51 protein-coding genes, 3 tRNA genes and 4 pseudogenes (2 of these 58 cut by a window edge) are annotated in these 57671 nt (G+C 39.9%); 15 read left to right on the top strand and 43 right to left on the bottom strand.

The window, feature by feature from the left end; translation table 11 throughout:
* The 6 genes from clpP to rpsL all read right to left on the bottom strand — a co-directional run.
* Positions 1-533: the 5' portion of an ATP-dependent Clp endopeptidase proteolytic subunit ClpP gene (gene clpP / locus DV428_RS02015; RefSeq protein WP_005639290.1), read on the bottom strand. The gene continues 49 nt to the left of window position 1, outside the view; only the first 533 of its 582 coding nucleotides appear in the window; the start codon lies at positions 531-533; the stop codon falls past the left edge of the window.
* A 126-nt stretch (positions 534-659) separates the two neighbouring features.
* Positions 660-1958, bottom strand: a complete 1299-nt coding sequence (gene tig / locus DV428_RS02010; RefSeq protein ID WP_065249303.1) for a trigger factor — start codon at positions 1956-1958, stop codon at positions 660-662.
* 232 nt (positions 1959-2190) lie between these two features.
* On the bottom strand, positions 2191-3375 hold the full coding sequence (gene tuf, locus DV428_RS02005) for an elongation factor Tu (protein WP_005646706.1): 1185 nt from the start codon (positions 3373-3375) through the stop codon (positions 2191-2193).
* A gap of 64 nt (positions 3376-3439) precedes the next feature.
* Positions 3440-5542 carry an elongation factor G gene (gene fusA / locus DV428_RS02000; protein WP_065249302.1) on the bottom strand — a complete coding sequence of 701 codons (2103 nt, stop codon included), beginning with the start codon at positions 5540-5542 and terminating at the stop codon, positions 3440-3442.
* An 83-nt stretch (positions 5543-5625) separates the two neighbouring features.
* Positions 5626-6096, bottom strand: a complete 471-nt coding sequence (gene rpsG / locus DV428_RS01995) for a 30S ribosomal protein S7 (RefSeq protein WP_005626581.1) — start codon at positions 6094-6096, stop codon at positions 5626-5628.
* Between the two features lie 157 nt (positions 6097-6253).
* Positions 6254-6628, bottom strand: coding sequence for a 30S ribosomal protein S12 (gene rpsL, locus DV428_RS01990; protein ID WP_005543325.1), 375 nt, complete (start codon positions 6626-6628; stop codon positions 6254-6256).
* Positions 6629-6895: 267 nt separating this feature from the next.
* Here rpsL and DV428_RS01985 point away from each other — a divergent pair, with 267 nt between their 5' ends.
* Both DV428_RS01985 and dusA read left to right on the top strand, forming a co-directional pair.
* Positions 6896-8272, top strand: coding sequence for a chloride channel protein (locus DV428_RS01985; RefSeq protein ID WP_065249308.1), 1377 nt, complete (start codon positions 6896-6898; stop codon positions 8270-8272).
* Between the two features lie 11 nt (positions 8273-8283).
* Entirely contained in the window at positions 8284-9273 is a 990-nt protein-coding gene (dusA, locus tag DV428_RS01980) for a tRNA dihydrouridine(20/20a) synthase DusA (RefSeq protein ID WP_114908506.1), read from the top strand.
* 47 nt (positions 9274-9320) lie between these two features.
* On the opposite strand, the gene DV428_RS01975 is transcribed toward dusA, so the two are convergent.
* Both DV428_RS01975 and trpS read right to left on the bottom strand, forming a co-directional pair.
* Positions 9321-9611 carry a YfcZ/YiiS family protein gene (locus tag DV428_RS01975; protein WP_005636074.1) on the bottom strand — a complete coding sequence of 97 codons (291 nt, stop codon included), beginning with the start codon at positions 9609-9611 and terminating at the stop codon, positions 9321-9323.
* A gap of 21 nt (positions 9612-9632) precedes the next feature.
* Positions 9633-10637: a tryptophan--tRNA ligase gene (gene trpS / locus DV428_RS01970; protein WP_005636075.1), complete on the bottom strand. Its 1005-nt coding sequence runs from the start codon at positions 10635-10637 to the stop codon at positions 9633-9635.
* A gap of 128 nt (positions 10638-10765) precedes the next feature.
* Here trpS and hflD point away from each other — a divergent pair, with 128 nt between their 5' ends.
* From hflD to glmU, 5 genes are all read left to right on the top strand, one after another.
* Complete coding sequence (hflD, locus tag DV428_RS01965; protein WP_114908505.1) at positions 10766-11383, top strand: high frequency lysogenization protein HflD; 618 nt, start codon at positions 10766-10768, stop codon at positions 11381-11383.
* 22 nt (positions 11384-11405) lie between these two features.
* Complete coding sequence (gene purB, locus DV428_RS01960; protein WP_114908504.1) at positions 11406-12776, top strand: adenylosuccinate lyase; 1371 nt, start codon at positions 11406-11408, stop codon at positions 12774-12776.
* Positions 12777-13047: 271 nt separating this feature from the next.
* Positions 13048-13539, top strand: coding sequence for a 50S ribosomal protein L10 (rplJ, locus tag DV428_RS01955; RefSeq protein WP_077414192.1), 492 nt, complete (start codon positions 13048-13050; stop codon positions 13537-13539).
* A gap of 54 nt (positions 13540-13593) precedes the next feature.
* Positions 13594-13965 carry a 50S ribosomal protein L7/L12 gene (rplL, locus tag DV428_RS01950; RefSeq protein ID WP_005626607.1) on the top strand — a complete coding sequence of 124 codons (372 nt, stop codon included), beginning with the start codon at positions 13594-13596 and terminating at the stop codon, positions 13963-13965.
* A gap of 158 nt (positions 13966-14123) precedes the next feature.
* Positions 14124-15494 (top strand): bifunctional UDP-N-acetylglucosamine diphosphorylase/glucosamine-1-phosphate N-acetyltransferase GlmU, encoded by a 1371-nt coding sequence (gene glmU, locus DV428_RS01945; RefSeq protein WP_114908503.1) that lies wholly within the window; start codon positions 14124-14126, stop codon positions 15492-15494.
* A gap of 39 nt (positions 15495-15533) precedes the next feature.
* Here glmU and DV428_RS01940 read toward each other — a convergent pair whose 3' ends face one another.
* From DV428_RS01940 to DV428_RS01910, 7 genes are all read right to left on the bottom strand, one after another.
* Positions 15534-15845 (bottom strand): DUF5389 family protein, encoded by a 312-nt coding sequence (locus tag DV428_RS01940; RefSeq protein WP_114908502.1) that lies wholly within the window; start codon positions 15843-15845, stop codon positions 15534-15536.
* A 97-nt stretch (positions 15846-15942) separates the two neighbouring features.
* Positions 15943-16019, bottom strand: a tRNA-Arg gene (locus DV428_RS01935).
* Between the two features lie 56 nt (positions 16020-16075).
* A tRNA-Arg gene (locus DV428_RS01930) sits at positions 16076-16152 on the bottom strand.
* Between the two features lie 20 nt (positions 16153-16172).
* A tRNA-Ser gene (locus tag DV428_RS01925) sits at positions 16173-16267 on the bottom strand.
* 115 nt (positions 16268-16382) lie between these two features.
* Positions 16383-17327 (bottom strand): alpha/beta fold hydrolase, encoded by a 945-nt coding sequence (locus DV428_RS01920; RefSeq protein WP_114908501.1) that lies wholly within the window; start codon positions 17325-17327, stop codon positions 16383-16385.
* Between the two features lie 78 nt (positions 17328-17405).
* Positions 17406-18521, bottom strand: a complete 1116-nt coding sequence (gene asd, locus DV428_RS01915) for an aspartate-semialdehyde dehydrogenase (protein WP_114908500.1) — start codon at positions 18519-18521, stop codon at positions 17406-17408.
* Positions 18522-18687: 166 nt separating this feature from the next.
* Complete coding sequence (locus DV428_RS01910) at positions 18688-19404, bottom strand: MgtC/SapB family protein (protein ID WP_114908499.1); 717 nt, start codon at positions 19402-19404, stop codon at positions 18688-18690.
* Positions 19405-19555: 151 nt separating this feature from the next.
* On the opposite strand from DV428_RS01910, the gene rimO reads away from it, so the two are divergent.
* Entirely contained in the window at positions 19556-20893 is a 1338-nt protein-coding gene (gene rimO / locus DV428_RS01905) for a 30S ribosomal protein S12 methylthiotransferase RimO (RefSeq protein ID WP_009501103.1), read from the top strand.
* Positions 20894-21009: 116 nt separating this feature from the next.
* Here rimO and DV428_RS01900 read toward each other — a convergent pair whose 3' ends face one another.
* Positions 21010-21918, bottom strand: a complete 909-nt coding sequence (locus DV428_RS01900) for an AraC family transcriptional regulator (RefSeq protein WP_239993716.1) — start codon at positions 21916-21918, stop codon at positions 21010-21012.
* An 86-nt stretch (positions 21919-22004) separates the two neighbouring features.
* On the opposite strand from DV428_RS01900, the gene DV428_RS01895 reads away from it, so the two are divergent.
* The gene (locus tag DV428_RS01895) at positions 22005-22223 is read left to right on the top strand and encodes an OsmC family protein (protein ID WP_114908498.1); all 219 of its coding nucleotides are present in this window, start codon (positions 22005-22007) and stop codon (positions 22221-22223) included.
* Between the two features lie 108 nt (positions 22224-22331).
* Here the strand turns inward: DV428_RS01895 and DV428_RS01890 are convergent, their stop codons facing one another.
* From DV428_RS01890 to DV428_RS01880, 3 genes and pseudogenes are all read right to left on the bottom strand, one after another.
* Positions 22332-22946: a CadD family cadmium resistance transporter gene (locus tag DV428_RS01890; RefSeq protein WP_003766668.1), complete on the bottom strand. Its 615-nt coding sequence runs from the start codon at positions 22944-22946 to the stop codon at positions 22332-22334.
* Between the two features lie 309 nt (positions 22947-23255).
* Entirely contained in the window at positions 23256-23819 is a 564-nt protein-coding gene (locus DV428_RS01885; protein ID WP_239993715.1) for an ATP-binding cassette domain-containing protein, read from the bottom strand.
* A gap of 32 nt (positions 23820-23851) precedes the next feature.
* A pseudogene (locus tag DV428_RS01880) lies at positions 23852-24106 on the bottom strand (AraC family transcriptional regulator N-terminal domain-containing protein); the annotation flags it as partial.
* 85 nt (positions 24107-24191) lie between these two features.
* On the opposite strand from DV428_RS01880, the pseudogene DV428_RS09795 reads away from it, so the two are divergent.
* A pseudogene (locus tag DV428_RS09795) lies at positions 24192-24622 on the top strand (organic hydroperoxide resistance protein).
* Positions 24623-24750: 128 nt separating this feature from the next.
* Here DV428_RS09795 and DV428_RS01870 read toward each other — a convergent pair.
* Positions 24751-25624 (bottom strand): annotated as a pseudogene (locus DV428_RS01870) (MBL fold metallo-hydrolase).
* A gap of 141 nt (positions 25625-25765) precedes the next feature.
* Between DV428_RS01870 and DV428_RS01865 the strand changes: the two are divergent.
* Positions 25766-26719, top strand: coding sequence for a GlxA family transcriptional regulator (locus DV428_RS01865; protein ID WP_105899133.1), 954 nt, complete (start codon positions 25766-25768; stop codon positions 26717-26719).
* 177 nt (positions 26720-26896) lie between these two features.
* Here the strand turns inward: DV428_RS01865 and DV428_RS01860 are convergent, their stop codons facing one another.
* From DV428_RS01860 to DV428_RS01850, 3 genes are all read right to left on the bottom strand, one after another.
* Positions 26897-27475: an NAD(P)H-dependent oxidoreductase gene (locus tag DV428_RS01860; RefSeq protein ID WP_105899134.1), complete on the bottom strand. Its 579-nt coding sequence runs from the start codon at positions 27473-27475 to the stop codon at positions 26897-26899.
* A gap of 199 nt (positions 27476-27674) precedes the next feature.
* On the bottom strand, positions 27675-28886 hold the full coding sequence (locus DV428_RS01855) for an NADH:flavin oxidoreductase/NADH oxidase family protein (protein ID WP_114908497.1): 1212 nt from the start codon (positions 28884-28886) through the stop codon (positions 27675-27677).
* 73 nt (positions 28887-28959) lie between these two features.
* Positions 28960-29271 carry an ArsR/SmtB family transcription factor gene (locus tag DV428_RS01850; protein ID WP_114908496.1) on the bottom strand — a complete coding sequence of 104 codons (312 nt, stop codon included), beginning with the start codon at positions 29269-29271 and terminating at the stop codon, positions 28960-28962.
* A gap of 98 nt (positions 29272-29369) precedes the next feature.
* Between DV428_RS01850 and DV428_RS09695 the strand changes: the two are divergent.
* Positions 29370-29510, top strand: a pseudogene (locus DV428_RS09695) (LysR family transcriptional regulator); the annotation flags it as partial.
* A gap of 143 nt (positions 29511-29653) precedes the next feature.
* Here DV428_RS09695 and DV428_RS01840 read toward each other — a convergent pair.
* The 6 genes from DV428_RS01840 to waaA form a co-directional block, all read right to left on the bottom strand.
* Positions 29654-31462: an ATP-dependent nuclease gene (locus DV428_RS01840; protein WP_114908495.1), complete on the bottom strand. Its 1809-nt coding sequence runs from the start codon at positions 31460-31462 to the stop codon at positions 29654-29656.
* 26 nt (positions 31463-31488) lie between these two features.
* Positions 31489-32769 carry an ATP-binding protein gene (locus DV428_RS01835; protein ID WP_114908494.1) on the bottom strand — a complete coding sequence of 427 codons (1281 nt, stop codon included), beginning with the start codon at positions 32767-32769 and terminating at the stop codon, positions 31489-31491.
* Between the two features lie 230 nt (positions 32770-32999).
* A complete protein-coding gene (gene rep, locus DV428_RS01830; RefSeq protein ID WP_114908493.1) occupies positions 33000-35015 on the bottom strand; it encodes a DNA helicase Rep in 2016 nt (671 codons plus the stop codon).
* Between the two features lie 5 nt (positions 35016-35020).
* Entirely contained in the window at positions 35021-35233 is a 213-nt protein-coding gene (locus tag DV428_RS01825) for a YceK/YidQ family lipoprotein (RefSeq protein ID WP_114908492.1), read from the bottom strand.
* Positions 35230-35700 carry a pantetheine-phosphate adenylyltransferase gene (coaD, locus tag DV428_RS01820; protein WP_012055149.1) on the bottom strand — a complete coding sequence of 157 codons (471 nt, stop codon included), beginning with the start codon at positions 35698-35700 and terminating at the stop codon, positions 35230-35232. Before coaD ends, DV428_RS01825 begins: the two co-directional genes overlap by 4 nt.
* Positions 35697-36980 carry a lipid IV(A) 3-deoxy-D-manno-octulosonic acid transferase gene (gene waaA / locus DV428_RS01815; protein WP_114908491.1) on the bottom strand — a complete coding sequence of 428 codons (1284 nt, stop codon included), beginning with the start codon at positions 36978-36980 and terminating at the stop codon, positions 35697-35699. The genes coaD and waaA overlap by 4 nt, the downstream gene beginning before the upstream one ends.
* Positions 36981-37042: 62 nt before the next feature.
* On the opposite strand from waaA, the gene DV428_RS01810 reads away from it, so the two are divergent.
* On the top strand, positions 37043-37807 hold the full coding sequence (locus tag DV428_RS01810) for a glycosyltransferase family 2 protein (RefSeq protein ID WP_114908490.1): 765 nt from the start codon (positions 37043-37045) through the stop codon (positions 37805-37807).
* Here the strand turns inward: DV428_RS01810 and DV428_RS01805 are convergent.
* The 8 genes from DV428_RS01805 to ilvY are packed head-to-tail and all read right to left on the bottom strand — an operon-like array spanning position 37804 to position 44355.
* Entirely contained in the window at positions 37804-38361 is a 558-nt protein-coding gene (locus DV428_RS01805; RefSeq protein ID WP_114908489.1) for a DNA-3-methyladenine glycosylase I, read from the bottom strand. The genes DV428_RS01810 and DV428_RS01805 overlap by 4 nt on opposite strands.
* Positions 38358-39176, bottom strand: a complete 819-nt coding sequence (aroE, locus tag DV428_RS01800; protein ID WP_114908488.1) for a shikimate dehydrogenase — start codon at positions 39174-39176, stop codon at positions 38358-38360. Before aroE ends, DV428_RS01805 begins: the two co-directional genes overlap by 4 nt.
* A 3-nt stretch (positions 39177-39179) precedes the next feature.
* Entirely contained in the window at positions 39180-39731 is a 552-nt protein-coding gene (tsaC, locus tag DV428_RS01795) for an L-threonylcarbamoyladenylate synthase type 1 TsaC (protein ID WP_114908487.1), read from the bottom strand.
* 15 nt (positions 39732-39746) lie between these two features.
* Positions 39747-40283, bottom strand: a complete 537-nt coding sequence (locus DV428_RS01790; protein ID WP_114908486.1) for a DNA topoisomerase family protein — start codon at positions 40281-40283, stop codon at positions 39747-39749.
* Positions 40284-40292: 9 nt separating this feature from the next.
* Positions 40293-42209: an ABC transporter ATP-binding protein gene (locus tag DV428_RS01785; protein WP_114908485.1), complete on the bottom strand. Its 1917-nt coding sequence runs from the start codon at positions 42207-42209 to the stop codon at positions 40293-40295.
* A 39-nt stretch (positions 42210-42248) separates the two neighbouring features.
* Entirely contained in the window at positions 42249-42566 is a 318-nt protein-coding gene (gene glpE, locus DV428_RS01780; RefSeq protein ID WP_065249287.1) for a thiosulfate sulfurtransferase GlpE, read from the bottom strand.
* On the bottom strand, positions 42567-43445 hold the full coding sequence (gene rarD, locus DV428_RS01775) for an EamA family transporter RarD (RefSeq protein WP_114908484.1): 879 nt from the start codon (positions 43443-43445) through the stop codon (positions 42567-42569).
* A 31-nt stretch (positions 43446-43476) separates the two neighbouring features.
* On the bottom strand, positions 43477-44355 hold the full coding sequence (gene ilvY, locus DV428_RS01770) for an HTH-type transcriptional activator IlvY (protein WP_114908483.1): 879 nt from the start codon (positions 44353-44355) through the stop codon (positions 43477-43479).
* Between the two features lie 683 nt (positions 44356-45038).
* Here ilvY and ilvC point away from each other — a divergent pair.
* Positions 45039-46517, top strand: coding sequence for a ketol-acid reductoisomerase (gene ilvC, locus DV428_RS01755; protein WP_114908480.1), 1479 nt, complete (start codon positions 45039-45041; stop codon positions 46515-46517).
* A 63-nt stretch (positions 46518-46580) separates the two neighbouring features.
* On the opposite strand, the gene DV428_RS01750 is transcribed toward ilvC, so the two are convergent.
* Positions 46581-48233, bottom strand: a complete 1653-nt coding sequence (locus DV428_RS01750) for a phospho-sugar mutase (RefSeq protein WP_114908479.1) — start codon at positions 48231-48233, stop codon at positions 46581-46583.
* A gap of 235 nt (positions 48234-48468) precedes the next feature.
* Between DV428_RS01750 and dnaE the strand changes: the two genes are divergently transcribed.
* On the top strand, positions 48469-51948 hold the full coding sequence (gene dnaE, locus DV428_RS01745) for a DNA polymerase III subunit alpha (RefSeq protein WP_114908478.1): 3480 nt from the start codon (positions 48469-48471) through the stop codon (positions 51946-51948).
* 38 nt (positions 51949-51986) lie between these two features.
* Here dnaE and ilvA read toward each other — a convergent pair whose 3' ends face one another.
* The 5 genes from ilvA to ilvG form a co-directional block, all read right to left on the bottom strand.
* Complete coding sequence (ilvA, locus tag DV428_RS01740; protein WP_114908477.1) at positions 51987-53528, bottom strand: threonine ammonia-lyase, biosynthetic; 1542 nt, start codon at positions 53526-53528, stop codon at positions 51987-51989.
* Between the two features lie 82 nt (positions 53529-53610).
* Positions 53611-55449 (bottom strand): dihydroxy-acid dehydratase, encoded by a 1839-nt coding sequence (gene ilvD / locus DV428_RS01735; protein ID WP_114908476.1) that lies wholly within the window; start codon positions 55447-55449, stop codon positions 53611-53613.
* A gap of 19 nt (positions 55450-55468) precedes the next feature.
* Positions 55469-56572, bottom strand: coding sequence for a putative phage abortive infection protein (locus tag DV428_RS01730; protein WP_114908475.1), 1104 nt, complete (start codon positions 56570-56572; stop codon positions 55469-55471).
* Positions 56565-56789, bottom strand: coding sequence for an acetolactate synthase 2 small subunit (gene ilvM / locus DV428_RS01725; RefSeq protein ID WP_114908474.1), 225 nt, complete (start codon positions 56787-56789; stop codon positions 56565-56567). Before ilvM ends, DV428_RS01730 begins: the two co-directional genes overlap by 8 nt.
* On the bottom strand, positions 56789-57671 hold the 3' portion of the coding sequence (gene ilvG, locus DV428_RS01720) for an acetolactate synthase 2 catalytic subunit (protein WP_114908473.1). 776 nt of this gene lie beyond the right edge of the window; the window shows 883 of its 1659 coding nt (coding positions 777-1659); the start codon falls outside the window, past its right edge — the gene reads right to left on this strand; its stop codon occupies positions 56789-56791. The genes ilvM and ilvG overlap by 1 nt, the downstream gene beginning before the upstream one ends.

Below are 57671 nucleotides of genomic sequence, written 5' to 3'. Positions count from 1 at the left end.
TCAGCTGACATAAAGTTATCGCGATCTGTATCTTTCTCAATACGTTCGATACTTTGCCCAGTATGAAATGCTAGACGATCGTTTAAGGTGTGTTTAATTTTCAAAATTTCTTGTGCATGAATTTGAATATCGGATGCTTGACCACGGAAACCACCTAAAGGTTGGTGAATCATCACACGCGCATTTGGTAACGCTGCTCGTTTGCCCGCGGTTCCGCCAGCAAGCAAGAATGCGCCCATTGAGCATGCCTGACCGATACAAAGTGTACGAATATCTGGCTTAATAAATTGCATTGTGTCGTAAATAGCCATACCTGCGGTCACAGAACCACCGGGAGAGTTGATATAGATATTTATATCTTTAGTTGGATCTTCAGACTCTAAAAAAAGCAGCTGAGCCACAATGAGATTTGCCATACGATCTTCCACTTCACCACTTAGGAAGATCACACGCTCTTTTAATAAACGGGAATAAATGTCGTATGAACGCTCGCCACGCGAAGTCTGTTCAACAACCATAGGAATTACACTCATGTTCTTACCTTTTTATCTAAAATTGCTAATTATTTTACTCTAAATAACATACAAATAAAAATGCGGTCGCTTTTGTTAAAAAGAGCGACCGCACTTTTATTCAATCATAACGATATTAATTAATCATTATGCCTGTGGATTCATAATTTCATCAAACGAAGAAACTTTTTCTGCAACTTGTGCTTTAGCAAGTACTACATCCACTGCTTGTTCTTCTAATACTACGTTACGAATATTGTTCATTAATTCTTCGTTTTTACTATAGTATTCAACAACCTCAGCTGGTTGCTCGTAAGCTGATGCAATATCTGCAATCATTGCTTTAGCACGTTCTTCATCAGCTTTTAATTCATTAGATTTAATCACTTCAGAGAATAATAAACCTACCTGAACACGACGAGTTGCTTCCGCTTCAAATAATTCACGTGGTAACTGTGAAGCTTGTTGTGCATTACCGCCAAAACGTTGAGCCGCTTGATTGCGTAATACATTAATTTCTTCTTCTACTGCAGAAGCAGGCACTTCAATTGGATTTTGTTCAATTAAGCCGTTAATTACTTGTTGTTTAACACGTGAAACTAATGCATTTTTCAATTCACGTTCCATATTCTTACGAATTTCTACACGTAAATCTGCAACAGATTTAGTATTCGGACCGAACTTAGCAACAAACTCATCTGTTAACTCAGGTAACACCATGTTTTCTACTTTTTTCAAGGTGATTGCAAATTTTGCCGCCTTACCTTTTAAGTTTTCTGCATGGTATTCCGCAGGGAAAGTTACATTAATATCAAATTGCTCACCTGCTTTATGGCCTACGATACCATCTTCAAAACCAGGAATCATACGACCTTGTCCCATAAATAATACGAAGTCAGATGCTTTACCGCCTTCAAACTCTTCGCCATCTACAGAACCAACAAAATCAATAGTTACGCGATCATCTGCTTTTGCTGCAGAGTCGGTTTCTGCCCAAGTTGCTTGTTGTTTACGTAACACATCAACCATTTTATCAATATCAGCTTCTGTGATTTCAACAGTTGGTTTTTCAACTTTAATATTCTCCAAACCTTGTAATTTAACTTCTGGATAAACTTCAAAAGTTGCGGTGAAAGCTAGATCTTTACCTTCTTCAAAAGTTTCAATACCAAAAGTTGGACGACCTGCGATATTAATCTTTTCTGCAATCACGGCATCAAAAAAATGACGTGGTAATAAATCGTTTAATACATCTTGACGGATTGATGCACCGAAACGTTGTTCGATAATATGAGCAGGTACATGGCCTTTACGGAAACCATCTACACGAACATTTTTTGATGCACGTTTAAATTCTTCACGAACTGCTTTAGATACAGTTTCAGCTGGAACGGTGATCGCTACACGGCGTTCTAAACCTTGAGTTGTTTCAATATTTAATGACATTTGTTACCTCAATTAATTTGCACTCGGTAAAAATCCACACCGAACACGTTTGTTAAATAAAATAAGACGCCCAATTATAACGAAAGAAATGTAACCAGTCGATAAAATACTGATTAAAAAATCACATTTTGATAACTTTCAAATATCACCTATAAACAAAAAGTGCGGAGAATTTTCCCCGCACTTTTCTTTTGTCTTCTTTCTGTCTTTAAGACATTCAAGAATACATCAATTATTTGATGATTTTCGCTACAACACCCGCACCTACTGTACGGCCACCTTCACGGATTGCGAAACGTAAACCTTGGTCCATCGCGATTGGGTGGATTAAGCTTACTGTCATCTTGATGTTATCGCCTGGCATTACCATTTCCACGCCTTCTGGTAATTCGATTGTACCAGTTACGTCAGTTGTACGGAAATAGAATTGTGGACGGTAACCTTTGAAGAATGGAGTATGACGACCACCTTCTTCTTTTGATAATACGTACACTTCTGATTCGAAGTCAGTATGTGGTGTGATTGAACCTGGTTTCGCTAATACTTGACCACGTTCGATTTCTTCACGTTTGGTACCACGTAATAATGCACCGATGTTCTCACCTGCACGACCTTCGTCAAGTAATTTACGGAACATTTCAACACCCGTTACAGTAGTTTTCGCTGTATCTTTGATACCTACGATTTCTACTTCATCACCAGTACGGATGATACCACGCTCTACACGACCAGTTACTACTGTACCACGACCTGAGATTGAGAACACATCTTCGATTGGAAGAAGGAACGGTTGGTCAATCGCACGCTCTGGCTCTGGGATGTAAGTATCTAAGTGGTTTGCTAACTCAAGGATTTTTTCTTCCCATTCTGCCACGCCGTTTAATGCTTGTAATGCAGAACCACGTACGATTGGTGTATCGTCACCTGGGAAGTCATATTGAGATAGAAGTTCACGAACTTCCATTTCGACTAATTCTAATAACTCTTCGTCATCTACCATGTCGCATTTGTTTAAGAATACGATGATGTATGGAACGCCTACTTGGCGACCTAATAAGATGTGCTCACGAGTTTGTGGCATAGGACCATCAGTTGCTGCTACGACTAAGATAGCACCATCCATTTGTGCCGCACCAGTAATCATGTTTTTAACATAGTCGGCGTGTCCCGGACAGTCAACGTGTGCGTAGTGACGAGTTGCTGTATCGTATTCAACGTGTGAAGTGTTGATGGTGATACCACGCGCTTTTTCTTCTGGCGCGTTATCGATTTGGTCAAATGCGCGAGCTGCACCACCGTAGTGTTTAGATAATACAGTTGTGATTGCTGCTGTTAAAGTTGTTTTACCGTGGTCAACGTGGCCGATTGTACCCACGTTTACGTGCGGTTTTGTACGTTCAAATTTTTCTTTAGACATTGCTAATGTTTCCTAAGAAGTGCGGTCTAAAACAATCATGTTTTACACCGCTGGTTTACAAAAATTATTTTTTACGCGCTTCAATTACTGCAGCAGCAACACTTGTTGGAGCTTCAGCATATTTTAACGGTTCCATTGAGTATGATGCACGACCTTGAGTTTGTGAACGTAAGTCTGTTGCATAACCGAACATCTCAGAAAGTGGAACTTCTGCATCGATTTTAACAACGAATTCGTTCGCTTCTTGACCGTTAACCATAGCACGACGACGGCTTAAGTCACCGATTACATCACCAACATATTCAGGTGGAGTTTCTACTTCAACTTTCATGATTGGCTCAAGCAATACTGGGTTTGCTTTTGCGAATGCTGCTTTAAATGCTAAAGATGCAGCAAGTTTAAACGCTAACTCAGATGAGTCCACATCATGGTATGAACCGAAGTGTAAACGTACACCAAGATCAACTACAGGGTAGCCCGCTAATGGACCAGATTTAAGTTGTTCTTGAATACCTTTATCAACAGCTGGAATATATTCACCAGGAATTACACCACCTTTGATTTCGTTTACAAATTCATAACCAGGACCTTCTGGATCTAATGGATATAAGTCGATAACAACGTGACCATATTGACCGCGACCACCAGATTGTTTCGCATGTTTACCTTCCACATCATTAACACGAGTGCGGATAGTTTCACGGTAAGATACTTGTGGTTTACCGATGTTAGCTTCCACTTTAAACTCACGTTTCATACGGTCAACGATGATATCTAAGTGTAATTCACCCATACCAGAAATAATGGTTTCGCCAGATTCTTCATCAGTGTGAACACGGAATGAAGGGTCTTCTTGTGCTAAACGACCTAATGCTAAGCCCATTTTTTCTTGGTCAGCTTTAGTTTTTGGTTCTACCGCAACAGAGATTACTGGCTCTGGGAATTCCATACGCTCAAGGATAATTGGTGCTTCAATTGCACATAATGTATCACCAGTAGTTACATCTTTTAAGCCGATAGCAGCTGCGATGTCACCTGCACGAACTTCTTTAATTTCTTCACGTTTGTTAGCATGCATCTGTACGATACGACCAAAACGTTCACGTTTTTGACGTACAGAGTTTAATACTGTATCACCAGAATTAATAACACCAGAATATACACGGAAGAATGTTAAGTTACCTACGAACGGGTCAGTTGCAATTTTAAATGCTAATGAAGAGAATGGTTCTTCATCACTTGCATGACGTTCGCCTTCAGTTTCATCTGGATTGATACCTTTGATCGCCGGAATATCTGTTGGCGCTGGTAAATATTCAACAACGGCATCTAGCATAGCTTGAACACCTTTGTTTTTGAACGCAGAACCACAGGTTACTAAGATAATTTCATTTGCTAATACACGCTGACGTAATGCAGACTTAATTTCTTCTTCAGTTAAGTCTTCACCGCCAAGGTATTTTTCCATTAATTCTTCAGATGCTTCAGCCGCTGCTTCAACAAGGTTTTGACGCCATTCTTCGCAGTCTGCTTGCATATTTGCAGGTACATCTTCATAGGTGAAGGTCATACCTTGGTCAGCTTCGTTCCAGTTAATCGCTTTCATTTTGATCAAGTCAACTACACCGGTGAAGCTTTCTTCTGCGCCGATTGGAAGTTGAAGAGGAACTGCGTTGGCACCTAAACGGGTTTTTAATTGTTCAACTACGCGTAAGAAGTTCGCACCAGTACGGTCCATTTTGTTAACGAACGCGATACGTGGCACTTGGTATTTGTTAGCTTGACGCCATACAGTTTCGGATTGTGGTTGAACACCACCTACCGCACAGTACACCATTACCGCACCATCAAGAACACGCATAGAACGTTCTACTTCAACGGTAAAGTCTACGTGTCCCGGGGTGTCGATAACGTTGATACGGTGTTGTTGGAACTGTTGTGACATACCTGACCAAAATGCGGTAGTTGCCGCAGAGGTAATGGTGATACCACGCTCTTGTTCTTGTTCCATCCAGTCCATCGTTGCTGCACCATCGTGCACTTCACCGATTTTGTGGCTAACACCAGTATAGAATAAGATACGCTCAGTAGTAGTGGTTTTACCCGCATCAATGTGCGCACTGATACCGATATTACGATATCTTTCAATAGGGGTTGTACGAGCCATTATTATAACCTTGTTTATTTAATATCAGTTTATATAAGGGTAAGGCTTCATCAACGATGAAGCCCTTTAAATTCAAAAACTTATTACCAACGGTAGTGAGCAAATGCTTTGTTAGCTTCAGCCATGCGGTGAACGTCTTCACGTTTTTTCACTGCTGCACCTTTATTATCTGAAGCATCAGATAATTCGTTTGCAAGGCGTAAAGCCATTGATTTATCACCACGTTTACGTGCTGCTTCAACGATCCAACGCATACCTAATGCGTTACGACGTACAGGGCGCACTTCAACTGGTACTTGGTAAGTAGAACCACCAACACGACGAGATTTAACCTCAACAGTTGGACGTACGTTTTCAAGTGCAACTTCAAACGCTTCTAAAGGCTCTTTACCTGTGCGTTGTGCTAAAGTTTCTAAAGCACCATAAACGATTGATTCAGCAACGGATTTTTTACCGTCTACCATGATTACATTAATAAATTTTGCAAGTAATTCTGAACCGAACTTCGGATCTGGAAGAATCTTGCGTGCTTCAACACTACGACGACGTGGCATTGCGAATTTCTCCGTATTTTAATCTTCAGGATATCCAAAACCCATCAGCAATATTTCTCTTTGAGAAAATTTGCAGCGCAACGCGCTTTTTGACTGGAGTTTATGGTTTAAATTGTTTTGCTAATTTAGACGTTTGGCCTTACTTAACGGAGAACCATTAAGCTTTAGGACGTTTAACGCCGTATTTAGAACGACCTTGTTTACGATCTTTAACGCCTGCGCAGTCTAATGCACCGCGTACTGTGTGGTAACGCACACCTGGTAAGTCTTTAACACGACCACCACGGATTAATACAACACTGTGCTCTTGAAGGTTGTGACCTTCACCACCGATATAAGAAGTTACTTCAAAACCGTTAGTTAAGCGGATACGACATACTTTACGTAACGCTGAGTTTGGTTTTTTAGGAGTTGTAGTATATACACGAGTACATACACCACGTTTCTGCGGGCAAGCCTCTAATGCAGGAACGTTGCTTTTTACAACCTTTTTCACACGCGGTTTGCGTACTAGCTGGTTGATAGTTGCCATTAAAAAAGCTCCAGTTTAAATGTTATTCAATAATAGAATGTTGTTCAAAAAATCTACTTCCATACAGAAATAGACGGCGAATTTTAATCGTTCTGAGGTTTATTGTCAATAATTAAACAGGTCCAAAGATCCGTGAAAGGATCTTTAGTTGCGTACAAAAACGCTTCCCAAATTCACCGCACTTTTTATTCAAAATGCCAAACCAATTGCCCTAGCGAAATGACGGTTTTATAATTTCTACTTAATTAGTATTAAATTACAATGATTATGTTACGCTCGCTCAAATTTCACTTACGCTATTTCTTCCATAAAAAGCTACGCCAAACACACAGAATTTCCCACAAAAGTTTAGAATTTATCTGCCTAATTATAGGTGCTACATTTGTCTCACTTTTTTCATTTGGCTTTGCTAAATTGTCCGATCTCGGTCTAGAACTAAACGCTCACTGGTCATCTCAATATCCTATTGCAGTTTGGTTTGTGTTACCCATAGGCATGGCTTGCCTGACTTGGTTTACGAAAAAATATACTCCCTATGTTGGAGGAAGTGGTATTCCGCAAGTCATTGCATCAATTAATCTTCCTCATAGTAGCTATAAAACCAAATTAGTTGAATTCAGCCAAACTATTTGGAAAATTCCTCTTACCTTTCTAGCAATGCTTATTGGCGCATCGGTTGGACGTGAAGGTCCATCAGTACAAGTTGGCGCAGCTGTCATGCTTGCATGGGGAAATTATTGTAGAAAACATAATTTAGCATTTAGAGGATTAAGCACCAATGAATTACTTGCCACAGGTGCAGCAGGTGGGCTTGCAGCAGCCTTTAATGCACCTTTGGCTGGCGTGATATTTGCGATTGAAGAACTCGGGCGTGGTGTAATGTTACGTTGGGAACGACGCGTATTGATGGGCGTATTAGCTGCTGGTTTTATTCTTGTCGCGATTCAAGGAAACAGCCCTTATTTTCCACGTTATCAAGGGGCAAGATCTGTTTCTTATCTCTATCTTTGGCTTGCAATTTGTGGGGTGGTTTGTGGCATTCTAGGTGGCATATTCGGACGATTATTAGCAAAAGGTCTCGCAGGATTATCACCTGAAAAATGGCGTGGTTGGGTTCGCCAACATCCTATTTATATTGCTTTATTATTGGGTTTAGTGCTTGCCGCACTTGGCAGTTACACTCATGGACAAACCTATGGCACTGGCTATGAGGTTGTTGCACGCGCCTTAGAAGGGCAAGCTATAGAGCCTGAAATTGGCATCCTTAAACTTTTGGCAACGGTGACCACTTATTGGAATGGTATTGCCGGTGGTATCTTTACCCCATCGTTGACAACAGGCGCGGGCATTGGCGCAATGCTTTGGGATCTCAGTGGCGGTATGGTTGATCAACGTTTTTTGGTGATTTTATGTATGGCGGCGTTTCTAGCTGGTGGCACACAATCGCCAGTTACTGCCAGTGTTGTTGTAATGGAAATGACAGGCGCACAACCCGTTCTCATTTGGCTCTTGATTTCCAGCATTATTGCATCCATAATCTCGCGCCAATTTAGCCCAAAACCATTTTACCACTTTGCTGCAGGCCGTTTTCGCCAGCAAATGCAAGCTCGCCAAGCCGAAGAATTACGCAGCAAAACCGAATAAGAGAAATAAAAATGCCTCAAAATCTACCGCACTTTTACCGCGGCCGTTTTTCTGTTGCACCAATGTTAGATTGGACAACACGCCATTGTCGTTATTTTCATCGCCAATTTTCAAAGCATGCGTTACTTTACACTGAAATGGTCACCGCACCTGCGATTATCCATGCCAAATACGATCACTTGGATTTTGATTTACAAGAAAATCCCATTGCGTTACAGCTAGGAGGAAGCAATCCTGAGCAACTCAAACATTGTGCAAAACTTGCTGAGGAACGAGGTTATCACGAAATTAATCTTAATGTAGGATGCCCTTCTGATCGCGTACAAAATGGAATGTTTGGCGCTTGCTTAATGGCGAAAGCAGATTTGGTGGCAGACTGTGTAGAACAAATGCAAAGTGCGGTCAAAATTCCAGTCACTGTGAAAACGCGTATTGGCATTGATGAATTAGACAGCTATGAATTTTTATGTGATTTTATTGAGAAGGTTCAAGGAAAAGGTTGCCAAGAGTTTATTATCCATGCACGGAAAGCTTGGCTTTCAGGGTTAAGTCCCAAAGAAAATCGAGAAATTCCACCATTAGATTATGCTAGGGTGTATCAACTAAAACGTGATTTTCCACATCTAACTATCGCAATTAATGGCGGCATAAAAACCATTGAAGAAATGAAACAACATTTGCAATATGTGGACGGCGTGATGGTTGGGCGAGAGGCCTATCAAAATCCAAGTTTACTTGGGCAAATTGATCAAGCCTTATTTGATCCTAACGCACCAATTGTTACCGCTCATGAAGCGGTACAATCAATGCTTCCTTATATTGAACAACAACTTAGCCAAGGCATACACCTTAATCATATCGTCCGTCATATGCTAGGCGCATTCCAAAATTGCAAAGGTGCCCGTCAATGGCGACGCTATTTAAGCGAAAATGCATTTAAACAAGGTGCGGGAATTGAAGTGGTTGAAACCGCCTTAAGCTTTGTAGAAAACGAATCCTAAAAACAAAATAAGCCGCAAAAGTGCGGCTTATTTTTCAGCTGTTTTTCTTATGCAATACGCATTTGAAAAATCACCAATTCAGCTTGGCAACAGAAAGTGAAATCTGCCTTTAATAAATAGCCATCATCCACTTTTGTAATTTCAGATTGAATTTCACAAGGTTCACTTTCTACATCACGCGCTTTCTGAGTAAAAAATGCGAGCGCTTCTTGCGCTTGTTCTTCACTGTCATAAATATATTCAATAACCTGACTACAATCACGATTATCGAAAAGTGATTTCATATCAAATGTGTTACAACCCACACATTCAATCGGTTTTTCAGTTTGAATTGCCATAATATTATCCTTTTATTCAGATTATTTTGCAGCGACAAAACCCACGGCTTCATACACTTTCGCCAAGGTTTCTTGTGCTTTTGCACGAGCTTTTTCCGCACCTTGTCGTAAGATATTATCTAATAAAGCCTCATCATTGCGATATTGATGGAAACGTTCTTGTAAACCAGCAAGTAAAGTTGATACTTCATCCGCTACAGCTGTTTTTAAATGTCCGTACATTTTGCCTTCAAATTCTTTTTCAAGATCAGCAATAGGCTTATCCGTAACCGCAGAAAGAATATCTAAAAGATTGGATACACCCGCTTTATTTTGCACGTCATAACGAACAACAGGCGGCTCATCTGAATCTGTTACGGCACGTTTAATTTTCTTCGCCACAGATTTTGGATCTTCTAAAAGTGTCACCACGTTGTTGCGGTTATCATCTGATTTTGACATTTTCTTTTCAGGATCTTGCAATGACATAATACGCGCGCCTGCTTTTCCAATGAAAATTTCAGGAATGGTGAAAATATTGCCATAAAGCGCATTAAAGCGGTTTGCAATATCACGCGTAATTTCTAAGTGTTGTTTTTGGTCATCACCGACAGGCACGCTTTTTGCTTGATAAAGTAAAATATCCGCCGCCATTAACACTGGGTAATCAAACAAACCCACGTTAATATTTTCTGCATAACGTGCTGATTTATCTTTGAATTGCGTCATTCGGCTCATTTCACCGAAATAAGTGTAGCAATTTAACACCCAGCTTAATTGCGTGTGTTCTGGAACGTGAGATTGAACAAAAATAGTACTTTTATTTGGATCAATTCCGCACGCTAAATAAAGTGCAAGCACATCAAGCGTTGCTTTGCGAAGGGCAACAGGATCTTGACGCACAGTGATCGCATGTAAATCAACTACGCAGAAAATACATTCATAATCTTCTTGCATTTTCACCCAGTTGCGCAACGCGCCCAAATAATTTCCGATAGTTAATTCACCAGAAGGCTGCACGCCACTAAAAACAATTGGTTTTGCCATAATCAATCCTTAATACCTTAAAACTATTCGCACATCATACCAGAAACTCTAGGCTTTTTTAATGTTCGAGTTCAAAAGCTAGGTTAAAAATGCTATATTTAACGGAAACGTTTTCCTAATATTTCCTAATGAAAAACTACCACGATATTGTTCTTGCCCTTGCTGGAGTGTGCCAATCAGCAAAATTGGTTCATCAACTTGCAACAGAAAGTCGAGCAGATTCAGATACATTTTTAACCGCACTTAATAGCCTTTTCATTACCCAACCACAACGAATCGAAGATGTTTTTGGTGGCGAAGTTCGTCATTTAAAATTAGGTCTAGAAACCTTAATTCATCAGCTCAACGCGCAAGGCGATCAAAATTTAACTCGCTATTGGCTAAGCCTTTTGGCATTAGAAGGAAAATTATCGAAAAATCCCGATGCCAAAAAAACATTGGGCAATCGAATTTCTCGCCTAAAAGAACAGGAAATTCATTACGCTCGAGATAGTGAAACAATGCTATCTATTATGGCAAATATTTACAGCGACGTTATTAGTCCATTGGGCAAAAAAATTCACATACTAGGCTCGCCTGATTATTTGCGACAAGAACTCGTGCAAAATAAAATTCGTGCAGTTTTACTTGCAGGTATTCGCTCTGCCGTACTGTGGAAACAAATGGGCGGAACAAAATGGCAAATTTTATTTTTCCGCAGAAAATTACTTGCCACCGCAAAACAGATTTATTCTTCTATTTATTAATACAATTCTGGAGCAAACATTTATGCAACTCTCTACACTGACCGCACTTTCCCCTCTTGATGGTCGTTATCAAGATAAAGTAACTCCATTACGCGCTATTTTTAGCGAATTCGGGTTAATGAAATTCCGTGTAGCTGTGGAAGTTCGTTGGTTACAAAAATTAGCTTCAACGGCAGACATTACCGAAGTACCGCCATTTTCTACGCAAGCAAATGCTTTTTTAGATGGAATTGTGGCTAATTTTAATGAGACCGATGCTGCGCGTATTAAAGAAATTGAACACACAACCAATCACGATGTGAAAGCTGTTGAATATTTTCTGAAAGAGAAAATTCAAAGTGAAGTGGAACTTGTGAATGTTTCCGAATTTATTCACTTCGCTTGCACCTCAGAAGATATTAACAACCTCTCTCACGCATTAATGTTAAGCACCGCGCGTGACGAAGTGATTTTACCAGAATGGCAAAAACTGATTAATGAAATCACTCGTCTTGCAGAAGAATATAAAACGATCCCATTACTTTCTCGCACACATGGCCAGCCAGCTTCACCAAGCACAGTGGGCAAAGAAATGGCGAATGTTGTTTATCGCCTAAAACGTCAATTTAAACAACTTCAGAACGCAGAAATCTTAGGCAAAATCAATGGCGCAGTAGGTAACTACAATGCGCATTTATCGGCATATCCTAATATTGATTGGCATAAATTCAGCGAAGAATTTGTCACTTCATTAAGTATTCAATGGAATCCTTATACCACGCAAATTGAGCCGCACGATTACATCGCTGAATTTTTTGATGCTGTAGTACGCTTTAATACCATTATCATTGATTTTGATCGTGATTTATGGGGATACATTGCATTAAATCACTTTAAACAACGAACTATAGCAGGCGAAATTGGTTCCTCTACCATGCCACATAAAGTCAATCCAATTGATTTTGAAAACTCAGAGGGCAATCTAGGGTTAGCCAATACAGTGATGACTCATTTAGGTCAAAAGTTACCAATTTCTCGCTGGCAGCGTGACTTAACGGATTCAACCGTATTACGTAATTTAGGTGTAGGATTAGGTTATTGTTTGATCGCTTATGCTTCAACTCGCAAAGGCATTAGTAAACTTGAAGTAAATCAACCGCACTTATTAGAAGAACTCAATCAAAACTGGGAAGTTTTGGCTGAACCAATTCAAACCGTAATGCGCCGCTATGGAATAGAAAAACCTTACGAAAAATTAAAAGAATTAACGCGAGGTAAACGAGTGACAGAACAGGCCATGCGTGAATTTATTGATAAGTTGGATATTCCACAAGAAGAAAAATTACGTTTACAAAAATTAACACCCGCTACTTATATTGGGGCCGCAGTGGAATTAGTAGAGAAACTATCATAGGAATTTGGCTCTTTTTCCAACAATATTCTTTACAAGAACATAGCTTTTCTCTATAATCCTGCGCCTGTGTTAGTCAATCTAACAAATTTCTGGTTGGTGCTTGACCTATTCAAGCCCCATCCAAGACCGTAGGGGAGTAATCTTAATTATCCTACGTAGATGGTGAACAGAATAAGAATTTTTCTTGCTTCTGGGCGCCGAAGTCATCCTAGTCTTAGGATTAGGTAAATTAATTCCGAGTAATCGGAGTGTATTCAGGAGCTAAAAGCCAATGGCATTAAATCTTCAAGACAAACAAGCAATTGTTGCTGAAGTAAATGAAGCAGCCAAAGGTGCACTTTCAGCAGTAATCGCGGACTCTCGCGGTGTAACTGTTGATAAAATGACTGAATTACGTAAATCAGCACGTGAAGCTGGCGTTACAATGCGTGTAGTTCGTAATACTTTATTACGTCGCGCAGTTGAAGGCACAGATTACGAATGCTTAAAAGATACGTTTGTAGGTCCAACACTTATCGCGTTCTCTAACGAACACCCGGGCGCAGCTGCTCGTTTGTTCAAAGAGTTTGCTAAAGCAAACGATAAGTTTGAAATTAAAGGTGCAGCCTTTGAAGGTAAAATCCAAGATGTTGAATTCTTGGCAACATTACCAACTTACGAAGAAGCGATTGCACGTTTAATGGGCACAATGAAAGAAGCTGCAGCAGGCAAACTTGCTCGCACCTTCGCGGCATTACGCGACAAATTACAAGAAGCAGCTTAATCATTAAGCGTTTCTTACTTCATCTAACTTTATTTATTTTAGGAATTGATTGTTATGTCATTAACTAACGAACAAATTATTGAAGCGATTGCTTCAAAAACTGTAACTGAAATCGTTGAATTAATCGCAGCGATGGAAGAAAAATTCGGTGTTTCAGCAGCGGCAGCAGTAGCAGCAGCTCCAGCAGCAGGCGGCGCAGCGGCAGCAGAAGAAAAAACTGAATTCGACGTAATTCTTGCAGCAGCTGGTGCTAACAAAGTAGCAGTAATCAAAGCAGTACGTGGTGCAACTGGTTTAGGCTTAAAAGAAGCTAAAGATTTAGTTGAATCTGCTCCAGCAGCATTAAAAGAAGGTGTTTCTAAAGAAGAAGCTGAAGCACTTAAGAAAGAATTAGAAGAAGCTGGTGCACAAGTAGAAGTTAAATAATTTCTCTTTTAACCACTTTAAAATTCAGAAAACCGATGGGAAACCATCGGTTTTTTCCTATCTACAAAGCCACAACTTCCTTAAGTTAAAAACTTATCATCTTCTCCTTTATACGATAAAATATCTCCCATTATTATTGATAAATAAAGAGAAAATCTATGACTACAAAAGCATTAAGTGCGGTAATTTTAGCAGCCGGAAAAGGAACGCGCATGTATTCCGATTTACCTAAAGTTCTACATACAATAGCTGGTAAACCAATGGTAAAACATGTAATTGATACAGCTCATCAATTAGGCGCAGAAAATATTCATTTAATCTATGGCCACGGTGGGGACTTAATGCGTACCCATCTTACAAATGAACAAGTAAATTGGGTATTACAAACAGAACAACTTGGCACAGCACATGCAGTTCAACAAGCGGCACCTTTCTTTAAAGATAACGAAAATATTGTTGTACTTTACGGCGATGCACCATTAATAACAAAAGAAACATTAGAAAAATTAATTGAAGCAAAACCAGAAAATGGCATTGCATTGCTTACCGTAAATTTAGATAACCCAACAGGCTATGGACGAATTATCCGTGAAAATGGGAATGTTGTAGCAATTGTAGAACAAAAAGATGCAAATGCAGCTCAACTAAATATTAAAGAAGTAAATACTGGCGTGATGGTATCTGATGGCGCAAGTTTCAAAAAATGGCTAGCTCGTGTAGGCAATAATAATGCTCAAGGCGAATATTACTTAACGGATCTTATTGCTCTCGCAAACCAAGATAATTGCCAAGTTGTTGCTGTACAAGCAACAGATGTCATGGAAGTTGAAGGCGCAAATAATCGCTTACAATTAGCCGCACTTGAACGTTATTTCCAAAATAAACAAGCCTCCAAACTATTACTTGAAGGCATAATGATCTACGATCCCGCTCGCTTTGACCTACGTGGAACATTAGAGCATGGAAAAGATGTGGAAATCGACGTTAATGTTGTTATCGAAGGTAGTGTTAAACTCGGCGATCGCGTAAAAATTGGCGCAGGTTGCATATTGAAAAATGTTGTTATTGGCAATGATGTAGAAATAAAACCCTATTCAGTGCTAGAGGATGCTGTAGTGGGAGAAAAAGCCGCAATTGGTCCATTTTCTCGTTTACGCCCAGGTGCGGAACTTGCAGCAGAAACGCATGTCGGTAACTTTGTAGAAATTAAAAAATCTACCGTTGGTAAAGGTTCTAAAGTAAATCACCTGACCTATGTTGGCGATTCAGAAATCGGCTCAAATTGTAATATTGGTGCGGGTGTCATCACCTGTAATTACGATGGCGCAAATAAATTTAAAACGATCATCGGTGATGATGTATTTGTCGGATCTGATACACAATTAGTCGCGCCAGTGAAAGTCGCAAATGGCGCAACTATTGGTGCTGGAACAACAATTACACGTGATGTTGGCGAAAATGAATTAGTGATTACACGAGTTCCTCAACGCCATATTCAAGATTGGCAACGCCCAACAAAGAAAAAATAAAATAGCATAAAAAATCCTACGTTTTATCGTAGGATTTTTTTATAAACCGATTTTACAAATCGTAATTAAAGCTATATAAAAAATGACCGCACTTAATACCAATAATTTAAAAGCCAATTTTGGTTTTTTCTGATGTAGGCGATATAAAATTCGAGCTACCACCGCAAGAATAATAGGGTAAATCCAAAAAAATATTGAGAATAAATTAACTTGCCAAGTTTCTAAGTTAGGATTTTTATCAAATGTAGTGGAAAGCAACAGAGCCATCGGACATAACAATACAGGGGCACAAAAAATAGCTAATCCCCAGGAAAATAAACTAAAACCACGAGGCAAAGATTGTCTTGTCATAATTTAAAAATTTTACAAATAAAAGATAAGTACAATATAACAAATACTGTGATTATTAGAAAGTAAGTGGAAATCAATAGGCTTGAATAAAATGAAATGGCGCACCCGAAAGGATTCGAACCTTTGACCGCTCGGTTCGTAGCCGAGTACTCTATCCAGCTGAGCTACGGGTGCGTAGATGATGCTTTAATTATTCATAACCACTTTAATAAGATAGAGCCGTTTTAAAATGGCGCACCCGAGAGGATTCGAACCTCTGACCGCTCGGTTCGTAGCCGAGTACTCTATCCAGCTGAGCTACGGGTGCAGAATAAATAAAACAAACAATGGCGGTGAGAGAGGGATTCGAACCCTCGATGGAGCTTTTTAACCCCATACTCCCTTAGCAGGGGAGCGCCTTCAGCCTGCTCGGCCATCTCACCACAATCGGTGTGAGCGGTATAATACGTTTTTTAGAAAATATGTCAAACCATTTTTTGAAAAACATACCTGTTTGAATATTTTATCTACACATTAAATATATTATTGAATAAAAATCTACTCATCATTCAAAAATACTAAAATCTTAGATATTGTTTCCCGTCTCAATTCATCTTGCTCAAATAACACCTCATGTTTAGCATTGAATACAACTTTACATTGAGCATTCGGAAAAAGTGCGGTTAATTTTTCAAGATTTTTGTTATCTACTATTTTTTCTTTTTCGGCTTGTAAAATTAGGGTTGGAATTTCAATCTTAGGAATAACTTTCGGCAAGCGTTTAATGGCATTTAAACACAAATGTACCCAACGGAACGTTGGTCCGCCAAGATGAATTGCTGGATTTTTACGATTTACACGATTCATCCATTTCATTCTGGTTTTACAGAAACTTAGTTCATTGTATTCCAAATGGGCTTGTTGATAAGGCCCTTTACCAAAAACATAACGCTCGCCCTGCCCTAAAATATTCATCAGGGCAATAATCAGTTCATCTCTAATAGTGTGTTTTAAAGGAATGCCGTAAAAAGGCGAAGAAAGCACAGCTTTATTAATGCGATGATCACAATTTGCCAAATAATACGTTGCAATCAATGCACCCATCGAATGAGCAAGCAAATGCTGCATGGAATAATTGAAAAGTGCGGTCACTTTTTCGATGATTTTCGCCATATCATCAACATAGAAACGAAATTCATCTAAATGCCCTTTTTCAGAATCCTTCAGCAAATGGGTTGAATAGCCTTGACCTCGGTGATCAAATAGCAACACATCATAGCCTTGATGATAAAAATCATAAGCGGGCTCTGACCATTTCAACATATTTTCAGCACGGCCATTCACCAAAATCATCAATTTTCTACCCGCACTTTTTGCGTGGATTAAATGACGATAAGCGATTTGAACATTATTTTTGCCAGTGAAATATTGCGTTGGAAATTGATTAAAAAAAGGTAACAGTTCGGTAAAGGCAAATTGAGTAAAGTTGGATTCTCGATTCATAAGTTTTTAGATGGGATACATCAACGCATGCAAAAGAAAGAAAAAGTGCGTGAGATTTTACCTCACGCACTCTACAAATTATGCAACCAATTGTTTTAAGATACGGCGAACTGGCTCTGCCGCACCCCATAATAATTGGTCACCCACAGTAAAGGCAGCCAAATATTCAGGACCCATAGCCAATTTACGTAAACGACCAACCGGTACGCTTAATGTACCCGTTACTTTAACTGGCGTTAATTCACGCAATGTGGTTTCTTTGTCGTTCGGAATCACTTTTACCCATTCATTATGTGATGCAATAATTTGTTCAATTTCTTCTAATGGCAAATCTTTTTTCAATTTAATGGTGAATGCTTGGCTATGGCAACGTAATGCACCAATACGCACACATAAACCATCCACAGGAATTGGATTGTCGCTTAAACCTAAAATTTTGTTGGTTTCTACATATCCTTTCCATTCTTCTTTAGTTTGCCCTGTTTCAGGAAGAAGTTTGTCAATCCAAGGGATTAAGCTGCCACCTAATGCTGCACCAAAGTTTTCGGTTGGGAAACTATCAGAACGCATTTCTGCCGTCACTTTACGTTCAATATCTAAAATAGATGAAGCAGGATCTTTTAATTCACTTGAAACCGCTTGTTCTAATAAACCCATTTGTGAAAGTAATTCACGCATATTTTTTGCGCCAGCACCTGAAGCCGCTTGGTAAGTTGCCACAGAAATCCATTCCACCAAATCTTTTTCAAATAGACCGCCGATAGCCATAAGCATTAAGCTTACGGTACAGTTACCACCTACGAAAGTTTTAATACCTTTTTTCAAACCTTCAGAAATCACGTGTTGGTTTACTGGATCAAGCACAATAATTGCATCATCTTTCATGCGTAGTGCAGAAGCGGCATCAACCCAATAACCATCCCAACCTGTTGCTTTTAATTTTGGATAAACTTCATTGGTGTAATCGCCACCTTGGCAAGTCACGATAATGTCTAATTTTTTGAGTTCTTCAATATCGAATGCATTTTTAAGTTCGCCTGCATCCTTGCCACCAAATACAGGTGCTTTTTGACCTGCTTGTGAAGTTGTAAAAAATACGGGATTAAGATTCGCAAAATCATTTTCCTGCGACATACGATCCATTAATACGGAACCCACCATTCCGCGCCAACCGATAAAGCCTACATTTTTCATTGTTGTTTCCTTAGTTTGTTGTGTTTGAATAGAATTATTAATTACAAGATAGCGTTAGCAAAATCAAGTATTTTTCATGGAAATTTACATTTTGCGAAAGAAATTAAATAAGAAATAAAAAAGAGCGGTCAATTTTAAAATAAAATTTAACTTGACCGCTCTTTTTCTAGTTATCTACTTCGACACTTATCACGCCTTCTTCCGCTTTCAACAATGCATACGCATCTTTCAACATTGTGGAATCAATGGAAAAACAGCGAATTTGTAACCGCACTTCACCACTACTTTGATCTTTCACCTGTATATGTTCAATACGATACTGATTGTTTACTAACAATTGAGTGACTTTTCCAATGCTTTCCGCACCATTGACAAGAATATTGAATTTTGTCCGACGACGTTGTGATTTACGATGTACCCAGCGTTGTACCAGCGGACTTAATCGAATAGACAGCAAAATCATCACCGTTGCGATGACCGCATCGAATACAAAACCTGCCCCAGCAGCAATGCCGATCCCCGCAGAAGCCCAAATAATCGCCGCAGTGGTTAAACCTGAAATCGCATCATTTTTTTTATGCAAAATTACACCTGCACCTAAAAAACCGATTCCGCTAATCACTTGAGCCGCAAGACGCATCGGATCCGTACGAATATTTTCTGAAACTTGCGCATAATGCTCTGCAGCTTGAATCGAAACAATGGTTAGCACACAAGTGGTGACGGCAATAATGGCGCAAGTTTTCACGCCCACAGGTTTGCGCTTAAGCTCACGCTCTAAGCCAATAACACTACCAAGCACCATCGCCAATAGCATTTTGCTAAAAATAATCAAATGATAAGGATCGAAAAGTGCGGTCAAAAGTAAAGATGAATTTTCCATAATGATAAAAATAAGTCTGACATAATCGTCTATTCTACATCACTTAGCTTAAAATCTTTACCCTGCCAAGCCTTTAATTTATCGCCTTTCTTGCGAAAATTGAGTAAAATCTTGCGTTTGAAATTTTATAGAGCGAAAGAACGGTTATTTTATGCAAAATTCGACCCCAAGCATTGGCTTTGTAAGCCTTGGTTGCCCAAAAAACTTAGTAGATTCTGAACGAATCTTAACGGAACTACGCACCGATGGTTACAACATTGTGCCAAGCTATGAAAATGTTGATTTAGTGATTGTGAACACTTGTGGCTTTATTGATAGTGCGGTGCAGGAATCACTAGAAGCGATTGGTGAAGCATTAGAAGAAAATGGGCGAGTTATCGTGACTGGCTGTTTGGGGGCAAAAGAAGACCAAATTCGTGAAGTGCATCCTAAAGTTTTGGAAGTCAGCGGCCCACATAGTTATGAAACAGTGATGGCGCAAGTTCACAAATACGTGCCAAAACCGACACATAGCCCTTACACCAGCTTAGTACCCAAACAAGGCGTGAAACTGACACCAAAGCACTATGCCTATTTGAAGATCTCTGAAGGCTGTGATCACCGTTGCACGTTCTGCATTATTCCATCTATGCGTGGTGATTTAGAAAGCCGTTCTATTACGCAAGTTTTGGACGAAGCAAAACGTTTAGCCGAAGCAGGCGTAAAAGAATTGCTTGTTGTATCGCAAGATACTTCTGCTTATTCCATGGACTTAAAACGCCAAGAGGGCGGTGTAAAAACAGCTTTCTGGAATGGCATGCCAATTAAAAATGATTTAATGACCCTTTGTAAACAGCTTGGCAAACTTGGCATTTGGGTTCGCTTACATTATGTGTATCCCTATCCGCATGTGGATGATTTAATTCCATTAATGGCAGACGGCACGCTCTTACCGTATTTAGACATTCCATTACAACACGCCAGCCCGAAAATCTTAAAAGCAATGAAAAGACCGGGCAGTATTGACCGCACTTTAGAACGCATTAAACAATGGCGTGAAATTTGCCCAGATTTAACATTACGCTCCACCTTTATTGTCGGTTTCCCAGGTGAAACAGAAGAAGATTTCCAATTATTGCTCGATTTCTTAAAAGAAGCCCAACTTGATCGCGTAGGCTGTTTCAAATTCAGCCCAGTTGAAGGTGCACCTGCAACAGAGATGGCTGACCAAGTACCAGAAGATGTGAAAGAAGAACGTTTCCATCGTTTCATGCAATTACAACAGGAAATTTCTGCAAACCGTTTAAAACAAAAAATCGGTAAAACGCTTGATGTATTAGTGGATGAAATTGACGAAGAAGGCATTATTGGTCGCTCCAAAGCAGATGCCCCTGAAGTCGACGGGTTAGTTTATGTAGATAATTTAAGCGGAATCAATGTCAAAGTTGGCGACGTGATTAAAGTAACCATCACAAATTCTGATGAATATGATTTGTGGGGAAGTTGTTAAATAACAACAATCTCAAGGAAATAAACAAAAAATCCATCTTCGTATTGAAGATGGATTTTTTATGACTAAGAGCGGTCAAATTTTTAAGTGTTTTTGAACCTATCTTTAAGCCTCATCTATTTAATATCCCCCTTTGGCGCATGCCCGAAATAGCGTTTGTATTCACGGCTGAATTGGCTAGGCGATTCGTAGCCGACTTGGTAAGCGGCTTCGGTAATGCCTCTCCCTTCTTGTGAGATCAGTCGTCTGGCTTCCATTAGACATAAGGATTTTTGATATTGCAGCGGTGAAAGGCTGGTTATCTTCTTAAAATGGCTGTGAAAACCAGATAATGACATGCCGCTCAGATTTGCCAAGGTTTCCACGGTAATGGTTTCACTAAAATGTTGTTGCAGATAATAGGTGGCTTGGGCGATTTTTTTGGTGTGCGATCCATTGCTTACCATGGCTTTAAATTTGCCACCTTGTTCGCCTGTAAGGAGTCGATAATATATTTCTTGTTGGATAAGCGGTGCAAGAAACTCAATATCTTTTGGATTTTCGTGCAAGAGCAATAAGCGTTCAACAGCATTTTTGAGAGATTCATCCAAATGCCATTGTGCAAAACCCTCATCGCCCTGTTGAACATCATCTGCAAGGTTTGGATTTGCTAATAAAATCTTGCCAACGCATTCAATATCAATTTTCATCGACATCACTAAAAACGGCTTTTGTGGCGCTGCATATTTAATCTCTCCACGCATCGGTATGTTTACTGGGCAAAACATAAAATGTTGATTATCAAATCGGTAGCATTGTTCGCCTAGCTGCACTTCACGTTCTCCGCTTAACACGATGCAAATGCTCGGCTCTTGAATAATACCTTCGTAACAAAATGGTTGATCTGAATGGCGAAGAAATAAGCCTTTAATCGGTGATGAATAGAGTTCGTTATGTGGAATAACTTTTAATAAGCGTTCTATCGTTTCAGTTGAAAACATAATTTTGTAGAAATAGGCAAGTAATTTGGATAAATCATATAACACTTCATATTGCCGTTCAATATAATGAACTCACTTTCAACGGCGGTACGCCAAAACATATTAACCAATATTAAACTGAGGAAAACATTATGAAAATTTTCTACAAAACTTCAGCAACAGCAACCGGCGGACGTGATGGTCGTACCCAAGTGGACGACGGTTCAATCGGCTTTGATTTGGTTTCATTTCAAAATGACGGCACCGGAGCTGATGAAAAACACCAACGCGCCGAGTATGGCAAGAACCGCCGCACCGACGAAAAACGGCCGCATGGGGTGGGTGAAAAACTTATTCATGGTTTGGCTTAATTCTGCATGAAGATGCTTTCAGATATGGATTTATTGGGCGGACAGGGTTGTATCTTGTATTGAAGAAGCAAGCCGAAGGTTTGTCAGATACTCAAATGCCCGTATCATTCATATTATTGATATTATTGTTTGAATTGTATTATTTTCAATAATAATAAATAACCCTAAACCAATATAAATAACAGCCATTATCCAACGACTAAACTTCTCTACAATTTCACCAACACCTGAAATATTAGCCAATCTTTGTGCTGTATATACTAAAACAAAAATCAATATTAAAAATACAAGAAGAGTAACTAATAAGTCGACAAGATCTAAAGTCACAAAGTAAGGAACAAAAAGTCCAATATTATCTGCACCACAACTAGCAACTGTAACCAAAGCAACAATACCGACTAATTTTGACAACCCTTTTTCATCCAATTCTTTTTTAGCTCTTTTTTCGCCCTCACAATCGTCGTAAATAGCAACTTTAATACCTAAGTAAATCGGTATTAAACCTAATAAACCCAACACCCATTTTTCCGGAACATAATTCAAAACAAAAGCTAGAAATAAACTAACTAATATTAAAATTACAGAACCTAAATATTGTCCGATATAAATATCTCGATATTCTTTTCTAGTATTTGCTCTAGCAAAAAATATTAATAGTATTACCAACAAATCTACTGCTGTAGCAATATATAAAACAGCAGCAGTAATCACAGTCGAAAACATAAAGCACCTCATAATGAATCCCCTGCCCCCTTGGCACCACGGCTTTTTCAAAAACCGAATCGCGTTCGGATAACAGATTCGTATCTTTCGCTAAAGAGGCAAACCTGCGGCTTGCTTACCCTCTCCCTAGCCCTCTCCCACGGGGAGAGGGAATTGGGCTGTCGAGCCTGAACATTTTCAGGTTTACCTGACATCTGATTCCCAATTCTACGGTTCTCTGATTTTGAGAAACCTGATCCCCTTTCCCCGTGGGAGAGGGCTAGGGAGAGGGCAACGAACCGCAAGGTTTGTCAGAAATTTAAATTCCTATCACTCATAATAATGAATCCCCTGAAACTCTCTTGCCACCACGGCTTCTTCAAAAGCCGAATCGCGTTCGGACAGCGGCGTAGGCAGGGTAATCACGTTTTGCACGTTCATGCCCTTAGTGGAAAGCAGCATTATTTCATGGCTCAGGCATGCGGCTTCGAAGCGGTCGTGCGTTACCAGCATACACGCCATGCCCTGCCGCTCGATTTTTTCCACCAGCATGGCGACCAAAATATCGCGCAAATCGCGGTCCAAACCGACGAACGGCTCGTCCAGCAAGGCAAGGTCGCAGCCGCACAGCAGCAGGCGCAAAAATGCTACCCGTTTCGCCATGCCGCCGGACAATTCGGTCGGATATTTGTTCAAATCGCCCGCAGTCAGCCCGACTTTCGCCGCCAGCGCGATGATTTCGCCTTCATCGGGTTTGTCCATAAAAATAGCGATATTCTGCATCGCGGTCAAGTTTTCCGGCAGGCGGTTTTCCTGAAACAGAAAACCCGTTTTGCGGAAAGTATTGCGTATCGTGCCCGATTTCGGCGTTTCCAAGCCCGCAATCAAACGCAAAACCGTCGTCTTGCCACAGCCGCTCGGCCCGAATGTTGATTATCAAATCGGTAGCATTGTTCGCCTAGCTGCACTTCACGTTCTCCGCTTAACACGATGCAAATGCTCGGCTCTTGAATAATACCTTCGTAACAAAATGGTTGATCTGAATGGCGAAGAAATAAGCCTTTAATCGGTGATGAATAGAGTTCGTTATGTGGAATAACTTTTAATAAGCGTTCTATCGTTTCAGTTGAAAACATAATTTTGTAGAAATAGGCAAGTAATTTGGATAAATCATATAACACTTCATATTGCCGTTCAATATAATGAACTCACTTTCAACGGCGGTACGCCAAAACATATTAACTAACATTAAATGAGGAAAACATTATGAAAATTTTCTACAAAACATCAGCAACAGCAACCGGCGGACGTGATGGTCGTACCCAAGTAGACGACGGTTCAATTGGCTTTAATTTGGTTTCATTCCAAAACGAAAGCGGTAAGCACGGTACAAACCCCGAGCAGCTTTTCGCTATGGGTTACGCGCCTGCTTTGATAGCGCGATGAACCATGTAGCACCGACACTCGGCTTGAAACCGACGAAATCTTCCACTACTGTCGGTGTAGGTATCGGTCAAAAAGCCGATGGTGCATTTGGCTTAGATTTAGATATCACGATTACCGTAGCAGGTTTGACTGAAGATGAGGCGCGCAAATTGATTACTCGTGCTCATGAAGTTTGCCCTTACTCTAACGCTACTCGTGGCAATGTCGATGTACGCTTACATGTGAATGTTATTCAATCGTTTGATTTGTAATAAAAATTAACATAATAATTAATTTCGAAATAAAAGCCATCTGAAATTTCAGACGGCTTTTTTATAACAAAGTGCGGTCAAATTTTTAGGTGTTTTGCAAATCTCCATCAAAACTTGACCGCTTGTTTTTAAAACTTCACTGTTTCACCATCTTCTGGAATTGCTATATTTTCAAGCTTGTTTGCTTGGACAAATTGGCGTAAATCCTTACGGTACACAGACATATGGTTTACCGCATCCATGTGCACCGTGATAAGTTTTGTATTCGGTAGCATTTGGCGAGCATGAGCAACATCTTGTAACCCCATAATAATACCGTCATTCGGAAAAGCTAAGGTACGCGCATCACCTGTGTTCATAATCATTACATCAGGTTTATAACGATTAATGGCTTTGTTTACTTCGGCAGTCCAAACTGTGTCACCAACCAAGTACACCGTTGGATGACCTTTCGCTTGGAATGTTACTCCCATCGCCTCATCTAAAATCTCAGCCAATTGTGGCACAGCGTACATTTCTGTTGTACCGTGAGAACCACCGGTTTTATTTAAAATAATACCTTCAAACTCCACCGATTTTTCCAACGATAAACTGGTTATATTAGTAAAACCTTGCGCTTTGAGTAGGTCACCATCCCGTTCATGTTGCACAAAAATTTTGATGGATTTAGGTAAAATTTTTTGTGCGACCTCATCCCAATGATCTTCATGTGTATGAGTCAAAATAATGGCATCAACATCTTTGAAAGTATCTTCTGCTTTCATCGGCAATTCCACAAGTGGATTACGCAAATGGCTATTTAATGTTCCTTCAAAGCCTGCATAACGTCCTTTTTTCAGCAAGCATCGGGTCAATTAAAAAAGTTTTCCCTGCATAGTTCAGGCGACCCGTGGCATTGCGGATATGTTGGTAGCTATCAGTGTTTTTAGAGGCAAGATCTACAGCGAAAGTATTTGTGCTAATAGCCAATGCTGTAGTGCTAATTAAGGTTTTTAAGTTCATTGTTTTTCCTTTTCTATATACGTTATTGAATGAATAAACATATTATAGTGAGAACAAATTTGCGCAAAAATAGATAAAAAATCAATAAACGTAATAATCGGGTCATTTCTATGTTATGCTCATATCAAATAGGAGAATAAAATGAATACACCCACAGTAGCTTTAATTGTGTATGAACAAATGATGCCCATTCATTTTGCGATGGCATATTCCGTTTTTTCTATGTCGGATTTAAACGGCAAGCCGTTATTTGACTGTAAAATCGTTAGCGATTCGGACAACCTGACAAACTCGCTATTTCACATACATTTAGATGGTGGTTTAGAATGGTTAGAGAATGCCGATATTGTTGTGATGACTGGATGGCATGATACTCAAGTGATGCCGAGTGAGGCTTTATTAACAGCATTACGGCAAGCGTATCAACGTGGTGCGACAGTGGTGGGTTTATGTTATGGCGCCTATGTGTTGGCGTGCAGTGGCCTACTTAACGGCAAAAAAGCAACCACACATTGGCTAGGAGATAGTGATTTTACTCGTCGCTTTCCGCAGGTGAAATGGGATTTAAATCCTATTTACTTGGAACAAGATCGACTGATTACCTCTGCAGGAACGGCAGCTTCCATGGATTGTTGCCTTTCTATTGTCCGTAAATTATATGGTGTGAAAATTGCCAATCATATTGCCCGAATACTGGTTATCCCCCCTCATCGTGAAGGCGGACAGGCACAATTTATCGAACGCCCTATTTCTCGTTCCACACCTAATCATAATATCAATGCGTTGCTTGCTTATTTAAATGAAAATCTGACCGCACTTCATTCGACTGATAGTCTTGCCGAACGTTTGTCAATGAGCCGTAGCACTTTCACCCGACATTTTCGCAAAGCAACCGGAATGTCATTAAATCAATGGTTAATTGAAGCAAGGCTACAGCGAGCAAGAGAGCTTTTGGAAAGCACAGATTTATCTATTACTGATATTGCAGAACAAAGTGGATTTCATAGCGATACCGCCTTGCGTCAGCACTTCTTGAAGAAACATAAGATTTCACCAAATCACTGGCGTAAGCAGTTTCAAATAGAGGATTTTTAGATCTTTTTATTTTAAAGTGCGGTCAGATTTTTAGATGTTTTTGCAAATTCAATTCAAAATTAAACCGCTTGTTTGATCTAAACTCAGTCTATTCCTCTCCCTATCAAAAAGTTTGATAAGCGTTTGAAATAAAAAAGGTGAGCCAAAATGCTCACCTTCTAAACGAATATTTCTCAATTATCCAAACACTTTTTCCAAGTGTGCTTGGTAGTCCGCTAAGTATTGTTCTACTTGTGGATTTTTAACCACATCGTTACATAAGAATGTCGGCAGACGGGTCAAGCCGATGAACTCGTTGAGTTTGTGGAAAGGCATATACACAGCATCCACACCTTTGCCTTCAAAGAAATCGCCTTCGCGGGTAAAGGCTTCAATCGGTGCATTCCAAGTCAGTGAAAGCATGTGTTTTTTGCCTTGCAACAAACCGCCTGTACCATAGCCTTCAGTTGGATTGACGCTGTGTCTGCCATCGCTGTGATACAACTTGCCGTGTCCGCTGGTTAATACTTCGTCTATGTATTTTTTTACTGTCCAAGGCTCGTGCATCCACCAGCTCGGCATTTGCCAAATCACAGCATCCATCCACAAAAATTTTTCGATTTCTGCTTCAACATCATAGCCAGCATCGATCACAGTTTCTTTGACGTTGTGTCCAAGTGCGGTCAAAACTTCTTTCGCTTTTTTGTGAAGCGTGTGGTTCAACTCGCCGTTAGAATGACCAAATGCCTTACCGCCGTCTAATAATAAAATATTCATCTTTTTGCTCCTAAAACAAATAATTATAAAAAATGTGGTTGCTATTATGCCTTTTTACGTTAATTTTTAAAAGTATATTTGTCTGCCACGTTATTTCCAGACTATAAGGAAGACTACAGCCCGTAGGGTGGGCGTAAGCCCACGAAAAAAGAATATTATTAATAATACGCGTGGGCTTACGCCCACCTTACATTGGCTATCAAGCCCTGCCGGTACTCAACCCCGCTTTACCGTTCTCCCACAAAGTTTTCAGCAATACTTTCCACGCCGACAATTTAGAATCAGGCTGTTTGCCTTGTCCGATCAAATCCATTTGCGTCATATACCAGTTCATTTCCAGCATCGCGCCTGCTTTTTTATCAACAAACGCTACGCCTGTTTTAATGCGGTCGGTTTGCACGGTTTGGTAGGTGCCGTTTTGCATTTTGTTCGCCAAATCGGGCACCAAAGCAAACGGGCGAGCAACGCCGACCAAATCCAAATGGCCGCTGGATAAGGCATCTTCCATTGCACTTTGCGAACGGAAGCCGCCGGTGATAATCAGCGGGGCTTGGCTGACTGCACGGGCTTTTTCGGCGTAATCGATGAAGAAGGCTTCGCGTTTGCGGGTGCTGTCTTTGGCGGCGAGCATTTGCGGGCTTTCGTAGTTGCCGCCGGAAACTTCAATAAAATCAATGCCCATTTCCGACAGTTTTTGTACCACCCGCACCGATTCGCTTTCGTCAAAACCGCCTTTTTGGAAGTCCGCCGAATTGAGTTTTACGCCTACCAAGAAATCTTTGCCCACAGCGGCGCGGATGGCGGTATAGGTTTCCAAAAGGAAGCGCATACGGTTTTCCAAACTGCCGCCCCATTGGTCTTGACGGCGGTTGTGGTGCGGCGAGAGGAATTGACTGATGAGATAGCCGTGCGCGGCGTGAATTTGTACGCCTGAAAAACCTGCCTGTTCGGCAATTTCCGAGGTTTGCACAAATAGCTGAATCAGCCCGTTGATTTCATTGGCACTCAATTCACGCGGCGGATTGATAAAGCCGTCCATGCCCACCAACGGTACGGCGCTCGGCGCAAGCGGCGTTTTATTGACCACCGCAGGCGCCTGTTTGCCCGCATGGTTGATTTGCATGATGAGCAGTGTGTCGTTTTGCATGCCGGCTTTCGCCCATTTTTTCAGCATTTCAAGACTGCGGTCGTCTGAAATCACCACATCTTTTATCGAACCTTTGCCGCTTTCAGCCACCATCACATTGCCCGTAACCAAAACGCCCGCACCGCCTTTTGCCCAAGTGTCGTAGAGGCGGATAAGTTTTTCAGACGGCTGGTCGTGTTGGGCAAGTTGTTCTTCCATGGCGGATTTGAAGATACGGTTTTTGGCGGTTTTGCCGTTTGGAAAAGTGAATGGAGTGAATAACATAATCGTTCCTTTAAGTTGATAAGTTTAAAAATGTAAACGTATATGGGTAAAAATAAAGGGTTAACGGATAACCCTATTTTAAAAGCTGGCAATTTTGAGCCATCAAATCGGCAAGCTGTTTCAACCTCGCCACCGCATCCGCCATAGCAATACTGTAAAACCGCTCTTTGTCGACTTGCTCCACTGCCACCGCTCCAGCTTGCAGCATGATTTTCAAATGATGCGACACCGCAGGGCGCGACAGATGTAGATGCTCGGTCAGCTCATTCACATTCATCTTGCCGTGTTCCCACAGCACGCGCAGGATTTGATGGCGGTTTTCATCACTCAACACGGTAAAGATGGGGATGCACTCGCGCATTAAATCCATGGTTTGTTGTGGCATATTCAGTTTCTTTTGTTTATATGTTTAAAAACTTGAACACATTTAAAGGGAACGATAGGAAATGTCAAAGGGGATTTTTAGAAGACGGTTTTTTAGTGCTCCATTCTGGGCAGTTGGTCGAGCTGTTGCCTGAGTATGCCATGACTTACGAACCGCTTTACCTCTATTACCCCAGTCGCCGCGGGCATTCGAATGTGTTTAAGCTGATTGTGGATGCGTTAAAAGTAAAAACCGTCTGAAATTTTAGACGGCTTTTTAGGAAAAAGTGCGGTCAGTTTTTTAGGTATTTTTGTAAATTATCTTCAAAATCTGACCGCTTAAAGTCTTAATCCGTCTAAAACTTCCTATTAAAGAAAATGTTAGTGTTTAAGAACCATTCAATTTATTCAATTCCTAACTTATTATTAATAACTTTTCGTACATCATCATCTTTATTCAAGATAATAGGAAAACCTTTTACATCTAGCACTTTACTAGTTATGGATACTTCTAGTTTCCCTTCATCATTAATTCGATGATGAAATATTGATGATGGTCTACCTAATGCATTCAAATTTTTTGCCCCTTCAGCATAATGGGCATGAATTGGTGAAATAAAGGATAAAAATTCATCTCGAATCGCTCTTGATTCATCAATGGGTTCACTATTTGAAGCATATTTCAAGCACTTTATAATGTCTTGATATCTGCTTTCAAGCTCTTCTGATGAAGATAAAATATATTCACTTTCAGTAACTGCATCCTCAACTTTATCTGTAATTGCATTATTATCATGATAATAGGATTCAAGAGCTCCTTTTCTCAAAATAAACAATCCTGTTTTTTCAAAAATATCAAATAATACACAGAGTCTATTTTTTATATTATTCCAATCATCATTCAAATTTTGCTCATTGAATACTGTACATAAAGCTAAGCGTTTTTTATTTAATAATTCATTTTCTGATAAGGTAAAATATGAATGTTTCTGAGCTATGTTAGCAATACTATCCCAGTTATTTTGAACTAAAGAACAGAAGTCGTCATAAATATTCTTTGCAAAATCTAAAATACCTGAATGACCTATTTCACTAACCAATCTATCTGCATCTTTCCGCATTTGATCATCATGAAAATACGCACGAACTAGATCCAAACTATCTGCAAAAGCATCTGAATCAACTAAAACTGTTGGCGTTTTACCCATTAGTCTAAATAATTTAACTGTTTCAGGCATAGCTTCTTTTCCATTAATCGGCAATATCTGTGAACCTGCTGCTTCAAGATTTAAATATAATTTATCTGAAAGTGTATTGCAGATAATGACGTCAGATGGGCCTTCAACTAAAAGTGGTGTTCTAGAAAATAAGGCTAATTTGTGTTCTTGCCCCAATCGAGCAACAAGACCTTTTACTTGCTTATTTTGTAACTCTCCTGCATCTTTAGGAATTTGAATAGGATTTTCTTTTAAATCATTACAAAAAATAAAAGATAACAAATCATCTGTTTTAGAAATCTTGATCATTTCCGTTGAGTGTGTTGCCATCACAATTATTTTTTTATAGTCATTCTGCTTAGGAATTCCTGCAACTCGTGTAATTTCTTTAAGTAGAAAGGCTTGTAATTGTGGGTGTAATGAAACTTCAGGCTCATCAATAAGTAAAACCTCGACTTCATTATCGTATAGTGCAGATAAAATTCCAACCAGATGCAATAAACCGGATGCTTCACGCCCAGAGGAGTAATATGAATTACCGTTATCTAGCCTAGCAAATGATACTTTTAAATTTCCAGCATCCCAATCAATTTTAATATTTCGTTTAAACAATTTTTGTAAACGTTCTCTGACCTTAATTAAAATATCAGTGCGAGCTGACAGTGTATGAAAATCTCCATTAATAGTTTCTATTTTATGGCGATATTCAGAATAAGATTTATCACCATGTGTGGCGTTATCTGCCGCATTAGGGCGATGATATTGATCATAATTGGAACGATATTGTTCCAAAGGACCTAAACGCCCAGCAGAAATAAAACGAACTTTTTTATCCGCGGGAATATTAAAACTTTCTTTTAACCCTTTTAATAAATGAGTTTTTCCCGAACCATTCGGACCAACAATAAATGTTAATGGTGATCTTAATTCAATTTTTCTAGAGAAATGACCTTCGTGGCTATTGATATTAGCTGTAATAGATAATGGAAATTCCATAATTTAGTTCCTTATTAATTAACATATTAAAAAGCATACAACGGCACATTTACCAGCCAATCCTGTTCCCGATAATCCGCCATGGAAAATCGAATGGCTTGCTCAGGCTGAAATTGTTCTACATATACTTTCAAACTTTTCGCTTTTAAATTTTCTTCTGCTTTGACTTCAATCGGAATCACAGCTTGCTTACGTTGTACAACAAAATCAACCTCTGCAGTGCCTTTTTCAGTTGCCCAATAAAAAACGGGATTTTCTTGAGTGGCAATCAATTGTTGCAAAACATATTGTTCGGTTAAAGCACCTTTAAATTCGGTAAAAATACGGCTACCTTCTAGCAGTACGCTGGCATCTAAATTGCTTTGCGCGGCAAGCAGCCCCACATCTAAGCCATACAATTTAAAGGCGTTATCTTGATAAGCGGAAAGCGGCAAATGTGGCTTTTTCACTCGAGGTACGCTATGTACTAAGCCGCTGTCTTTTAGCCATTGCAGAGCAATTTCATAGTCTTTGCTTCTCGCCCCTTTTTGTAGCTGAGCATAGATAAATTTTTTATTTTCTTTGGCAAGCTGTTCAGGAATGGAAGTCCAAATTGACCGCACTTTTTGCACAGCTTGCCCATCGTGAATATGTTTGGAAAAGTCCTGTTCATACGCCATCAATAAATTACGTTGTACTTGACGCACTTCATCGACATTTTGTGTTTCGATAAATACTTTTACCGCTTCAGGCATACCACCGACAAAATAATATAAACGGAGTAAATCAATATAGGTGGTTTTCATGGCAGAAATTAGCGACCAGTCTTTTAGCTCAAGCAATTTCACCAAATCTTGTTTGCCAAGTGCGGTTAAAAATTCATGAAAATCCATAGGATAAAGTGGTAGAAAGTCCACTTTGCCAACAGGAAAAGAGACTTGATGATGTAGTGATACCCCAAGCAATGAGCCTGCCGCAACAATATAAAATTGAGGTGCATTTTCGTAAAAATGTTTGAGTGAAGATAATGCTTGTGGGACTTCTTGTACTTCATCAAAAATAATCAGAGTGTTTTCTGCTTGAATATCGACACCGCTTTCAATTTTCAAACCAAGTATCAAGCGATCAATATCATAGTCGCCAGAAAATAGCGTTTTCATGCGAGGGTTATTATCAAAGTTGATATACGCCACTTTTTCAAATGATTGCTCGCCAAAGTGTTTCATCGCCCAGGTTTTTCCTACCTGTCTTGCTCCTTGAATAATTAATGGTTTTCGGTTTGTTTTGTGCTTCCACTTTTCTAAGGATTGTATGATTTTACGCTGCATAATGCCTCTCTAAAACAAGGGATGTCGAGCAATTATACATTTTTCTAACAATATAGTGTAGTAAATTCACATTTTTTCAAACGAAAAATAGTGAATTAATACACTTTTTTAAAATGAAAGGTGGGGTTTTTCAAGCAGTCTTTTGTTCTAAAGTGCTGTCAATTTGCAAAAACACCTGAAAATCTAACCGCACTTTTTATTTCTTATTTTGTAATTCAAAGCTAGATTTTCTAGCCTCCTTTCAAAATCGCCCTCAATCTATCAAGTTGGTTTTGTGTTTTTTCTTGTTTTTGCTCGGTGGTTAGTTTTGGTTTATCACGTTCCCACAGCACATCGTCATTGGGTAATTCAGCTAAAAATCGGCTTGGTTCTGGACGAATTAATTCTCCATATTGACGGCGTTCTCGACACAAAGAAAAAGTGAGTTCTTTTTGTGCTCTTGTGATGCCAACATAAGCCAAGCGGCGTTCTTCTTCCACGTTGTCTTCATCAATGCTAGTTTGGTGGGGCAAAATACCCTCTTCCATACCGATCAAATAAACATAAGGAAATTCCAATCCTTTAGATGCGTGCAATGTCATCAGTTGAACTTGATCGCTCTCATCATCGTCTTCGCCTCGCTCCAACATATCCCGTAATGTTAGGCGGGTTACTACTTGATTAAGGTTCATCGGTTCATTGGTTTCATTGCCTTTTAACATATCCGCAACCCAATCAAATAGCGTGGCGACATTCTTACTTTGCATTTCTGCCGCTTTAGGGCTTGTTGCATATTCGTACAAATATTCTTCATAATGAATTGCGGATAACATTGAACGTACCGCACGTTCAGGTTCAGAACGTTGAATTTCATCATTAAGTTCGACAATCCAACGGCCAAATTTTTGTAATGAATCATAGGCTTTTGGCGTGATGCGTTGAATAAGTTCAAACTCAAAAATAGCATCAAACAAACTGATGTGTTTTTCTTGAGCCAACTCCCCAAGTTTTTGTAAAGTTGCGGTGCCAATTTCACGTTTCGGGGTATTCACAATACGTAAAAATGCGGCGTCATCATCTTGATTCACCACCAAGCGTAAATACGCCATCATATCTTTGATTTCTGCACGAGAGAAAAAAGAAGTACCGCCCGAAATTTTGTAAGGAATACGGTTTTGCATCAGTACTTTTTCGAGTAATCGGGATTGATGATTGCCTCGATATAAAATCGCATAATCTTTATATTTGGTTTTACGGCTAAAACGATGGGCGATCAACTCAGCGACAATCCGTTCTGCTTCGTGTTCTTCATTTTTTGCTTCGATAATAAGCAATTTTTCCCCTTCGCCAATGGTTGAAAAGAGTTTCTTATCAAACACGTGGTCATTGTTATCAATCAAGATATTGGCACAATGCAGAATGCGTTGGGTTGAACGATAATTTTGCTCTAGCTTAATCACGTTCAAACGAGGAAAATCATCGCGTAAACGCACCATATTTTCTGGTCGTGCGCCACGCCACGAATAAATAGATTGGTCATCATCGCCCACCACAGTGAAACAGGCACGATCCCCCACTAAAAGTTTAATCAGTTCATATTGGCTGGTGTTGGTATCTTGATATTCATCCACCAACAAATAACGAATTTTTGCCTGCCATTTTGCCCGCACTTCTTCATTTTGCTTGAACAACAATGTCGGCAACATAATTAAATCATCAAAATCAAGAGCATTGTAAGCTCGAATTTGTGTGGCGTAACGCTCATAACATTTTGCAAAAGTTTGATATTTTGCATCACGCGCCAACGCAAATGCCTGTTTTGGCGAAATCAAATCATTCTTCCAGTTAGAAATCACGGAAATTAACTCACGCAATAAATCCTTATCTTCTTTTAACACATCAGAGGTTAGCTCTTTTAACAACGCAAATTGATCATGTTCATCAAACAAGGTCATATTTGATTTAAAGCCCAACGCTTTATATTCACGCTTAATAATGTCAAAACCGAGCGTATGAAAAGTGGAAACGAGCAAGCCTTTGGATTGTTCTTTGCCAATGGAATGTGCCACACGCTCTTTCATCTCGCGTGCGGCTTTATTCGTAAAAGTAACAGCGGCAATTTGTTTCGGAGAATACCCGCACTTTTCAATTAAATGGGCTATTTTATTAATGATTACGCGAGTTTTGCCAGAGCCTGCGCCAGCAAGCACAAGACAAGGGCCTGTTACATATTCAACGGCTTGTTGTTGTTGAGGATTGAGTTTCATAAGAATTATTGAGCCCACGCATAGGGCAGTAATACGGTGTCTAATAAAAATGAGAGAGGCAAATCTAAGATTGGCAATCCCCATTCTTGCGCCATTTCAAGATCATAAGCAGCCCCTGCATAGGCGGTATATTTTTCTGTTGGATCGATAAGTTTGACCACAGAACCACAACCAGATAAAGCGATAAGTGCGGTTAAAAAAACAAAGATTTTTATCATCGAGCTTTTAACGCATTAAACACGGGCACAGGAACTAACTCCGCCACATCTCCGCCATGTAAATAAATTTCACGCACAATGGTGGAAGAAACAAACGCCCATTTTTCTGCTGGTGGGAAAAACAAGCTCTCTACGCCTTTTGTGAGTAAACGATTAAGAGCAGCCAATTGAAGTTCATATTCAAAATCTGTTGTTGTGCGTACGCCGCGAATAATGGCAGAAATATTGTGCTGTTTAATCACATTTGCCAATAAATCAGAGAAACCAAACACTTCCACATTGGATAAATGTGCAACAGATTGACGAACAAGTTCTACGCGTTCCTCCAAAGAAAATAGCGTTTTTTTGCTTGGACTATTTGCCACCGCCACTAAAACACGAGGAAAAATTACCGCACTTCTTTCAATAATGTCTAAATGACCGTTTGTAATCGGGTCAAAAGTGCCAGGATAAATCACGCTCGTCATACATTACGCTCCAAATAAGGTTTTAATAAATCTAACAAACGCTGTAATGCCCCACGGTTTTCCATCAGCACTTCATAGCCAGCATTGCCTAAACGTTCGCTAGCCTCTTTTGAATTTAATAAGGCTTCTACCGCACGTTCCAAAGCATCTGCGGTTGAATTAACTTCCAACACACCTTGCACTTCCACCAACATTCTAAATATCTCAGGGAAATTAAAAGTATGCTTGCCAGTAATCACTGGCATTTTAAACGCAAGAGGTTCCAGTGGATTGTGTCCCCCGTGTTTCACAAGGCTTCCCCCCACAAAAGCAATATCGGAAATGCCATACATCAACATAAGCTCGCCCATACTGTCGCCCAAAATCACTTGGGTATTTTCATTTGGTAATTCATTTGTAGAACGGCGAATAAATTGGAATTTTTCCTTTTTGAGTAAATCAGCCACCATATTAAAACGCTCTGGATGGCGAGGAACGAGCAATAACAATAAATTTGGGTATTTTGCTAACAAAGTGCGGTAAGATTTTAAAATGATTTCATCTTCTCCGTTATGCGTACTGGCTGCAATCCAAATTGGACGATTTTTTACCCAAAGAGATCGTAAATCATCAATCTTTTCACGTAATTCATCAGTGATCGAGAGATCATATTTAATATTGCCCGTGATATTCAATTTTTCCTTTGGATAGCCCAAAGTGGCATAGCGTTTTCCGCTAATATGATCTTGTGCTGCAATCAAGCTAATTTGCGACCACATTGTTTGTAAGCGCGCTTTTATTTTTCCGTAACGATGTGCAGAACGCGCAGATAAACGAGCATTAGCGATGACAAATGGGATATTGCGTAAAAATAATTGATGAATGAGATTAGGCCAAAGTTCTGTTTCCATCACGATACATAATTTAGGTTGTACAAAATTAATAAAACGATGGATCGAAAAAGGCAAATCAAAGGGGAGATAATAATGAAAAACGCTGTTTCCAAAAGTGGCTTTTACGCGTTCTGAACCTGTGGGAGTAAAAGTTGTAAAAGTAATGGATAAATGCGGATAATCTTGTTGTAATTGGCGAACCAGCGGTATCGCAGCAATCACTTCTCCTACGGAGGCTGCGTGGATAAAGATCCCTTGTGGTGGTGGGCAAGACGCATTGCCATAAAAACCATAACGTTCAGCCAAACGCTGACGATAACGTGGAGATTTAACACTGAGCAAGCCAATAAAACACAATATCAACGGCTGGCAAATTAAAAGCAAGCTGGTATAAAAAAAACGCCACATAAATGAAATTCGGTTATACTTGAAAAAATTTCGGCTAGTATAGCAAAAAAAGGATTGAAAATATGCCTACAATTAGCGTTGCAATGATTGTAAAAAATGAAGCACAAGACCTCGCCAATTGCTTAGACACTGTAAAAGATTGGGTGGATGAAATTATTATTCTAGATTCTGGCAGCACAGATAACACTAAAGAAATTGCGCTTAGTTATGGGGCGAAATTCTATGAAAATAGAGACTGGCAAGGGTTTGGAAAACAACGCCAATTGGCCCAACAATATGTAACCAGTGATTATGTACTCTGGTTAGATGCAGACGAACGCGTTACCCCCAAGCTACAACAGGCTATTTTAAGTGCGGTCAAAAATAATCGAGAAAATACCGTTTATGAAATTCCACGAGTCAGTGAAGTATTTGGACGTGAAATTCGCCATTCAGGCTGGTATCCCGATTATGTGGTTCGCCTCTATCGCACAAACTATGCGCAATATAACGACTCACTTGTACATGAAAAAGTGGAATTTCCAGCTGGCACAAAAGTAGAAAAATTAACAGGGGATTTAGAGCATTTCACTTATAAAAGCATCCATCATTATCTAGTGAAATCCGCAAGTTATGCAAAAGCATGGGCAGACCAACGCCAAGCTAAAGGAAAAAAAGCCACACTTTGGCAAGGAATTACCCACGCGATCGGTTGTTTTGTGAAGATGTATTTGTTAAAAGCGGGTTTTTTAGATGGCAAACAAGGATTTTTATTAGCGGTGTTATCAGCGCATTCAACTTTTGTAAAATACGCCGATTTATGGGAGCGAGATCAACATAAACACTAGCGAGTTTTGCAAGGACAATCATTTAAATGATCGTCCACCAATCCAATAGACTGCATAAACGCATAACACGTGGTTTCGCCAACAAAGACGAAACCACGTTTTTTTAAGGCTTTAGAAAGTGCTTTAGATGCTTCTGTTTTAGCTGGTACAGTACGCAAATCAGGCACATCATTCACAATCGGTTTATGATTGACAAATGACCAAATAAAATCACTGAAATTTTCACCGCACTTTTCCATCTCTAAATAAGCTTTCGCATTTTTGACAATGGCTTCTAACTTGGCTCGATGGCGAATTAATCCTGTATTTTGCATGCAAGCATCAATATCAAGTGCGGTCATTTTAGCGATTTTTTTCGGATCAAATTGATGAAAAGCTACACGGTAAGATTCACGTTTTTTCAAAACCGTAATCCACGAAAGCCCCGCTTGCTGCCCTTCCAAACAAATTTTTTCAAATAGCTTTTGGCTGTCGAATTCAGGCTTTCCCCATTCCTTGTCATGATAATCAATATAAATAGGTTGTTCGCCAACCCAAGGGCATCGAATAATCATAACATCGCCTTTTTAAGCTGCTCATAAACCGCGACAAAATCTGGCATTACGCCTCGCCACAAATGGAAAGAATGTGCTGCTTGCGCGACCAACATTCCAAAGCCATCGCTAACATTGGTTAAACCTAAACTTTTACATAATGCGATAAATGGCGTGTCTGTGCCTTTCGCATATTGCATATCGTAAAAAGCTGAACCCAATTCTAAAATTTCAGTATCAACTGGAGCTGTTCCACCACTTAATCCAGCTGAAGTTGCATTAATCACTACATCATAAGTTTGTAGCGGAATAGAATCCATTGAGGCAGCTTGAATATTGCCGTAAGGCTGAAATCTTTCAGCTAATTCTTTGGCTTTCGAAAAAGTGCGGTTGGCAAGGACAATATTTTGTTGAGCTTGTAAAAGTGGCAATAATACGCCTTTTGTTGCTCCGCCCGCCCCCGAGATTAATACGCGCTGATTTGGGTGAAGCCAATTTAAACGTTGTAAATCTGTCACCAAACCGATCCCATCGGTGTTATCCGCATAAAGTTTTCCATCATCGAGTTTTTTTAGCGTATTACAGGCTTCCGCCAGTTTTGCTCGTTGGCTATATTCGTCTGCCAGCTGATAAGCTCGTTCTTTAAAGGGCGAAGTAATATTGCAACCTTTCGCACCATCCTCAAAAAATGCCAAAAGCTGTTGTTCAAAAGCATCAAGATCGCCTAATTTGGTGATGTATTCCATTGTTTGATGCGTTTGCGCTGCTAACTGACTTTGAATTAATGGCGATTTACTTTGCGCAATCGGATTGCCCCACACGGCATAAAGATCCATAAATTATCCCTGTCTAAAAAGTTGATTTGTGCGCAAGTCTCGAATTTCGGATGGATTACGCGCATCTCCCACAAGTTCATCCAATACAGGAAAATCTGCACCAAATTTTGACCGCACTTCATCAGCGATGCGGCAAGGGGGTTCACCAGTCAGATTAGCGCTAGTCGAAGTTAATGCAAACCCTGTGAGTTCACATAAGGCTTTTACGGAAGGGTGTTCGCACAAACGTACCGCGATGCTATCAAATGTGCCTGTGAGACAATGCGGGGTGGTGGATTTAGCTGGCACAATCCAAGTCGTTGGACGTTCATATTTACCTTGCAGGCGAGAAAGCTGTTCATCGTTAATCTGCTCAAAATCGACAAAAGGACGGAAAAAATCCAAGCTAGGAGCCACTAAAATCAACCCTTTTTCCACTGGACGTTGCTTTAAATCAAGTAATTTTTTTACTGCACTTTCGCTTTGGGGATTACATCCCAAGCCAAATACAGCTTCAGTGGGATAAGCGACCACTTGATTTTGTCGAAGGGCCTCGGCGATTTGTTCTCTATTCATTTCACTCTTTTACTTTTATTGCTCAAAAATATGACGGCAAGTTTTATTTGCACACTGGAAAATTTGTTTTTCCCCATCTTCGCCTTTTAACAAGGAAAGTGGGAAATGGCAGGTTGGGCAAGGCACGGCATAAGGCTTGGTAGGCAAAGAAAATTTACATTTAGGGAAATTATCACAGCCGTAAAAAATTTTTCCTTGGCGACCTCGACGAGAAATCAAATGCCCCGTTTTACATTCAGGACAAGCAATTTTTTCCTCAGATTCAGATTCTTCCCGCACCACAAAATCGCATTCAGGATAATGGCTACAACCAATAAACATCCCAAAACTGCCTTGTTTCAACTGCAATAAATTACTGCACTTCGGGCAAATTTCATCAAGTGTTTTTAATACTTTATGCTCCGATCGTTGCAAAGGACGCAAATAATCACATTCAGGATAAGCAGAGCAACCTAAAAACAGCCCTTTTTTGCCTTGTTTAATTTGCAAAAGCGCACCACATTGAGGGCAATATTCCTGTTGTTTGCTATGATGAAAAAGGCTTTGATTCATAATCTATCCTTATGCTTGAAGCATTTCTTCCAATTCTTCCTGTGCAGTCATCCATTCCGTTTCGACATCATCTAATGCTTTCTTCACATCCACTTGCTGTGCCAAAAGTGCGGTCAATTTTTCTTTATTTTCCGCATTATATAATTCAGCATCTGCCAGTTGATTTTCTATGTTCGCAAGCTCAGAAGAAAATTTATTCATTTTTTCTTCTAATTGCGTAATTTTTTTACGTAATGGTGCAGTTTGTTGGCGTAACTCTGCTTCACGGCGTTTTTGTTCCTTACGATTTTGAACCGAATGTTCATTATCGCCCACTTTTTCTGAGACTTTATTTTCAGATGTGCTATTTTGTTCACTCAACCATTTTTGGTAGTCTTCTAAATCGCCTTTAAATTCTTCCACTTTTTTATCGTGAACCAAATAAAATTCTTCCACGGTATTGCGTAATAAATGACGATCGTGAGACACCACCACCAAAGAACCTTCGTAATCCACCAGCGCTTCGGTCAATGCCTGACGCATATCCAAATCCAAATGGTTAGTTGGTTCATCGAGCAGTAATAAGTTTGGACGTTGCCAAACAATTAGCGCAAGTACCAAACGAGCTTTTTCCCCACCGGAAAAGGCTTTCACTGCTTGATTAACTTTGTCGCCATGGAATGCAAAACTCCCAAGATAATCCCGTACCTGTTGCTCCGTTTGTTCTGGTGCGAGTTTTTGCATATGCCACAGGGCTGATTCATCTGCGCGTAAAGTATCTAATTGATGCTGGGCAAAATAGCCAAGCTGTACGCCTTTTGCCAACTGCACTGTGCCTGAAAGTGCGGTCAGTTCTCCCGCTAATAATTTAATTAAAGTTGATTTACCTGCACCATTTTTCCCGAGCAAACCGATGCGCGAACCTGGCACTAAATTCAGTTTAATTTTACTTAAAATTTCTACCGCACTTTCGCCGCTGCCATAACCCGCACTCGCTTGCTCAATCATCACCAAAGGATTCGGCAAGGATTGCGGTGGACGAAATTCAAAGGTAAAAGGATTATCCACATAAGCAGGCGCAATCAGCTCCATTCTTTCTAATGCTTTCATACGGCTTTGCGCCTGTTTAGCTTTAGTGGCTTTGGCTTTAAAGCGATCAATATATTTTTGTAAATGGGAAATTTTTTGTTGTTGCTGACGATACATCGCCGTTTGTTGTGCCAGTTTAGTGGCTCGTTGCACTTCAAAAGAAGAATAATCGCCCGTGTATTCGTTGAGCTTCTGATTTTCGATATGGAGGATTTTCGTCACAATCGGATCGAGAAAATCACGGTCGTGAGAAATTAATACCAAGGTGCCTTGATATTGTACTAACCAACGTTCTAACCAAATAACCGCATCCAAATCCAAATGGTTCGTCGGTTCATCAAGTAATAATAAATCTGACGGACAAAGCAGAGCTTGCGCCAAATTCAAACGCATCCGCCAACCGCCAGAAAAGTCTTTCACTGGCTGGGTTGTTTCTTCTTGACTGAATCCTAAACCATGCAATAAAGAAGCTGCGCGAGATTGAATTGTCCACGCATCCAAGGTTTCTAATTGCCCGTGAATACGCGCAATGGCGTTACCGTCATTACGTTCATTTGCTTGTTCAAGCTCTTGTTGCAAGCGGCAATATTCACGATCTCCTTGAATCACATAATCAATCGCTGAAATATCCAATGCAGGCGTTTCTTGATTCACCCAAGATACCCGCCAATTTGATGGGTAGTTTACCTCGCCCCCCTCTGGCGTTAATTCTTTTTTTAATAAGGAAAAAAGAGACGACTTACCGCAACCATTCTTCCCCACCAAACCGACTTTTTGCTTGGGATTAATCGTAGCAGAAGCATTTTTGAGAAGTTCCGTTTGCCCTCGTTTTAAGGACAGATTACTAAGTACAATCATGAATAAAATTCTTAATTCAATATATTTTTATAATTTCAATTAATATTCTCTTTCTACTGGTAAATTTGCTTTCTCCCATCCATCAAATCCACCAATAATACTAAACACATTTTCATAGCCTTGTTCCACTAGAAAGGTCGCTACATTTTTACTGCTTACGCCATGATAGCAGCTCACAATGATAGGGGAGTCAAAATCTACTAACTCTTCAAATTGCAAAAAACTTTGGTTCGTTAAATGAAAAGCACCTTTAGGATGCGAGTGTGTAAATCGGGCATCATCGCGAATATCGGCTAACACCGCCCCTTGTTGAACCATTTCCCAAGCTTGTTGTGGCGTAATTTCTTTAAATGACATTTATAAACTTCCTTTTGCGTGCTGTTTGTACACACCATCAATCACAACAAGAATCATAGCGAGCACTAAACAAATAAAAAGTGGGTAACTTTCGGCATCAATTTGTTCACCGATAAAAAACGATACAAAAATCATCATAATGGTTTCCACATAACCAAGTAAGCCAAGCAAATTCATCGGCAACATGTTGCTGGCAATCACATAAGCAATCAATGCGGTGCCACTAATTAATCCAAGCAATACAAGCAGCCCCCAAATATTAGGATTGCTTTGTTCGACCACAGCGAAATCTGTTTGTAACGCAAAATAAATGCTAATTGGGATTAGGCTCAACATCTCTAAACAAAAAGAGGCAAGATCACTATTTTTTAATGCTTTTCGAACGGAAAAATAGGTGGTATAGCCAACACAAATCACAATGGCTTCCCAAGAAAGCCCGCCTTTTAGCACAATATTAGAAATCACACCCAATGCGGCAATGACGACTGCAATAAATTTGAACGTTGAAATACGTTCTTTAAAAATTAAGCGACCTGCCGCCACCATGACAATAGGCAAAAGCAAATAACCAAAAGACACACTCAACGAACTACCATTATTCGGTGCCCAAAGAAAAAGCCACATTTGAAATCCCATCAATAAGCCGCAAAAAAGATAGGGCAATGCCAAGTGCGGTTGTTTTTTAATGAGTTTTAAGCGATGAATCAACGCATGTTTCTGCTTAAACATAAACACGGAAAGGACAACAAAGGGAAACGTAAAAATCATCCGATAACCGAAAATATCCGTGCCACTCAAAGGTTTGAGTAGCGTAGAAAAATAATACATATAGCCAAATAAAAATGAGGCAAGTAATGAAACGAGAACACCTTTAAACATAAGAAATCCTTATTCTAAACAGCCAATCATTCTATTCTAACATCGCCCAAAATGCACGGATTAAGGGTTGTTCGAGATTCCTTTTTTGGGTACAAATAACCAATTCAAAAGGCTCAATAGGCTTATCAAGATTAAGTCTGGAAATTTGGTTATTCATTGGGCTATTGTCAATGACCACATCAGGCAACATCGCTAATCCGAACCCCAATCCTACCATCGGAACAATCCCTTCATGCCCTGCAACGGTAGCATAAATTTTCGGATGTTTAATATGTTTCTCCCGTAGCCATTGCTCAATCCGCTGCCGAGCATGCCCTTCAACAGGGAAAATAAAAGGCATTTGCTGCCAATTAATAGTTTTTTCTTGCAGTAATTGTGTTGCCAAACAAGCCACACGCGGTGCAATTAAAGATAAGCTAATATCATCAATTTTATGAAATGCCACACTGGATGGCAGATTATTCGGCTTACCCGCAATAGCGAGGTCAACTTGTTGGGTTTGAATCAACTCTAATGCAAGCGCTGGATCACCCGTCGTCAGCTGAATTTCTACTTTAGGATAACGCTGGCGAAATTGTTTAAGTACGTGCGGAAGATGGCTATAAGATGCAGTTACAGAGCAAAAAAGTTTAATTTCACCGCAAAGTTCATCTGATTCATCCTTGAGCTGTTGTTTAAATTGTTGCCAGTTTTGCCATTCTGTTTTAGCAAATTGCAAAAATTTCTCGCCATATTCAGTAAGTTTGACTTGCCGATTATCACGAATAAAAAGTGTTTTCCCTAGCTCGTCTTCCAACCGTTGAATTTGACGGGAAAGGGTGGAAGGGGACATGTGGTTTTGGGTGGCAGTTTTAGCAAAGTTTTTTGTGTCACTAAGGTGGATGAATATTTGTAGATCGTTAAATTCCATAATTTCTTCTTTTATTTTATTTAATATCGTATTTCGCCGATGGCGACCTACTTTTTCTTTGCTCGTGCAAAGCAAAAGTAGGCAAAAAGAAAACACGCCCTGCTTTGCCTTATTTCCTGAGAAATTGAAAACTTGCTTAACAGAAATTTTCTGAACTCGCTACGCTCAAACAGACGAAAATTTCCTACAAGTTTCCAATTTCTCAGGCGGCAAAGAAGGGAACTAATTTGTTCTTTCTTCAATTTAAAGTGCGGGTAAAATTTAGCGTATTTAAAAAAATACCAGAAAACTAACCGCACTTTTTAATAACGCTCTGATATATTCTGAGCCCCATATAAATCGCCTTTGCGACTTTCAATTTTCAGGCAATTTGCGTCTGTTTGAGCATAGCGAGTTCAGCAAATTGTCGTTAAGAAAATTGAAACAAAGCAAAGAGCTGCGATTTAATTGGGGCGTGTTTTCTTTGCCTACTTTCTTTTACACGAGTAAAAGAAAGTAGGTCGCTCATCGAGCGAAATACGATGCAATCCACAAAAAATAAAATAATTGCATAAATCGCAACATTACATTCCCATAATATCACTTTACGCAACAACAAAAAATCCTATAATCAAACCACGACAAAAAAATATGCAAACACAACATCATACAATTATTCACCTTACACAATTAAGGACAACAAAATGGCTAACTATTTCAACACTTTAAATTTACGTCAAAAATTAGACCAATTAGGTCGTTGTCGTTTTATGGATCGCGAAGAATTTGCAGATGAAGCAAACTTCTTAAAAGGCAAAAAAATCGTTATCGTGGGCTGTGGTGCACAAGGTTTAAACCAAGGTTTGAATATGCGTGATTCTGGCTTAGATATTAGCTATGCCTTACGCCCTGAAGCAATTGCAGAAAAACGTGCGTCATTCCAACGTGCAACTGAAAATGGTTTTAAAGTGGGTACTTATGAAGAATTAATTCCAACTGCAGATTTAGTCGTAAACTTAACACCAGACAAACAACACTCTAAAGTGGTTGCTGATGTGATGCCTTTAATGAAAAAAGACTCTGCATTTGGTTATTCACACGGATTCAACATTGTTGAAGTTGGCGAAGAAATTCGTAAAGACATTACTGTTGTGATGGTTGCACCAAAATGTCCAGGTACTGAAGTACGTGAAGAATACAAACGTGGTTTCGGCGTGCCAACATTAATCGCAGTCCACCCTGAAAATGACCCGAAAGGCGAAGGCATGGCGATCGCAAAAGCATGGGCTGCTGCAACTGGCGGTCATAAAGCAGGTGTTTTAGAATCTTCATTCGTGGCAGAAGTAAAATCTGACTTAATGGGTGAGCAAACTATCCTTTGCGGTATGTTACAAGCAGGTTCTATCGTATGTTATGACAAATTAGTGGCAGACGGTAAAGATCCAGCATACGCAGGTAAATTAATTCAATACGGTTGGGAAACGATTACCGAAGCGTTAAAACAAGGTGGTATCACATTAATGATGGATCGCCTATCAAACAGCGCAAAATTACGTGCATTTGAACTAGCTGAACAAATCAAAGAAAGCCTTGGTTTCTTATATTACAAACACATGGATGACATCATCAGCGGTCACTTCTCTGCAACAATGATGGCAGACTGGGCAAATGGTGATAAAGACTTATTCGCATGGCGTGAAGCAACAGGTAAAACAGCCTTTGAAAATGCGCCAAAATATGATGGCAAAATTAGCGAACAAGAATACTTTGATAACGGCGTATTAATGATCGCAATGGTCAAAGCTGGCGTAGAATTAGCTTTTGAAGCGATGGTAGCAAGTGGTATTTATGAAGAATCAGCTTACTACGAATCACTTCACGAATTACCATTAATTGCGAACACCATCGCACGTAAACGCTTATACGAAATGAACGTGGTAATTTCTGATACCGCAGAATATGGTAACTACTTATTCTCTAACGTAGCAACCCCAATTCTTGCAAAAGAAATTATCCCTAACCTTCAAAAAGGCGACTTAGGCGAACCTACTCCAGCAGTGGAAATCGACAACATCACCTTACGCGATGTAAACGATACAATTCGTAACCACCCTGTTGAATTAATCGGTCAAGAATTACGTGGTTATATGACGGATATGAAACGTATCGCAGTTGCAGGTTAGTACTGAATTAAACCAAATAACAATCCGCACGTAAAAAGTGCGGATTGTTATTTTTAGAAGCAATTAGCAATCTTGTTTGCCATAAGCATCTTGGCGAAGAATGTGACGAACACCTTCATCAAATTCTGCTAATACGCGATCGGCATCTTTTGGATCTTTACCGCGCGCATCTAAGTAGAATTTAATTTTTGGCTCAGTACCTGAAGGACGAGCAATTAAGCGTCCGCCATTTTCCAAGTTAAATACAAGGATATCGCTTTGACGATCTGTTTTAGTATGGTCGATAAATTGTGCCACTTTCACGCCAGCGATTTCTGCTGGTGGATTATTACGAAGTGCGGTCATTAATTTTCCGATTTCTGAAAGATCGCTGACTCGAATAGAGATTTGTCCACTCACATAAGCACCAAATTCTTTGGTAAATTCATCAGCATAATCCGCTAAAGTTTTGCCTTGTTTTTTCAAGTTACGCACAAGATCTAAGAACACGATTGCTGCAGAAATACCGTCTTTATCGCGTACTTTGTCTGGGTCAACTAAATAGCCCAATGCTTCTTCAAAACCAAACAATAAGTCAGATACTTTACCGATATATTTGAAACCGGTTAAGGTTTCTTCTGATTGGAAACCATATTTTTTCGCAATTTCAGCGAGCGCAGGAGAAGATACAAGTGAGCAAGCCAATGTACCTTGTTTACCTTGATATTGTTTTGCTAAGTACCAACCTAAGAAACAGCCTACTACGTTGCCGTGTAGTGATTTCCAGTTGCCTTGCGCATCAGGCACAGCAACGGCTAAACGGTCTGCATCTGGGTCATTAGCAATGATAAATTCAGCATTCTTTTCTTTTGCCACTTTAATCGCTAAATCCAACGCGCCTTTTTCTTCTGGATTTGGGAAATTCACAGTTGGGAATGTGCCATCTGGCCAAACTTGATCTGCAACTACGTGAGGTTGTGGTAAGCCTGCTTTTGCTAGCGTTTTACTTAAAACTTCATAGCCAACACCGTGCATAGCGGTATAAACATAGTTAATGTCGCAAGCGGGTTCTTTAGCTAGTGATGCTGTTTTTGCAATGTAAGCATCTACAACTTCATCATTTAACACTACATAATTATCGCTACGTGGTAAATCTTGGATATTGCCTGCCGCAACTTTATCAATTAATGCTGCGATGTCTTTATCTGCAGGTGAAACGATTTGACCGCCGCCATTTGCTTTGCCCAAATATACTTTATAGCCGTTATCTTCCGGTGGGTTATGGCTTGCTGTTACCATTACACCAGCTGTGGTATCAAAATATTGGATAGCATAAGCTAAAACTGGAGTCGGTAATTTGCGTGGTAATAAATAAGCTTTTACGCCTGCACCCGCCATAATTTCAGCCGTGTCACGGGCAAAAACATCAGAGTTTTTACGGCCGTCGTAACCAATTACGATAGATGGTTCTTTATCGTAATCTTTTAAATATTCCGCTAAACCGCCAGCAGCTTGAGAAACTAAAACTCGGTTCATCCCCATTGAGCCAGCTTGTAAACGGCCACGTAAACCTGCCGTACCAAATTGTAAACGACCATCAAAACGCGCATGTAATTCTGCTTCTGCCGCTTTATCTCCGCCTTTTGCCGCATCTAAAAGTGCGGTTAATTCTGCACGAGTTTCTGCGTCAGGATCTTGGTTTAACCAATTTTGCGCTATATGAAAAAGAGTTGTCATAGGATCATCCTTATTCTCTTGAAATAAATAAATCGCTGCTAGACTAGCCGAAATCACCCAAAATGGGAACGGATAATTATCAAAATTTTGATCTACTTAACATTTTTTGTTCACGCAATCGGTTATCCGAGCGAATTAGGAAAGCCGTTCGTTGCATAGGCATTTATTTGAAAAATTCGCTATAATACCGCTTTAATATTTACGGCAAAATTTAACCGCACTTTAAGGATTTTCAATGTCATCCCAGCCTCGTTTCGTCCATCTTCGCACGCACACTGATTTCTCGATGATCGACAGTATTGTCAAAGTGAAACCTTTAGTGAAAGCTTGTGCTGCCAATGAAATGATTGCTATGGGATTAACAGATTTTACTAATTTTTGTGGTGTGGTGCGTTTTTATGGCGAAATGCTTTCTTCGGGGATGAAGCCAATTATCGGGGCAGATGTAAAGGTCAAAAGCGCATTGTGTGGCAATGAATACTTTGATCTTACTTTGCTGGCTAAAAATAACGAAGGCTATAAAAACATTACATTATTACTCTCAAAAGCCTATCAGCAGGGTTACGATGACTATCCTTATATCGATCAAAATTGGTTAATTGAACATCGCGAGGGAGTGATTATTTTATCGGGAGGGACGCAAGGCGATATAGGTAAAAAATTGTTGAAAGAAAACGTAGCCGAAATTGAAAGTGCGGTCGCTTTTTACCAAGAATTTTTTGCTGATCATTTTTATCTTGCACTTACGCGTACTGGCAGACTTGATGAAGAACGTTATATCCAAGCCGCATTAAAATTAGCTAAAAGTCATGGATTGCCTTTGGTGGCGACGAACGATGTGATGTTTTTGAAATCTGATGATTTTGAGGCTCATGAAATTCGTGTTGCTATTCGTGATGGCTATACATTAGATGATCCTAAACGTCCAAAACGTTATACCCCACAACAATATTTCCGCAGCGAAGAGGAAATGTGCAAGTTATTCGCTGACATTCCTTCCGCTCTCGAAAATACCTTATTAATTGCGCAGCGTTGTAGTGTGACTTTGCGCCTTGGTCAATATTTCTTGCCTCAATTCCCGACGGGAGATTTAAGTACAGAAGATTTCTTGGTGCAAAAAGCCAAAGAAGGTTTGGAAGAACGTTTAGCTTTTTTATTCCCTGATGAAAAAGTGCGGTTAGAAAAACGACCAAAATATGATGAACGTTTGCAAGTTGAGCTAGATGTGATTAACCAAATGGGATTCCCAGGTTATTTCTTGATCGTAATGGAGTTTATTCAGTGGTCGAAAGATAACGATATTCCTGTTGGACCGGGTCGTGGTTCTGGCGCGGGTTCATTAGTGGCTTATGCATTAAAAATCACTGATTTAGATCCGCTAGAATTTGATTTGCTTTTTGAGCGTTTCTTAAATCCAGAACGTGTGTCTATGCCCGATTTCGACGTGGATTTCTGTATGGATGGTCGAGACCGAGTGATTGAGCACGTTGCTGAAACCTACGGCCGTGGCGCTGTATCACAAATTATCACCTTTGGAACCATGGCGGCGAAAGCTGTTATTCGAGATGTGGGGCGAGTGCTGGGGCATCCTTATGGTTTCGTTGATCGTATTTCGAAATTAATTCCGCCCGATCCTGGTATGACGCTTGCGAAAGCATTTGAGGCTGAGCCACAATTACAGACCGCCTACGACAGCGATGAAGAAGTGCAAGCATTGATTGATATGGCGCGCAAGCTGGAAGGTGTGACGCGTAATGCAGGTAAACATGCTGGTGGCGTGGTCATTTCACCAACCTTAATTACTGATTTTGCACCGCTCTATTGTGATAATGAAGGCTTACATCCGGTTACTCACTTTGATAAAAATGATGTGGAATATGCTGGGCTTGTGAAATTTGACTTCTTAGGCTTGCGCACTCTCACCATCATTAAATGGGCATTGGATATGATTAATGCTCGTATGGTGCGTGAAGGCAAGCCTCGAGTAGATATTGCCGCCATTCCACTTGATGATCCTGAATCTTTTGAATTACTTAAACGTTCCGAAACTACAGCCGTGTTCCAGCTGGAATCGCGCGGAATGAAGGATTTGATTAAGCGCCTGCAACCGGACTGTTTTGAAGATATCATCGCGTTGGTGGCATTGTTCCGTCCTGGCCCGCTACAATCAGGCATGGTGGATAACTTTATCGACCGTAAACATGGGCGAGAAGAAGTGTCTTACCCAGATGCAGAATATCAACATGAAAGCTTGAAACCTATTCTTGAGCCGACTTACGGTATTATTTTGTATCAAGAACAAGTGATGCAAATTGCGCAGGTGTTGGCTGGCTATACCTTGGGTGGGGCTGACTTATTGCGTCGAGCGATGGGTAAAAAGAAACCAGAAGAAATGGCAAAACAGCGTTCTGTATTTAAAGAAGGTGCGGAGAAAAACGGCGTTGATGGCGATCTATCTATGAAGATTTTCGACTTGGTAGAAAAATTTGCTGGCTATGGTTTTAATAAATCTCACTCTGCCGCTTATGCTTTGGTGTCTTACCAAACCCTTTGGCTCAAAACCCATTTCCCTGCAGAATTTATGGCTGCAGTGATGACATCTGAAATGGATAATACGGATAAAATCGTAGGGTTGTACGACGAATGTTTACGCATGGGCTTAAAAGTAACGCCACCAGATATTAATATCGGCAAACACCATTTTAGCGTCAATGAACAAGGTGAAATTGTGTATGGTATTGGCGCGATTAAAGGTGTTGGAGAAGGCCCGATTGACGCACTTGTGACGGCAAGAAATGAAGGGGGGATTTTCAAAGATTTATTCGATTTATGCGCTCGTGTAGATTTGAAAAAAATTAACCGCCGCACCTTTGAAAGCCTAATTATGTCAGGTGCCTTTGATAAATTAGGGCCACATCGCGCAGCACTTTCTAAGAATTTAGAAGATGCGCTTAGAGCTTCCGATCAGCATGCGAAAGATGAAGCAATGGGTCAAACGGATATGTTCGGTGTGCTGACTGAAACCCATGAAGAAGTGGAAAATGCCTATGCCAATACACCGCCTTATACCGAAAAACAAATCCTTGATGGTGAACGAGAAACCTTGGGGCTTTATTTAAGTAGCCATCCAGTTAGCCGTTATTTGAAAGAACTTTCTCATTACACTTCAACTCGCTTAAAAGATCTTGCACCAAATCGCCGTGGACAAATTAGCACAGTGGCTGGGTTAGTCGTGGCATCGAGAATTGCGATGACGAAAAAAGGCAATCGGCTAGGTATTGCAACATTAGATGACCGTTCAGGTCGCTTAGATTTAACATTATTTGGTGAAAGCCTAGAACAATTTGGTGAGAAATTGCAAAAAGATACGGTGATTGTTGCTTCTGGGCAGGTGAGCTTTGATGATTTCTCTGGTGGCTTAAAAATGACGGTGCGAGAATTAATGACCTTAGATGAGGCTCGTTCCCGTTATGTCAAATCCTTAGCTATTAGTCTTTCTGAGCATCAAATTACACCAAGTTTCATTAAACAACTTAAAGCATTACTTGAGCCGGTAAGTGGTGGAACGTTGCCGATTAATGTGTATTATCAAAGTCCGAAAGGTCGTGCGTTGTTACGTTTGGGCGTGCAATGGTCGATCATTCCAACAGATGAAATTCTGACGGAATTGGTCAATTTACTTGGCGAAAGTGCGGTGGAATTAGAGTTTGAATAATACAAAGGCGTGAAAAATATCACGCCTTTTTTATAAGATTAACGTAAGAAATAACGATAAGATTTGCTTTCTGTTACATCTTCAAAAACATAATTGAGTTGAGCAAGGGCCTGTTCAAATTCTGCTTGTTCGCGTTCTTCAATTTGGAAACCAGCAAGGATATTTCCATAGTCTGCGCCGTGGGCACGATAGTGGAATAATGAAATATTCCAACGATTTTGTAATGTTTCCAAGAATTTTAATAACGCACCTTTTTGCTCTGGGAATTCGAACGTATATAAGCGTTCATTATCATTTGATGCGCGACCACCCATTAAATAGCGAACATGCGTTTTCGCAATATCATCATCAGACATATCCTCAACATCAAAACCATTTTTAGTGAGGTCTGCAATAATATCTGCTTTTTCTTGCTCATTTGTTGTTCTTACCCCAACAAACACACAAGCACGTTTATCATCTGCATAACGATAACTGAATTCGGTTACTGCTCGGTTACCTAATACATAAGCAAATTTTAAGAAACTACCGGGTTGTTCAGGCATGGTCACGGCTAATAAAGCTTCTCGATTTTCACCAATTTCACAACGTTCAGATACATAACGTAATGTGTGGAAATTCAAGTTCGCGCCAGACAAAATTGCCGCCATATTTTTGCCTTCAATATGGTTTTGTTTTGCATATTTTTTTAAACCGGCTAAACCTAACGCACCTGATGGTTCTGCAACAGCACGAACGTTCTCAAACAAATCTTTCATTGCTGCGCACACTTCATCACTATCGACCAATACCATATCGTCAAGATATTGCTGACATAGACGGAATGTTTCGTCACCAATGCGTTTTACGGCAACGCCATCTGCAAATAATCCAACATGGGTCAAATCTGTTGGTTCGCCTTTGTCGAGAGCGGCTTTTAAGCATGCAGAATCCTTTGATTCTACGCCGATGATTTTAATTTCTGGCATAAATTGCTTAAGCAAAATTGCTACACCTGCAGCTAAGCCACCACCACCGACTTGTACAAACACATAATCCAAATCCGCCACTTGTTGTAACATTTCCATCGCTAACGTGCCTTGTCCTGCGATCACTAATGGATGATCGAATGGCGGAATAAATGTCATATTTTTTTCTTTTGAAAGCTCAATCGCTTTTGCTTTGGCTTCATCAAAATTAGCACCGTGCAACAACACCTCACAACCAAAACCACGCACTGCATCCACTTTAATGCTTGGGGTATTTTGTGGCATGACGATCAATGCTTTTAAGCCTAATTGTTTCGCTGATAATGCCACGCCTTGCGCATGGTTACCCGCAGATGCGGCTATTACGCCTGCTGCTTTTTGTTCTGCTGAAAGGCTAGAAATCATTGCGTAAGCGCCACGTAGTTTAAAGCTATTTACTGGCTGACGGTCTTCTCGTTTAATCCAGATATTATTGTGCAGTCGTTCAGAAAGTTTTCCCATTTTTTGTAAAGGGGTCACTTGTGCAGCTTCATATACGCGCGAACCAAGTTTAACAATGGCATTGATATAATCTGATTGAGAAGGTTGAGGATTGGTGAGTAGGTTTTTCATAGTGTTTGTTTTTATGATGAAGTGCGGTTAGTTTTTCCTTTGTTTTATCCCCCCTCTTATGAAGGAGGGGGGAACCGTTAAATTATTTTAACAATGTTTTATCGCGTACCGCACCTTTGTCCGCTGAGGTGGCAAAGTGACCGAATACTTTTAATGCGAAAGATACTTCACGTTCACGGTGAGCTGGCTGCCAACCTTTTTGATCTTGTTCGGCTCTGCGTGTTGCGAGTTCTTCATTACTGATTTCTAAGTTAATTGCACGGTTTGGAATATCAATGTTGATAATATCGCCATCGCGTACTAAGCCGATTGCACCGCCAGAAGCAGCTTCTGGTGATGCATGTCCAATAGACAAGCCTGATGTACCACCAGAGAAACGGCCGTCCGTTAATAAAGCACATTTTTTGCCCAAGCCCATCGATTTTAAGTAACTGGTTGGGTATAACATTTCTTGCATACCTGGTCCACCTTTAGGGCCTTCGTAACGGATAACAACGACATGACCTTCTTTGACTTTGCCACCTAAAATGCCTGCAACCGCATCTTCTTGGCTTTCAAATACGATTGCCGTGCCGGTGAATTTCCAGATAGATTCATCTACGCCCGCGGTTTTAACGATACATCCGTCTTCCGCGAGATTACCGAATAATACGGCTAAACCACCTTCTTGAGAGATCGCATTTTCTTTATTGCGAATACAACCGTTTACACGATCATTATCGACGGTATCCCAGCGACAATCTTGTGAGAATGCTTGAGTTGTGCGGATGCCTGCAGGGCCTGCACGGAAGAATTTATGTAATTCTTCATCTTGATTGCGAATAATATCGTATTGGTCTAGTTGTTCTCCCATGCTCATTCCAAGCACGGTGAGTGTATTTTTATGAATTAATCCAGCACGATCTAATTCACCCAACAATCCCATAATGCCGCCTGCACGGTGTACGTCTTCCATATGGTATTTATTGGTGTTTGGCGCAATTTTGCTTAAACAAGGGACTTTGCGCGATAAACGGTCAATATCTTCCATTTTAAAATCTACGCCTGCTTCTTGGGCAGCCGCTAACAAGTGTAAAACTGTATTACTTGACCCCCCCATTGCGATATCGAGGCTCATTGCATTTTCAAAGGCATCAAAAGTACCGATTGAACGAGGCAATACGCTTGCATCATCTTGTTCGTAATAGCGTTTGCACAGCTCAACAATTTGACGACCTGCTTTTAAGAATAATTCTTTTCGGTCTGCGTGAGTGGCTAACATGGAACCATTGCCAGGTAAAGATAAACCTAAGGCTTCGGTAAGGCAATTCATAGAGTTTGCGGTAAACATACCAGAGCAAGAACCACAAGTTGGGCAAGCGCTACGCTCAATCGCATCAATACGCTCATCGCTTACATTTGGATCGGCTGCCTCAATCATCGCATCCACTAAATCTAAGCGGATTAATTGATCCGAAAGTTTAGTTTTACCCGCTTCCATTGGACCGCCTGAGACAAAAATTGTCGGAATGTTTAAGCGCATTGCCGCCATTAACATTCCTGGGGTGATTTTGTCACAGTTGGAAATACACACCATCGCATCAGCACAGTGTGCATTGACCATATATTCTACGCTGTCTGCGATTAAATCACGGCTTGGTAAAGAATAAAGCATCCCGCCGTGACCCATTGCGATACCATCATCCACCGCAATGGTGTTAAATTCTTTTGCTACGCCGCCCGCTTTTTCAATTTCTGCAGCAACAAGCTGTCCCATATCTTTTAAATGCACATGCCCTGGCACAAATTGGGTGAAAGAGTTCACCACCGCAATAATCGGTTTACCAAAGTCATTTTCTTTCATTCCTGTCGCACGCCATAAGGCACGTGCGCCTGCCATATTACGGCCTTGTGTACTGGTCGCTGAACGTAGTTTTGGCATAAATAATCTCTCCAAGTTTTTAAGAATATGTATTTTTTATTTTTGATACATATAAGTCATATACTATTGCAGTATCACGGTATTCCAAACTATTAGCAAATGCTTCAGGTTTAAAATTTGCAATTAAGTGCATAAAGATAAAATCGTAATTATATATGTTTATATCTTCATTCTCTTGTTCAAACTTAAAACTTATACCTTTTTCTCTTGCTTCAACAAATTCATAGAATTTTTCTGTTGTGTAGCTATAAGTATAATCTTTTTTTATAATTTCAAAGTTTGAATAAAGATTATTAGATTTTTCAAAAATATATCCATCTTTTTTTCTAAGAATGTAGTCAAGAATTATTCTATAATTCATATTGGATGACTCATCAAATAAATCGCTAGATAAAAGATATCTATTTTTTAGCATTTTTATTTCTAGAGATTTCAAATCGATATGTTCAAAAATATTATATTTGTTAATATAATATATGTAATTATTATATGATGAATCTTTATATAATAAATGAAATCCTAAAATAACAAGAAACTTCCTGGAAAGATAGCTTCTTAATATATTTACATAGACTTTCTTCTCATTTATTTCAAAATGAGTTTCATCTGTAAATTTTAATATTCTATATAAGTTTATAAACAACATGTTTATATCAGAGTATTTATCATTTTCTTCTACACTATTTCTTATGTTATAGAAAATTTTTGAATTATTTATTGCTATAAGATCATATATATTATTTATATCCAATTCTTTTAATGAAGACAATTTCTCGTTAAATTGAGAAAGCATCATAAAAAACGTTCTCTCAAAACTCTCTTTTGCCCATCTTTGATCTTGTTCTTTCTTCTCTTGATTTAAATCATTAATTTGTTTTTGATAACGCCCTTCCTGTTTTTTTTCTCTTTTTCTATTCGCTCTCATTTCTGCAATAAGTGCTAAAAAAGCCATTCCAGAAAAAATACCACCAATATAACTTCCAAAATGATCCCATTTATCACTTTCATTTGCTAGCACACCATGGAATTTCCAAAAGTAAACACTCAGGGATATAAGACCAATGATAAGAAGTAACCACCAAAGATTTTTTTCAATAAAGAATTCTTTATTTTCCTTATTCATTATTTATTTCCATCACATCCGGCAGTTTCGCCAATTGATTAACCAACAAATCAAAAGTGCGGTCAGATTTTACAGTGATTTTTAACCGCACTTGGGTTTCAATTAGTGTCATTTCCATTGTAGTAACGGTAAATCCGCGGTGGCGTGCTACGCGTAAAATGCGTTCCAATACTTCAGGACGATGGCGAGCGACGAGTTCAAGTTTATATTCATTCATTAGTTCATCTCCTCTACCATATCCGCGTTACATGCACCCGGTGGCACAAGTGGCCATACACATTCATCAGGTGGAATACATACTTGTAATAAATAGGCTGTTTTGCTGTTTAATAATCGGTTGAGTGCGGCATCCACATCATCGGCTGACTCAATACGTTCTGCAGGAATACCGAATGCGTTAGCAAGCATCACAAAATCTGGGTTGTCATCTAAAATGGTTTCACTGCGACGTTTATTCCAGAATAAATCCTGCCATTGACGAACCATACCTAAACGTTGGTTATCCAATAGCAAAATTTTTACCGGTAAATTGCCACGTTTGATTGAGCCTAATTCTTGGATATTCATCATTAACGAACCATCACCCGTAACCAAAATGACTTCATCTTGCGGGCGTGCTTTTTTTGCCCCCACAGCAGCAGGTAAGCCAAAGCCCATTGTGCCGAAACCTGCCGATGTAATGTAGTTCTCTGGAGCAAAATGCTTCATGTGTTGCGCTGACCACATTTGATGCTGCCCCACATCGGTACAAATTACCGCATTATTTGGTTTGCGATTAGATAGGGTGTTGAGTAATGCCCAAGGATCAATCGGGCGATTGCCTTGATTTTCAACATAAGTGAAATCTAATTTTGCTTTGAAATTTCTGATTTGTTCACGCCAAGGTTCAATATCAAGCTCTTGTTTGAGAGCATTAAGTGCTTGGATTAAATCCCCTTGTAATGCAACATCTGCACGACGTAATTTATGAATTTCCGCTGCATCAATATCACAATGAATCACTTTAGCATGAGGTGCAAAAGTATCGAGTTTACCAGTTACACGATCGTCAAAACGCGCACCGCATACAAGTAATAAATCGCTTTCTTGCACGGCAAGA

It is taken from the genome of Haemophilus haemolyticus, from assembly GCF_003352385.1.
GTDB classification, from domain to species: domain Bacteria; phylum Pseudomonadota; class Gammaproteobacteria; order Enterobacterales; family Pasteurellaceae; genus Haemophilus; species Haemophilus haemolyticus_I.
This window is presented reverse-complemented; position numbering and strand designations above follow the sequence as displayed.

What these genes read in the sequence shown, in the direction of transcription:
- coaD (WP_012055149.1), bottom strand. Translation starts at nt 35,700, where the DNA reads ATGACGAGCGTGATTTATCCTGGCACTTTTGACCCGATTACAAACGGT.
- DV428_RS01895 (WP_114908498.1), top strand. Translation starts at nt 22,005, where the DNA reads ATGAAAATTTTCTACAAAACTTCAGCAACAGCAACCGGCGGACGTGAT.
- asd (WP_114908500.1), bottom strand. Translation starts at nt 18,521, where the DNA reads ATGAAAAATGTAGGCTTTATCGGTTGGCGCGGAATGGTGGGTTCCGTA.
- dusA (WP_114908506.1), top strand. Translation starts at nt 8,284, where the DNA reads ATGCCTCAAAATCTACCGCACTTTTACCGCGGCCGTTTTTCTGTTGCA.
- DV428_RS01920 (WP_114908501.1), bottom strand. Translation starts at nt 17,327, where the DNA reads ATGAATCGAGAATCCAACTTTACTCAATTTGCCTTTACCGAACTGTTA.
- DV428_RS01730 (WP_114908475.1), bottom strand. Translation starts at nt 56,572, where the DNA reads ATGAATAAGGAAAATAAAGAATTCTTTATTGAAAAAAATCTTTGGTGG.
- DV428_RS01840 (WP_114908495.1), bottom strand. Translation starts at nt 31,462, where the DNA reads ATGGAATTTCCATTATCTATTACAGCTAATATCAATAGCCACGAAGGT.
- DV428_RS01850 (WP_114908496.1), bottom strand. Translation starts at nt 29,271, where the DNA reads ATGCCACAACAAACCATGGATTTAATGCGCGAGTGCATCCCCATCTTT.
- aroE (WP_114908488.1), bottom strand. Translation starts at nt 39,176, where the DNA reads ATGGATCTTTATGCCGTGTGGGGCAATCCGATTGCGCAAAGTAAATCG.
- dnaE (WP_114908478.1), top strand. Translation starts at nt 48,469, where the DNA reads ATGTCATCCCAGCCTCGTTTCGTCCATCTTCGCACGCACACTGATTTC.
- DV428_RS01865 (WP_105899133.1), top strand. Translation starts at nt 25,766, where the DNA reads ATGAATACACCCACAGTAGCTTTAATTGTGTATGAACAAATGATGCCC.
- DV428_RS01910 (WP_114908499.1), bottom strand. Translation starts at nt 19,404, where the DNA reads ATGGAAAATTCATCTTTACTTTTGACCGCACTTTTCGATCCTTATCAT.
- ilvD (WP_114908476.1), bottom strand. Translation starts at nt 55,449, where the DNA reads ATGCCAAAACTACGTTCAGCGACCAGTACACAAGGCCGTAATATGGCA.
- DV428_RS01805 (WP_114908489.1), bottom strand. Translation starts at nt 38,361, where the DNA reads ATGATTATTCGATGCCCTTGGGTTGGCGAACAACCTATTTATATTGAT.
- trpS (WP_005636075.1), bottom strand. Translation starts at nt 10,637, where the DNA reads ATGGCAAAACCAATTGTTTTTAGTGGCGTGCAGCCTTCTGGTGAATTA.
- rplL (WP_005626607.1), top strand. Translation starts at nt 13,594, where the DNA reads ATGTCATTAACTAACGAACAAATTATTGAAGCGATTGCTTCAAAAACT.
- ilvA (WP_114908477.1), bottom strand. Translation starts at nt 53,528, where the DNA reads ATGAAAAACCTACTCACCAATCCTCAACCTTCTCAATCAGATTATATC.
- ilvM (WP_114908474.1), bottom strand. Translation starts at nt 56,789, where the DNA reads ATGAATGAATATAAACTTGAACTCGTCGCTCGCCATCGTCCTGAAGTA.
- DV428_RS01855 (WP_114908497.1), bottom strand. Translation starts at nt 28,886, where the DNA reads ATGTTATTCACTCCATTCACTTTTCCAAACGGCAAAACCGCCAAAAAC.
- rpsG (WP_005626581.1), bottom strand. Translation starts at nt 6,096, where the DNA reads ATGCCACGTCGTCGTAGTGTTGAAGCACGCAAGATTCTTCCAGATCCG.
- DV428_RS01940 (WP_114908502.1), bottom strand. Translation starts at nt 15,845, where the DNA reads ATGACAAGACAATCTTTGCCTCGTGGTTTTAGTTTATTTTCCTGGGGA.
- DV428_RS01890 (WP_003766668.1), bottom strand. Translation starts at nt 22,946, where the DNA reads ATGTTTTCGACTGTGATTACTGCTGCTGTTTTATATATTGCTACAGCA.
- tsaC (WP_114908487.1), bottom strand. Translation starts at nt 39,731, where the DNA reads ATGAATAGAGAACAAATCGCCGAGGCCCTTCGACAAAATCAAGTGGTC.
- tuf (WP_005646706.1), bottom strand. Translation starts at nt 3,375, where the DNA reads ATGTCTAAAGAAAAATTTGAACGTACAAAACCGCACGTAAACGTGGGT.
- purB (WP_114908504.1), top strand. Translation starts at nt 11,406, where the DNA reads ATGCAACTCTCTACACTGACCGCACTTTCCCCTCTTGATGGTCGTTAT.
- DV428_RS01975 (WP_005636074.1), bottom strand. Translation starts at nt 9,611, where the DNA reads ATGGCAATTCAAACTGAAAAACCGATTGAATGTGTGGGTTGTAACACA.
- DV428_RS01825 (WP_114908492.1), bottom strand. Translation starts at nt 35,233, where the DNA reads ATGATAAAAATCTTTGTTTTTTTAACCGCACTTATCGCTTTATCTGGT.
- fusA (WP_065249302.1), bottom strand. Translation starts at nt 5,542, where the DNA reads ATGGCTCGTACAACCCCTATTGAAAGATATCGTAATATCGGTATCAGT.
- rep (WP_114908493.1), bottom strand. Translation starts at nt 35,015, where the DNA reads ATGAAACTCAATCCTCAACAACAACAAGCCGTTGAATATGTAACAGGC.
- glmU (WP_114908503.1), top strand. Translation starts at nt 14,124, where the DNA reads ATGACTACAAAAGCATTAAGTGCGGTAATTTTAGCAGCCGGAAAAGGA.
- hflD (WP_114908505.1), top strand. Translation starts at nt 10,766, where the DNA reads ATGAAAAACTACCACGATATTGTTCTTGCCCTTGCTGGAGTGTGCCAA.
- rimO (WP_009501103.1), top strand. Translation starts at nt 19,556, where the DNA reads ATGCAAAATTCGACCCCAAGCATTGGCTTTGTAAGCCTTGGTTGCCCA.
- DV428_RS01750 (WP_114908479.1), bottom strand. Translation starts at nt 48,233, where the DNA reads ATGACAACTCTTTTTCATATAGCGCAAAATTGGTTAAACCAAGATCCT.
- DV428_RS01985 (WP_065249308.1), top strand. Translation starts at nt 6,896, where the DNA reads ATGTTACGCTCGCTCAAATTTCACTTACGCTATTTCTTCCATAAAAAG.
- ilvY (WP_114908483.1), bottom strand. Translation starts at nt 44,355, where the DNA reads ATGGAATTTAACGATCTACAAATATTCATCCACCTTAGTGACACAAAA.
- rpsL (WP_005543325.1), bottom strand. Translation starts at nt 6,628, where the DNA reads ATGGCAACTATCAACCAGCTAGTACGCAAACCGCGTGTGAAAAAGGTT.
- DV428_RS01860 (WP_105899134.1), bottom strand. Translation starts at nt 27,475, where the DNA reads ATGAATATTTTATTATTAGACGGCGGTAAGGCATTTGGTCATTCTAAC.
- ilvC (WP_114908480.1), top strand. Translation starts at nt 45,039, where the DNA reads ATGGCTAACTATTTCAACACTTTAAATTTACGTCAAAAATTAGACCAA.
- rplJ (WP_077414192.1), top strand. Translation starts at nt 13,048, where the DNA reads ATGGCATTAAATCTTCAAGACAAACAAGCAATTGTTGCTGAAGTAAAT.
- DV428_RS01790 (WP_114908486.1), bottom strand. Translation starts at nt 40,283, where the DNA reads ATGAATCAAAGCCTTTTTCATCATAGCAAACAACAGGAATATTGCCCT.
- DV428_RS01785 (WP_114908485.1), bottom strand. Translation starts at nt 42,209, where the DNA reads ATGATTGTACTTAGTAATCTGTCCTTAAAACGAGGGCAAACGGAACTT.
- DV428_RS01835 (WP_114908494.1), bottom strand. Translation starts at nt 32,769, where the DNA reads ATGCAGCGTAAAATCATACAATCCTTAGAAAAGTGGAAGCACAAAACA.
- glpE (WP_065249287.1), bottom strand. Translation starts at nt 42,566, where the DNA reads ATGTCATTTAAAGAAATTACGCCACAACAAGCTTGGGAAATGGTTCAA.
- waaA (WP_114908491.1), bottom strand. Translation starts at nt 36,980, where the DNA reads ATGTGGCGTTTTTTTTATACCAGCTTGCTTTTAATTTGCCAGCCGTTG.
- DV428_RS01810 (WP_114908490.1), top strand. Translation starts at nt 37,043, where the DNA reads ATGCCTACAATTAGCGTTGCAATGATTGTAAAAAATGAAGCACAAGAC.
- rarD (WP_114908484.1), bottom strand. Translation starts at nt 43,445, where the DNA reads ATGTTTAAAGGTGTTCTCGTTTCATTACTTGCCTCATTTTTATTTGGC.
- tig (WP_065249303.1), bottom strand. Translation starts at nt 1,958, where the DNA reads ATGTCATTAAATATTGAAACAACTCAAGGTTTAGAACGCCGTGTAGCG.